Raw genomic sequence first — 44951 nt, forward strand, 5'->3', positions numbered from 1 at the left:
CACTCTGAACGGCAAGGGCAAGCTGGAGATGGAGCTGACCGTCGAGCGCGGTCGCGGCTACGTCTCGGCCGTGCAGAACAAGCAGCAGGGCCAGGAGATCGGCCGTATTCCGGTCGACTCGATCTACAGCCCGGTGCTCAAGGTCAGCTACAAGGTCGAGGCGACCCGTGTCGAGCAGCGCACCGACTTCGACAAGCTGGTGGTCGATGTCGAGACCAAGCCCGCGATGCGTCCGCGTGACGCGGTGGCCTCGGCCGGCAAGACCCTGGTCGAGCTGTTCGGCCTCGCCCGCGAGCTGAACGTCGACGCCGAGGGCATCGACATGGGCCCGTCCCCGACGGACGCCGCCCTGGCGGCCGACCTCGCGCTCCCGATCGAGGAGCTCGAGCTCACCGTCCGTTCCTACAACTGCCTCAAGCGCGAGGGCATCCACTCCGTGGGTGAGCTCGTGGCGCGTTCCGAGGCCGACCTGCTCGACATCCGCAACTTCGGTGCGAAGTCGATCGACGAGGTCAAGGCGAAGCTGGCCGGCATGGGCCTGGCCCTGAAGGACAGCCCGCCCGGATTCGACCCGACCTCCGCCGCCGACACCTTCGGTGCGGACGACGACGCCGACGCCGGCTTCGTCGAGACCGAGCAGTACTGATCAGACTGCCCCTGGGCGTCCGCCCGGGGGGCCCTGACACCGGTACCTGACACGGCCGGTGCAGATCAGAGGAGAAACACCATGCCGAAGCCCGCCAAGGGTGCCCGTCTGGGCGGCAGCGCCGCGCACGAGCGTCTGCTTCTCGCGAACCTCGCGAAGTCGCTGTTCGAGCACGGCCGCATCACCACCACCGAGGCCAAGGCGCGCCGTCTGCGTCCGGTCGCGGAGCGCCTGATCACCAAGGCGAAGAAGGGCGACATCCACAACCGTCGCCTGGTGCTGCAGACGATCACGGACAAGAGCATCGTCCACACGCTCTTCACCGAGATCGCCCCGCGGTACGAGAACCGCCCGGGTGGTTACACCCGCATCACCAAGATCGGTAACCGTCGCGGCGACAACGCGCCGATGGCCGTCATCGAGCTGGTGGAGGCGCTGACCGTGGCCCAGCAGGCCACGGGCGAGGCGGAGGCCGCGACCAAGCGCGCGGTCAAGGAGGCCGAGACCAAGACCGAGGCCCCGGCCGAGGACAAGGCCGAGGCTGAGGCCACCGAGGCTCCGGCCGAGGAGTCCAAGGACGCCTGACGTCCCGACCGGACGGGCCCGCACCCAGATCGCTGGGGGCGGGCCCGTCCGCGTGTTTGAGAGGATCTGCGGGTGAGTGTGGCGAGCGATGACGTGGAGCCCGGGTACGTCCGGGTGCGGCTGGACCTGGCGTACGACGGGGCCGAGTTCTCCGGGTGGGCGAAGCAGCGCAGCAGGCGGACCGTGCAGGGGGAGCTGGAGTCGGCCCTCCAGACGGTGCTGCGGCTGCCCGACCCGGTCGACCTGACGGTCGCCGGGCGTACGGACGCCGGTGTGCACGCCCGGGGCCAGGTCGCGCACGTCGACCTGCCGGAGGAGGTCTGGGAGCTGGAGGGCGGCAAACTGCTGCGCCGGCTGGCCGGACGGCTGCCCTGGGACGTACGGGTGTGGAGGGTCTCGCGGGCCCCGGCCGGCTTCGACGCGCGCTTCTCGGCGATCTGGCGCCGCTACGCCTACCGGGTCGGCGACCACCAGGGCGGGGTGGACCCCCTGCTGCGGGGGCACGTGCTGTGGCACGACCGGCCGGTGGACGTCGACCTGATGAACGAGGCGGCGCGCAGGCTCCTCGGCGAGCACGACTTCGCGGCCTACTGCAAGAAGCGGGAGGGTGCGACGACCATCCGCACCCTCCTGGAACTGCACTGGGAGCGGGACGCCTCGGGGCTGGCCGTGGCGACCGTACGGGCGGACGCCTTCTGCCACAACATGGTGCGCGCCCTGGTCGGGGCGATGCTGCTGGTCGGCGACGGCCACCGGCCGGCCGGCTTCCCCGGGGAGGTCCTGGCGGGACGGGTGCGGCACTCGGCGGTCAACGTGGTGCGGCCGCACGGGCTGACCCTGGAGGAGGTCGGCTACCCGGCGGACGAACTGCTGGCCGCGCGCAACCGCGAGGCCCGCAACATGCGCACCCTGCCGCTGCCGCGCGCCTGAGGGGCGGGCCCGGCGGGGCCCGCGCCGCTCATCTGCGGCGGCGCAGTGCCGTGAACACCTGGGTGAGGACGTAGCCGGAGCCCAGGGAGGTCAGCACCAGGGGGACCGGGCGGAGCCGGTCGTGGAAGGCGCCCCACCAGGAGAGGCAGGCGGCGGGGGCGAGCAGCAGCAGGTACAGCGCCCGGGTCGCCCACCAGCGGCCCGGCAGGCGCACCGCGGTGCCCCGCGGGGGGAGCGGCATCGCGCCGTCCTCCGTGGTGAGGGTGTCCCTGACCCCGGAGAGGAAGCCGCGGGGGGCGAGGACCCGGGCGCCGGGCAGCCCGTCGAGCGCCGCGGGACGCTCCCCGAAGCCCTCCGGCAGCGCCGGCAGGCCCAGTGCCGTCACCGTGTCCGCGAGCCGCCGCCCGGGGGCGTCCATGCCGCGCAGCAGTGCGGTGAGGGGCCGTGTGTCGCGGACGCCGTAGGCCGTGGCGAGGGCGGCGGCCGTGGCACCGGCGGCCTCCAGGGACGGTACGGGCGCCCCCGGCGCCCATTCGTGCGCGGCGACCTTCCTGCCCTTGGCGTACAGCGTGATCCCGTACCGGTCGCCCGAGCGCTGGAGGACGACCGCGGGCCACTTCTCGCCCGCCGTGAACAGGTCGACCGCCCCCGCCAGGCTGCCCTCCCCGGTCAGCTCGACATGCGTGAAGCCCGCTCCCGCCGGGGCCAGCCGCAGCCCGGTCCGGCACAGCAGCGCCGCCTGTGCGACGGCGGTCAGGGACGCGGACGCCACCGCCAGGGTGCGCGGCGCCCAGTCGGAGGCGTCGGCGGGGACGGGGACGGCGGGCGGGGTGCCGAAGAAGGGGGTGCGGGTGGCGACCTGCATGCGCACCGCGGTGCGGAAGTCCAGGAACTCGCGGCGGGGGTCGGCGCCCAGGTAGGACCAGGGGAAGGCGGTGGCGTGCACGCCGATCTCACGGAAGACGCCCAGGGCCTCCCGCCAGCGGCCCGCGCGCGCCAGCATCAGCGCCAGGTGGTTGCGGAACCCCGCCGCCTCCGGATCGCCGGGGTCGTACCAACCGGACAGCTCCAGGGCGCGGTCGAGGGCGGCCGTGACGCGGGCCGGCTCGATCACGTCCGCGCCGGAGGCGTCGTCGGCGGCGGGCCCGCCCGCGACGATCTCGTACTCGACGGCGGCGAGCAGCGGCAGCGCGTTGATCTTCGAACCGGGCAGGGCCTCCTCGGCGGCCTGTTCGGCGAACTCGAACATCTCGCGGTGGGTGCCGTACCACTTGGCGCACAGGTACTGCAGGGCGGAGGCGTGGCAGCCGTAGTGGTGCGGGGCGCGCTCGACGGCCTCGGTCCAGTACGCGTCGAAGATCTCCCGCGAGGACTGCATGCCGCGCGCGTGGGTGAGGGCGACGCGCCACGGCACGGGGTCGGCGGGGTTGAGTTCGGCGGCCGCGCCGATCACCGGCACCGCGTCCTTGAGCAGCGTGAAGAAGGCCTTGAACTGCTCCGGCGAGACCTCCGAGGCGCGGGCGCCGCTGCGTATCTCCCAGGCCTGGTGGATGCACAGGTCGGCTTTGACCAGCGCCGCGTCCGGGTCGTCGGGCGCGGCGGCGAGCCAGGCGTCCAGCCAGCCGGGGTTGTGGAGGGCGAACTGCGCCAGTTCGGAGACGTAGGTGTCGCGCAGCTCCCACTGGCAGCCCAGCCGGGTCGCGGACAGCAGCTCCCGGGCGGGCCCGTGGTCGCCGGTGCCGGCCGCGGCGAGCGCGCCGCGCAGCGGGACGCCGGGTACGTCCAGGACGACGGCCTCGTCCGGTGGCAGGCCGGCGCCGACGGCGGCGCCGTGGCGGAGCGTGCGGGGCAGGGTCAGCAGCGTACGCAGGGAGGGCATGCCGTTCCGGTCCGGGTGGGGTGGGGTCAGTTGGCCGGTGAGGCGGCCTCGGAGGCCATCGCGGCGTCGGCCTGGTCCCTGCCGCGCTGGACGATGCGGCTGAAGGCGTAGTTGAAGCCGTCCTGGCCGGCCTGCCGGGAGGCGGTGTCGGAGCCGGTGGCCGCGCTGCCGTTCTTGGGGCCGGAGATGGTGAAGTACGCGTAGCGGCCCACGGCGCCGGACTTTGACCAGCACTTCACGGCGTGGCAGAAGTCGGCGACGCCGCCGCCGTTCAGCGGGCGCACGAACTTGTTGTTCTTGGCCAGCTTCTTCGCGGAGGCCGTGTCCTTGAACACGGCCACGCCGACGGTGACCGCGGAGCCACCGCGGGTGTAGGTCACGCGCATCATGCGGGTGCAGCCGTTGCGGGTGAGCGCGGCGGCCAGCGGGCCGGTCGCGGCGTCGGCGCAGTCGCGGTTGTCCTTGGAGGCGGTCTTCACGTAGGAGCGGCCGCCGGAGTAGTCCAGCTTCTTGCCGGGGAAGAGGGTGCCCGCGCCGAGCGGGGCGGTGTCCTTGGCGGCGGTGGAGAGGAAGTCGAGCGGGCCGTAGGTCGGGCCGGGGGAGACCTCGGAGAAGGAGGGCTCGGGGGGCAGGGCGACCTCGGAGGAGGGGGCGGCGGCGGTCACGGTGGGCGAGGGGCCGGGGCTGCCGCCGGAACTGACCACGGCGACCGCGACGATCACGGCGACGGCCGCGGCGGCGAGGACGCCGCCGCCTATGAACAGCAGCCGGCGGCGTCTGGCGCCGGCCTCCGCCTCGTCGGCGAGCGCCGACCAGTCCGGCTCCTCGGCGACGCGCGGTGCGGACTGCGGCTGCGCGGGGCCCCGGGTGCCCTGGCCGGGCTGCGGTGGCGACCAGTCGGCCGGCGGGGTCCAGGCAGGCTGCTGGGCCTGGTGGTCGGGGCCCCCTACGACCTGGCCGCGGAGTACCTGGCGCTGTTCCCCGGGGGTGCCCGGGACGCCTTGCTGTCCCGGCGGTGCGGTCCATCCCTGGTTCGGGTTGTACGGCTGCTGCGGCCCGTCAGTCATGGCGCGGAGTCTATAGAGGAGAAAACCCGTTTGGCGGCCGGCGGCCGCGCTACGACAATCCACTGCATGGGACATGTGGACGTTGCGCATCTGGAGTACTACCTGCCGGACGGCCGGGTGTTGCTGGGCGACGTCTCGTTCCGGGTGGGCGAGGGTGCCGCGGTGGCCCTCGTCGGGGCGAACGGCGCAGGCAAGACGACCCTGCTGCGGCTGATCTCCGGCGAGTTGAAGCCGCACGGCGGCACGGTCGCGGTGAGCGGCGGACTGGGTGTCATGCCGCAGTTCGTCGGCTCGGTGCGGGACGACCGGACCGTGCGGGACCTGCTGGTGTCCGTCGCGCCGCCGCGGATCCGCGAGGCAGCGGCGGCCGTCGACGCCGCCGAGCTGGAGATCATGGCGCAGGACGACGAGGCCGCCCAGCTGGCCTACGCGCAGGCGCTCAGCGACTGGGCCGAGGCCCGCGGCTACGAGGCCGAGACGGTCTGGGACATGTGCACCACGGCGGCGCTGGGCGTCCCGTACGAGCGGGCCCAGTGGCGCGAGGTGCGGACGCTGTCGGGCGGCGAGCAGAAGCGGCTGGTGCTGGAGGCGCTGCTGCGCGGCACCGACGAGGTACTGCTGCTGGACGAGCCGGACAACTACCTCGACGTCCCCGGGAAGCGCTGGCTGGAGGAGCAGCTGCGGCAGACCAGGAAGACGGTGCTGTTCGTCTCCCACGACCGGGAGCTGCTGGCGCGCTCCGCCGAGAAGATCGTCAGTGTGGAACCGGGGCCGGCCGGCTCGGACGTGTGGGTGCACGGCGGCGGCTTCGCCACGTACCACGAGGCGCGCCGCGAACGCTTCGCCCGCTTCGAGGAACTGCGGCGGCGCTGGGAGGAGGAGCACGCCCGGCTGAAGAAGCTCGTACTGACCCTCCGTCAGCAGGCGGCGATCAGTCCCGACATGGCCTCCCGCTACCGGGCCGCGCAGACCCGGCTGCGGAAGTTCGAGGAGGCGGGGCCGCCGCAGGAGCCGCCGCGCGAGCAGGACATCCGCATGCGGCTGTCCGGCGGGCGGACCGGCCTGCGCGCCGTCACCTGCGTGCGGCTGGAGCTGACCGGGCTGATGAAGCCGTTCGACCTGGAGGTCTTCTACGGGGAGCGGGTGGCCGTCCTCGGTTCGAACGGCTCGGGCAAGTCGCACTTCCTGCGGCTGCTGGCGGGTGACACCGGCGTGCGGCACTCGGGGGAGTGGAAGCTGGGCGCGCGGGTCGTGCCGGGGCACTTCGCGCAGACGCACGCGCATCCCGAGCTGATGGGGCGCACCCTGGTCGACATCCTGTGGACCGAGCACGCGCGCGACCGCGGCAAGGCGATGTCGGCCCTGCGGCGCTACGAGCTCGACCGGCAGGGCGACCAGCGCTTCGACCAGCTGTCGGGCGGGCAGCAGGCGCGCTTCCAGATCCTGCTGCTGGAGCTGGCGGGCGCGACGGCGCTGCTGCTGGACGAGCCCACCGACAACCTGGACCTGGAGTCGGCGGAGGCCCTGCAGGAGGGGCTGGAGGCGTACGACGGGACCGTGCTCGCGGTCACGCACGACCGCTGGTTCGCCCGCAGCTTCGACCGGTACCTGGTCTTCGGCGCGGACGGCCTCGTCCGGGAGGTGCCGGAGCCGGTGTGGGAGGAGGCGCGGGTCGTGCGCGAGCGGTGACCGGGGGGCAGGGCCACGGGCGGGGGGACGGGCGGGGCGACCGGCGCGGGCGCGCCCCGCACCGGCTGTTTTGACCCGAACGGGCAGGCGCGGGTATTCTGCAGGTTCGTTATGCGTACTGGCTTGCTCGTTCTCACGTGAGAGGCCGTTACGCCGGTCCACCGGGCCGATGACCAGCGTTCGCCCCGCGGTATGCGTCGCCGCAGGCGACAGGGCTGTCGTGATCGTCCGGGTGGCCTTGTCAGTACCCACTCACTGAAGAAGCGAAGGCTACGACCGTGCGTACGTTCAGCCCCAAGCCCGGCGATGTCCAGCGCCAGTGGCACGTCATTGACGCGCAGGACGTCGTCCTGGGCCGTCTGGCGTCCCAGGCCGCGTCCCTCCTGAGGGGCAAGCACAAGCCGATTTATGCGCCTCACGTCGACACGGGTGACTTTGTCATCATCATCAACGCCGACAAGGTGCACCTCTCCGGCAACAAGAAGCAGCAGAAGCTCGCCTACCGTCACTCGGGCTTCCCGGGCGGTCTGCGCTCCGTCCGCTACGACGAGCTGCTCGACAAGAACCCCGAGAAGGCCATCGAGAAGGCCGTCAAGGGCATGCTGCCCAAGAACAGCCTGGGCCGCCAGATGCTCTCGAAGCTGAAGGTGTACGCGGGTGCCGAGCACCCGCACGGCGCCCAGCAGCCGGTTCCGTTCGAGATCAGCCAGGTCGCGCAGGGCTAGTCCCGGCCACCACCGACACAGAAAGCATCTGAGGAGAATCGTGGCCGAGACCACCCCTGAGACCCCTCTCGTCGAGGACGGCGAGATCGTGGAGACCATCGAGATCCCGGAGGAGTACACCTCCGAGTCCCTCGCCTCCCGCTTCGGCGAGCCCCAGCCGGCCGCCGGCACGGGTCGCCGCAAGGAGTCCATCGCCCGCGTCCGGATCATCCCGGGCTCCGGCAAGTGGACGATCAACGGTCGCACCCTGGAGGAGTACTTCCCCAACAAGGTGCACCAGCAGGAAGTCAACGAGCCGTTCAAGATCCTTGAGCTCGACGGCCGTTACGACGTCATCGCCCGCATCAACGGCGGCGGCATCTCCGGCCAGGCCGGTGCGCTGCGCCTGGGCGTCGCCCGTGCGCTGAACGAGGCGGACGTGGACAACAACCGCGGCCCGCTCAAGAAGGCCGGGTTCCTGACCCGCGACGCGCGTGAGATCGAGCGCAAGAAGGCCGGTCTGAAGAAGGCCCGCAAGGCGCCGCAGTACAGCAAGCGCTAAGCATCACGCGCGCGCTCCACTGCACGTACGCCCCGGAGGCACTTTGTGCGTCTCCGGGGCGTACGCATTCCGGGGGGTATAGGCGTATAACCGGATGAACGCCCGACGGGTACGGGGCGGAGCACGGCAACATCTCGGAGGAAAACGTGGGACGACTCTTCGGTACCGACGGCGTGCGCGGTGTCGCGAACGCGGACCTGACGGCTGAGCTGGCGCTCGGACTGTCGGTCGCGGCGGCGCATGTGCTCGCCGAGGCGGGAACGTTCGAGGGCCACAAGCCGGTGGCCGTGGTGGGACGGGACCCGCGGGCGTCCGGAGAGTTCCTGGAGGCCGCTGTGGTGGCCGGGCTCGCCAGCGCCGGCGTGGACGTGCTGCGGGTGGGCGTGCTGCCGACCCCGGCCGTGGCCTATCTCACCGGCGCGCTCGGCGCGGACCTGGGCGTGATGCTCTCCGCGAGCCACAACCCGATGCCCGACAACGGCATCAAGTTCTTCGCCCGGGGCGGTCACAAGCTCGCGGACCAGCTCGAGGACCGCATCGAGTCCGTCTACGACGAGCACCGCACCGGTGCCCCCTGGGACCGCCCCACCGGGGCCGGCGTGGGCCGTGTGCGCGAGTACGACGAGGGCTTCGACCAGTACGTCGCCCACCTGATCGCCGTCCTGCCGAACCGCCTGGACGGCCTGAAGATCGTCCTGGACGAGGCCCACGGTGCCGCGGCCCGTGTCTCGCCCGAGGCCTTCGCCCGGGCCGGCGCCGAAGTGATCACCATCGGCGCCCAGCCGGACGGCCTCAACATCAACGACGGCTGCGGCTCCACCCACCTGGACCTGATCAAGGCCGCCGTCCTCGACCACGGCGCGGACCTCGGCATCGCCCACGACGGTGACGCCGACCGCTGCCTGGCCGTGGACCACCAGGGCAACGAGGTCGACGGCGACCAGATCCTGGCCGTGCTGGCCCTCGCCCTGCGCGAGGCGGACCGGCTGCGCAAGAACACGGTCGTCGGCACCGTCATGTCGAACCTGGGCTTCAAGCTCGCCATGGAGCGCGAGGGCATCGAGCTGATCCAGACCGGCGTCGGCGACCGCTACGTGCTGGAGTCGATGAAGGAGCACGGTTACGCGCTCGGCGGCGAGCAGTCCGGCCACGTGATCATCCTCGACCACGCCACCACCGGCGACGGCACCCTCACCGGCCTGATGCTGGCCGCCCGGGTCGCCGCCACCGGCCGTTCGCTGGCCGAGCTGTCCGCCGTCATGGAGCGGCTGCCGCAGGTCCTGATCAACGTCCGGGACGTCGACAGGAGCCGCGTCGAGTCCTCCGCCGAGCTGTCCGTCGCCGTGGCCGAGGCGGAGGCCGAACTCGGTACCACCGGCCGGGTGCTGCTGCGCCCCTCCGGCACCGAGCCGGTGGTCCGCGTCATGGTCGAGGCCGCCGACATCGACCACGCCCGCTCCGTGGCGAGCCGGCTCGCCGACGTCGTGAAGTCCGCGCTCGGCTAGAACGGCACGGCTCAGGAAGCCCGCGACACCGAACGCCGCCTGCGCTGCATCGCCCAGAAGCCCTTCTGGGCGAGCAGCGTCAGGACGCCCGCGATGACGATGCCCGCCAGGTTGACGCCCAGCTGCACCGACGAGCCCCACAGCTCGTGGTAGTCGCCGTAGGACAGGGCCAGGGCGGCGTTGGCGGCCGCCGGGACGGTGGTCACCGAGATCGCGACGCCGACCAGGGCGCCGGATTTGGCGGAGGTCAGCGAGAGGATCCCGGCGATCCCGGCGAGGAAGGCCACCGCGAAGGAGCTGGCGTCCGGCTGCCAGATGAAGGCGGTCGACGGATGCGGCGCCGTGAAGTCGTCCACGCTGAAGACGCCGAGGGCGTCCATCAGGTAGTTGAAGCCGCCGGTGAGCACCATCGCCACCGGGAAGCCCACCACCAGTGCCGTCAGAGAGCGCCGGGCCAGCCGCCCGTTGCGCTGGACCAGGCCGGTGCACACACCCGCCAGCGGCCCGAACTCCGGGCCCACCACCATCGCGCCGACGATCAGGATCGCGCTGTCCAGCATCACGCCGCAGGCCGCCAGCATCGTCGCCAGGGCCAGGAACGCCAGATAGGTGACGGTGAGGGTGGACTCCTCATGGGTCGCGTCGGTCAGCGACTGCCACAGCACGGCGTCCGCGCCCTCACCGGGCGCCTCCTCCTCGGCCCGGTCGGCGTTGCGCGACAGCGACAGGTCGATGTGCTCCACCGCGATGGAGCCCGCCTCGGCGACGCCCGTTCGCCGCAGGGCCTGCAGCAGTTCGTCACCCGCCTCGCGCGCGACGTCGCACATGACGATGTCCCCGTGCGGGTTGCGGGCCGCGCCGGGCAGCACCGCGACGTGGGTGGCGCCGACGGTTCCCTCGACGAGGGCGAGGACTTCGTCGGTGCTCTCCTGCGGGACGATCATCCGAAGATGCAGCATGCGGGGCAGGCTACCCCCGGCCGCCGGACTACAGCTTGCGCAGGGAGAGCTTCTGGACCTTGTGGTCGGGGCCCTTGCGCAGGACCAGGGTGGCCCGGCCCCGGGTCGGGAGCACGTTCTCCAGCAGGTTGGGCTGGTTGATGGCGCGCCAGGTGTGGCGGCCGTACTCCATGGCCTCCTGCTCGGAGACCTCGGTGTAGCGGTGGAAGTACGACAGGGGGTTCTGGAAGGCGGTCTCGCGCAGCTTGCGGAAGCGCGCCAGGTACCACTGCTCGATGTCCTCGGTGCGCGCGTCCACGTACACGCTGAAGTCGAAGTAGTCGGCGAGCGCGACCCGGGTGCGGCCGTCCTTGCCCGGCAGGGCGGGCTGCAGGACGTTCAGGCCCTCGACGATGAGGATGTCCGGCCGCCGGACCACCAGCTCCTCGTCCGGCACGATGTCGTAGATCAGGTGCGAGTAGACGGGCGCGCGCACCTCGTCCTTGCCGGCCTTCACGTCGGCCACGAAACGCGTCAGGGCGCGCCGGTCGTACGACTCGGGGAAGCCCTTGCGGGACATCAGCCCGCGGCGCTGCAGCTCGGCCTTGGGCAGCAGGAATCCGTCGGTGGTGACCAGTTCCACCCGCGGGTGCTCCGGCCAGCGGGCGAGCAGCGCCTGCAGGATGCGGGCGGTGGTCGACTTGCCGACCGCGACGCTGCCGGCGACGCCGATGACGAAAGGCGTACCGGTCTGCGAGCCGTGGCCCTCGCCGGTGTCGTCGAGGAAGGTGTTGACCGCGCCGCGCAGGCCGTGGGTGGCGCCGACGTAGAGGTTGAGCAGTCGTGACAGCGGCAGGTAGACGTCGATCACCTCTTCCAGGTCGATGACGTCGCCGAGGCCGCGCAGCCGCTCGACCTCTTCGGCGGTGAGCGGCAGCGGCGTGCGGTCGCGCAGCGCACTCCACTCGGCCCGTGTCAGGTCGACGTAGGGAGTCGCCTCCGACCTGGGCCGGTGGGCGCTTTGGGGCATCGAGGAGACCGGTGAGATCACAGTCCATTGTTAACGGAGTTTGAACGGGACGGCGGAGTGGGGTGCGTCACGCGGCGGCCACCAGGGCGGATCGCGCGTCAGGCATCCCAGGTCGTGGTGGCGGGCGCCGTCGGCCGACGGCGCCCGCCACCACGGCGGCATGCGGCCCTATGCCGAAGTCGCCCTCTGCACGGGCCTGGCGACCGGGGGCTCGGACGGCTCGTCCGGGGCCGGCTGCCCTCGACGGCTCCTGAGCCGGCGCAGCAGCACCGGCCAGGCCAGGCCCAGCAGCGACACCCCGGCGGCCGCCGAGCCCAGCCGCAGCCCAGGCGGTCGGAAGTCGCAGCTGATCCGAGTGGTGTTGCCGTCCAGTGGCACCGAGATCAGGCCGAGGTAACTGCCGGCCGGCTTCTCCTCGCCCTCGCCTGCTGCGCACTGCCAGCCGGCCGTCCGCGGGACGGCGATCACGGCCGTGCCCGTGCTTCCGGCGGGCAGTTCGGCCTCCAGACCGCTGCTGCCGACCTGGACGCTGGTGGCCGCGGTGGCCTTGAGCCGCTGTGTGGCGGCGGCGAGCCTGGCCGGGTCCATGCAGCCCACCGGCTGCTCGGGGAGCACACCTGACTGGGCGGCGTGCAGCTCGACGGTGAGCGGGGCCGTCCCCGCGGCCGTGCCGAGCCGTCGCATCGCGGCTCCCAACTGCGCCGGTTGGCCGCGGAACTTCGCGGCCGGTCCGCCCGGGAGCTGCGCGGTCCCGGTGTACGCGGGGGCCCACAGGTACACCTCGCTGCCGGACGGGCAGGAGAAGGTGAGCCGGTCTGTGGCCCCCGCACCGGCCGCGCTCCCCCCGGGGAGCCGGTAGCCGTGGTCGCGGGTGCGGGCGACGGCGTGGCCGTCGGCCGGGCTGACCGAGACGCCGGGCAGGGTGTAGACCTGCGCGCCGAGCAGCTGTTCCTGGTTGCGGAAGGCCGACCGGCCGAAGGCAGGCGGGTGCTCCGACGGCCGCACGGTGACCAGCGGCGGAACGTCCCTGCGGGTGACCGTCATGGTGTCGGGGTGCACCCGGGCGCCGACCGAGAAGATGGTGTCCGTGACCGAGTTGTCCAGGCTCTGCGGCGAACGGCCGAGCGCGGACCAGCCTGCGCCCAGGGAGAACAGGGTCCGGCTGAGAGCGACCGAGGTGAGGCTGCTGTAGTACTGCGCTCCCTGCCCGCCGACGACCAGCGGATCGTTGCCGGTGCTCTGGGGGATGCCGGGGTCGGTGCGGTACCGCGGCCAGCCGTCCGCCTCGGCGACCAGCCGGCTCTGCTGCTCCTGGTACTCCCCCCACACCGGATGGCTGGGGAACCTGCTCTGCCGCGCCCGGACCGCGTAGTCCGCACTGATGGTGGCCTGTCCGAGCTGCGACCCCACGAGCAGTACGACCGCGAGCGCCACCAGGAACCGGCGGTGGCGGCGGGCGGTCAGGCCCAGCAGCACCACGGCGCCCGCCGCGGCCGCGGTGCCCGCGACCAGGGTGGGCACCGTCCAGTCGCTGATGAACTCGCTCCGCATGGCGCCCGCGGTGATCAGCGCCAGCGTGCCCAGGCCGGCGAGCAGCGGCCGGAAGCCCGGTACACCGTGCGCGAAGGCCTGCCAGGCGGCGATCACCAGCAGTCCGCTGAAGATGAACGCCTGCCGGTAGGCGCTGCCGTTGGGCGTGCTGAAGGCGTGCCAGGCCAGATGGGTGGGCCCCCACTGCATGGACGCCACCATCCCTACCACCAGCAGGGTCCACACCAGACGCACGCGTGCGGCTACCGCGCCGTTGAACGGCAGACACAAGGCGAGGAGCAGTACCGCGGTACCCACGTAGACGGCGGGATCCATGGAGCTGTAGGTGGCGGGGAGCATCCGGGCGAGTACGTCCGTCCAGTCCCGGGGGGAGAACTCCCTGACCGATCCGGGGTACGCGTGCCGGGTGCCGAGCGCGATGGTGAACAGCAGCGGCGCGGACAGGCCGATGCCGAGCGCCGTGGTGAGTGCGGCGCGCAGTACGGCCGCGCAGCGCTCTCTCAGCGTGGTGTCGCTGATCAGCAGCTGGGCGATCAGCACCAGGCCGGCGCCGATGGTGGCCATGTACGCCGTGTAGAAGTTGGAGATCCAGACCAACGCGACCAGTGCCGTGCCGAGCAGTCGGCGACGGCCGTGTCGCGCCCACTCCCCGACGAGGCACAGCAGCGGGAATCCGATCAGTCCGTCCAGCCACATGGGGTTGATCGCACCCTGGGAGAGCGACCAGCCGCACAGCGCGTACCCGGAGCCCAGGACCGCCGCCACCCAGCCGCGGCCGCGCCTCAGGGAGAGCAGCAGCCATGCCATCGCGGCCGCGGCAAGGGCCAGTTTCAGCACGGTGATCGCATAGAGCGCCAGGTCGATCCGGTCCCTCGGGAAGAGCACGACCAGCAACGAGAGGGGGCTGCCCAGATAGGTGCCTACGTCGGGCAGCGAGCTGGAGCCGTAGCCGGACTGCCAGTTGACCAGCAGGCCGCCGTCCGTGCGGCCGTGCAGGAGGTCCCACAGCCAGGTGTGGAAGGGGACGAACTGGTTGGCGAGGTCGATCACACTGCGGGAGCGGGGTCCGAAGGGGAAGCTCCGGGCCAGCGCGTCACCGGCGCAGACGGCCACGGCGGTGAGCAGCGCGGCAAGTCCCGCGGCACGCTGGCTGCGGTCCCTGACCGGCGTCCGGATTGACATCTGGCCCCTTTCCCTCCCGACGGTCTTCCGGAATAACGTCCGCCGTTTATGCGACCGCGCACGTACGAAGACCGGACCGATCGCCCGAAAATCGGTCTGATCTCGAGGATGCTAGCAGCACGAATCAAACCGCCGAGTCCGCTCCGGATCGCGCTGTGGCAGGGTGACGACGTGCGGAGTGCCGGGCCGGCCGAAGGTGTCGGTGCCCTTGTTCAATAAGTGGACTTGCTTTCGTTACCCACCGCACATCCTCGGCGGGTACACAGGGCAACCTGTCGGTCCGTCGGGCCGCTTTCGCCGCCGCCCGCGTAAATGGACCCGTGTTAGGGTCCCTGCGCACTTGGCCCAGTAGCACGCTTGGAGCGAGAAGCATGCTCATATCCGTCGTGGTTCCGTGCTTCAACGAAGAGGACGTCATAGCCCGCTTCCATGATCATCTGGTTATGGAACTCGCGATGATCGGCCATGACTTCGAAATCGTCTACGTGGACGACGGAAGCCGGGACCGGACCCTCTCCATCCTGGAGCAGCTGGGCGACCGGGACGGCCACGTACGCTTCGTCTCCTTCAGCCGCAACTTCGGCAAGGAGGCGGCCATGCTGGCGGGACTGCAGCACGCCTCGGGCGACGCCGTCGTCATCATGGATGCGGATCTGCAGCACCCCCCCGAGCTCATACGGCGCATGGCCGACCTGCACGCCGACGGTTACGACCAGGTCATCGCCAAGCGGACCAGGGAGGGTGACCGGGTCACCCGGACGATCGCCGCCCGTGCGTACTACCGGGTCATCAACCGCCTGGTCGACGTGGAACTGGTCGACGGGGTCGGTGACTTCCGGATGCTCTCCCGTCGCGCGACGGACGCGGTGCTCGAGCTCACCGAGTACAACCGCTTCTCCAAGGGTCTCTTCGCCTGGGTGGGATTTCCGACCGCCACTTTCGAGTACCAGAACGCCGTACGCGAGCAGGGCCGCAGCAAGTGGACGTTCGGCAAGCTGCTCAACTACGGACTCGACGGCCTGCTGTCCTTCAACAACAAGCCGCTGCGCATCGCGCTGTATCTCGGAATGCTGCTGCTTTCCGTCGCCTTCGCGTATGCCGCATGGATTGTCGGTGGCGCTCTGGTTAACGGAGTGAGAACTCCTGGATATGTCACGCTCGTGGTGGCGATCACGGCGCTGTCGGGTGTGCAGATGGTCATGCTGGGAGTGGCCGGTGAATATGTCGGCCGAATTTACTACGAGGTCAAGCGGCGCCCGCACTATCTCGTGAAGGCGACCAACGTCGCCTCCGCCCGGACCGGGAGCCGGAACGCGCCGGAGGTGCGGAAGGAACTGGTCCGCTGATGCTCGGCCAGCTCATCCGGTTCGGGATGGTGGGAGTCGCCAATACCGGCGTCTACTACGGCCTGTACCTGCTGTTTCTGCTGCGGCTGCCGTACGTGGCGGCGCACGTCCTCGCCTTTGTGCTCAGCATGATCGGTTCGTACTTCCTGACGACCTGGTTCACCTACAGGACCCGGCCGAGCTGGCGTACGTTCCTGCTCTTCCCGCTCACCAACGTGGCCAACTTCGTGATCACCACCGGGGGTCTCTACCTGCTGGTCGACGTCCTGCGGGTGGGGAGCTGGTTCGCGCCGCTGATCGCCTCGGCGGCGGCTGTGCCGGTCACCTTCGTGGTCTCCCGCATGATCATGGTCCGGCCGGGGGCGGAAGCGGTCGGTGGCCAGGCGGCGTGACACACGGCGCCGCTCGCGAGGCGTCCCCGTGATCACCAGGGCGTTCGGACCCGTGGGAAATTCCGATTTCGGGCAGGCTCCGGCAGGTCCGGGCGCCGGTCGGACCGTAGGCTACGGCACATGTGCGGAATCGTTGGATACGTGGGCGGCCAGTCCGCCCTCGACGTTGTCATCACGGGTCTGAAGCGGCTCGAGTACCGGGGATACGACTCGGCGGGCGTCGCCGTCCTCGCCGACGGCGGCCTGGCCTCGGCGAAGAAGGCCGGCAAGCTGGCCAACCTGGAGAAGCTGCTGGACGAGCGCCCGCTGCCGGCCGGCCCCGCCGGCCTCGGGCACACCCGCTGGGCCACCCACGGCGGACCCACGGACGCCAACGCGCACCCGCACCTGGACAACGCGGGCCGGGTCGCCGTCGTCCACAACGGCATCATCGAGAACTTCGCCGCCCTGCGCGCCGAACTCGCCGAGCGCGGCCACGACCTGCTCTCGGAGACCGACACCGAGGTCGTCTCCCACCTCCTCGCCGAGGCCTACTCCTCCACCGGGGACCTGGCCGAGGCGATGCGCCAGGTCTGCGGCCGCCTCGAAGGCGCCTTCACGCTGGTGGCCGTGCACGCCGACGAGCCGGACGTCGTGGTCGGCGCCCGCCGCAACTCCCCGCTCGTCGTGGGCGTCGGCGACGGCGAGAACTTCCTCGCCTCCGATGTCGCGGCCTTCATCGCGTACACCCGCGACGCCATCGAACTCGGCCAGGACCAGGTCGTCGAGCTGCGCCGCGAGGGCGTCACCGTCACCGACTTCGAGGGCAAGCCCGCCGACGTCCGGCCGTACCACATCGACTGGGACGCCTCCGCCGCCGAGAAGGGCGGCTACGACTACTTCATGCTCAAGGAGATCGCCGAGCAGCCCAAGGCCGTCGCGGACACGCTGCTGGGCCGGATCGACGCGAGCGGCCTGCTCACCCTCGACGAGGTGCGCATCCCCGCCACCGTGCTGCGCGAGATCGACAAGATCGTCATCGTCGCCTGCGGCACCGCCTTCCACGCGGGCATGATCGCCAAGTACGCGATCGAGCACTGGACCCGCATCCCCTGCGAGGTCGAGCTCGCGAGCGAGTTCCGCTACCGCGACCCGATCCTGGCCCCCCGCACGCTGGTGGTCGCGATCAGCCAGTCCGGCGAGACCATGGACACCCTGATGGCCCTGCGGCACGCCCGCGAGCAGGGCTCCAAGGTGCTGGCCATCTGCAACACCAACGGCTCCACCATCCCGCGCGAGTCGGACGCGGTGCTCTACACGCACGCCGGCCCCGAGGTCGCCGTCGCCTCCACCAAGGCGTTCCTCACCCAGGTCGTCGCCTGCTACCTCGTCGCCCTCTACCTGGGCCAGGTGCGCGGCACGAAATGGGGGGACGAGATCCTTGCCGTCATCCGCGAGCTCTCCCAGATCTCCCGCCAGGTCGAGCAGGTCCTGGAGACCATGGAGCCGGTCCGCGAACTGGCCCGCTCCCTCAAGGACAAGAACACCGTCCTCTTCCTCGGCCGCCACGTGGGCTACCCCGTGGCCCTGGAGGGCGCGCTCAAGCTCAAGGAACTCGCCTACATGCACGCCGAGGGCTTCGCCGCCGGCGAGCTCAAGCACGGTCCCATCGCGCTGATCGAGGAGGACCTCCCGGTCGTCGTGGTCGTGCCGTCGCCGCGCGGACGCTCGGTGCTGCACGACAAGATCGTCTCCAACATCCAGGAGATCCGGGCCCGCGGCGCGCGCACCATCGTCATCGCGGAGGAGGGCGACGAGTCCGTCGTCCCCTACGCCGACCACCTGGTGCGGGTCCCGCAGACCCCGACGCTGCTGCAGCCGCTGGTCACGACCGTGCCGCTGCAGGTCTTCGCCTGCGAACTGGCCACGGCCCGCGGGAACGAGGTCGACCAGCCGCGGAACCTCGCGAAGTCCGTCACGGTCGAGTGATCACGCAGTGATCATCGGGGTGGGCATCGACGTCGCGGAGATCGACCGCTTCGAGCAGTCCCTGGAGCGCACGCCCGGCCTGGCGGAGCGGCTCTTCCTCCCCGGCGAGCTCCACCTCCCCAGTGGGGCCCGCCGGGGCGGCGCCTCCCTCGCGGCGCGGTTCGCCGCGAAGGAGGCGGTGGCGAAGGCGCTGGGGGCGCCCGGAGGGCTGCACTGGGCGGACGCGGAGGTCGTCACGGAGGATTCGGGGCAGCCGCGGCTGGTCGTCCGGGGGACGGTGGCGGCCCGGGCGGAGCAGTTGGGGGTGCGGACGTTCCACATCTCCCTCAGCCACGACGCGGGGGTCGCGTCGGCGGTGGTCATCGCAGAGGGGTGACCCTTCCGGGGTGCCCCGGGCCGCAAGGGGCACCCCGACCACGACGGCGCGGCACACGACAACCGGCCGCAACCACGACCGTGCCGCGCACAGACGCTGCACCGCGCGCAACCGCGCGCCCGCGGTGGGAACATGGCCGCATGCGGGTGGCGTACAGCGTGGAGACCGTACGGGCGGCGGAGCGGGCGCTCATGGCGCGGGTTCCGGAGGGGGCCCTGATGCAGCGGGCGGCGGCCGGCCTCGCGGCGGCGTGCGCGAACGCGCTCGGCGCCGGGGGCGGGGTCTACGCGGCCCGCGTCGTCGTGCTGACCGGGAGCGGGGACAACGGCGGCGACGCCCTGTACGCGGGGGCCCGCCTGGCGCGGCGGGGGGCGGGGGTGACCGCCGTCCTGCTGGCGCCCCGGAAGGCGCATCGCGGCGGCCTGGCCGCCCTGCGCGCCGGGGGCGGCCGTGCCGTCACCGCGGAGGACGTGGACGCGGTGGCCCTGGTCCACCGCGCCGACCTCGTGCTGGACGGCATCGTGGGGATCGGCGGCAAGGGCGGCCTGCGTCCCGAGGCGGTGCCGCTGGCGGAGGCCGCGCACGCCTCCAGGGCGGTCGTGGTCGCCGTGGACCTGCCCAGCGGTGTGGACGCCGACACCGGCGAGGTCCGGGGCGCGGCGGTGCGCGCCGACATGACGGTGACGTTCGGCACATACAAGCCGGGCCTGCTCGTGGACCCGGCCGCCGGGCACGCGGGAGCCCTGCGCCTGGTCGACATCGGCCTCGGCCCCGACCTGGCCGGCACCCCGCCCGACCTGGAGGCGCTGCAGCACGCCGACGTCGCCGCCCTCCTGCCGGTCCCGGAGGCCGAGAGCGACAAGTACCGGCGCGGGGTGGTCGGCGTCGTCGCGGGCTCGGAGCGCTACCCCGGGGCCGCGGTGCTCGCGGTGGCCGGGGCGCTGCGCGCCGGCGCGGGGGCGGTGCGGTACGTGGGCCCGGGGGCGCAGGCCGTGCTGGCCCGCTTCCCGGAGACGCTGGTGTCGGCGGGGCCGCCGCACAAGGCGGGCCGGGTACAGGCCTGGGTCGTGGGCCCGGGGCTGTGCGACGGGCCGGAGGCGCGGCGCGCGGTGGACGACGTGCTCGCCTCGGACGTGCCGGTGCTCGTGGACGCGGACGGCCTGCGGCTGCTGGACCGGGCCGTGGTGCGCTCCCGCACCGCGGGCACCGTGCTGACCCCGCACGCCGGGGAGGCGGCGGCGCTGCTCGGTGTGGCCCGCGAGGAGGTGGAGGCGGCGCGGCTGGACCACGTGCGGCGGCTGGCCGACGCCTTCGGGGCGACGGCGCTGCTGAAGGGCTCCACGACGCTCGTCGCGTCACCGGAGCCGGGGGTGCCGGTCCGGGTCAATCCCACGGGGACGTCCTGGCTGGCGACGGCGGGCAGCGGTGACGTGCTCTCCGGGATCACCGGGTCCCTGCTGGCCGCGGGGCTCGCCCCGCGTGACGCGGCCTCGGCCGGCGCCTACCTGCACGGATTGTCGGCGCGGGTCGCGGCGGGCCCGGTGGGCGCGCCGGTCGCCGCGCACGACGTGGCCGCCGCCCTTCCCGGTGCCTGGCGCGACATCAGGTCCTGAGCCGCCGTCAACTGGGCGAAACGGGTGGAGTCCGCCGACGCTGCGTTCCCCAGGGCGGCCGCGGGTCAATTTGTGTGTTCATGGGAACGTATGCCAGAAGTAGGGCCCGGCTGCTCACCGCGGCGGTGATCGCCCTGGCGGCACTCGGTGCGCACACGACGGCCGTCGCGGACGACGGCGACCGGCCGGTGCCGGTTGACCGGCTCGTGCCCGGGGTCCCCTTCGGACCGGTGGCCTCCCGTCAGGTCGACACCCCCGACCAGGGCGCCCCGCCCCGCCGGATCGGCATGCCGGCCGCCGAGCCCCAGCGCAGCGCCGCGCCCGCCGAGGACGAGGACGAGGACTGGGTGGACCCGCAGCTGGTGGAGTTCGTGCCGGCCGAGGACGTCGAGCGGGCCCGGAAGTTCCAGGAGGAGCGGGCGGCGGCGGAGGAGAACGAGGACCCGTACTACGACGAGGGCGACGGGGAGAACCCCGAGCCCGGCGAGTACTGCACCACCTTCACGGGCCCCTACCAGCGCGAGGCGGAGAAGCGGCTGCGGCTGCCGGTGAACGGCAGCCAGTCCGCGGCCGACTGCGCGGAGATCCGCCGCTTCCAGAAGTCCAGGGGCATCGTTCCCGCCACCGGCTTCGCGGGGCCCACCACCTGGGGTTACCTCCGCCTCGACGAGGCCACCAGGAAGGGCCCGAACGCCTCGCGCCGGTGCCCGGCCCCGGCCCGGGGCAAGCGCATCGTCTGCATCGACCTCAACCGCCAGCTGCTGTGGGTGCAGAGCAGCAGCACCAAGGTCGTCTTCGGCCCGGTCGCCATCCGCAGCGGCCGCAAGGGCTATCTCACCCGCACCGGCCGCTTCTCCGTCTACTGGCGACACAAGAACCACGTATCGGACATCTACGACGCACCGATGCCGTACAGCCAGTTCTTCAGCGGCGGCCAGGCGATGCACGCCACTCCCGGAAGCGTCTACAAGGCGCCCGGATCGCACGGCTGCATCAACCTCTCCAACCGCAACGCGCGCCTGCTGTGGAACGTCCTGAAGATCCAGGAGGCGGTGTACGTGTGGGGAACCAAACCCGCCACGTGACGGTGGAACAGGCCCGGCCTGAGACACTGGGCGCGATGGATGAGACGAATCTGCGCGCCCAGGCCACGGTCGACCTCGCCGCCCTGCGGTCCAACGTCGTGGCGCTGCGCGCCCGCGCGCCCCGCTCCGGGCTCATGGCCGTGGTCAAGGCGGACGCTTACGGCCACGGGACAGTGCCGTGCGCCAGGGCCGCCCTGGAGGCGGGCGCCGGCTGGCTCGGCACGGCCACGCCCGATGAGGCGCTGGCCCTGCGCGCGGCCGGGATCACGGCCCCCGTGCTGTGCTGGCTGTGGACTCCGGGCGGCCCCTGGCGGGCCGCCGTGGAGGCGGACGTCGACGTGACGGTCAGCGCGCTGTGGGCGCTGCGGGAGGTCTCGGAGGCTGCCGCGGCCGCGGGCCGTACCGCGCGCGTCCAGCTGAAGGCGGACACGGGCCTGGGCCGCAACGGCGCCCAGCCCTCGGAGTGGCCCGACCTGGTCGCCGCCGCCCGGGCCGCCGAGGCGGAGGGACTGGTCAAGGTCACCGGGCTGTGGTCGCACTTCGCCTGCGCCGACGAGCCCGGTCACCCCTCCATCGCGGCGCAGCTCGCCGTCTTCCGGACCGCCCTGGAGACCGCGGAGCGCGCCGGACTGCGCCCCGAGGTCCGGCACATGGCGAACTCCCCGGCCACCCTGACCCTGCCCGAGGCGCACTTCGACCTGGTCAGGACCGGCGTGGCGATGTACGGGATCTCGCCAATCCCGCAGGTCGGCGGCCCGGCCGAGTTCGGGCTGCGGCCGGTGATGACGCTGTCGGCGCGGCTGGCCTCGGCCAAGCGCGTCCCCGGGGGCCACGGTGTCTCGTACGGGCACCACTACACGACGCCCGGCGAGACCACCCTCGCCCTGGTGCCGGTCGGGTACGCCGACGGCGTCCCGCGGCACGCCTCGGGCACCGGCCCGGTGCTGGTGGCGGGCAAGTGGCGGACGGTCGCCGGGCGGGTGGCGATGGACCAGTTCGTGGTCGACCTCGGGGGCGACCGCGCCGACGCCGGTGACGAGGCGGTACTGTTCGGCCCCGGTGACCGCGGCGAGCCGACCGCCGAGGACTGGGCGCGGGCGGCGGGCACCATCGCGTACGAGATCGTCACTCGGATCGGGTCCCGGGTGCCGCGCGTCTACGTGGGTACGTAAACGCGTAGCCGAGGGGAAGCAGCGGTACGACCATGACGGAGAGCGGTAAAGCGACGGGGGCGATCGAGGCGGTGGCCGAGGCGGCCGCCGCCTCCGGGCGCTGGCAGCGCGCCGGGATCGTCGGCGCGGCCATCGGAGTCGTGGCGGCGGGCGCCGCCGCCGGTGTGGCGCTGGAACGGGCCACGGTCGGCCGGGGTATGCGCAAGCGCGCCCGGCTCGCCCTCGACCTGGCCGGGCCCTACGGCTCGCTGCGCGGGATGCCGGGCCGGGCCGTCGCAGAGGACGGCACCGAGCTCTACTACGAGGTCGAGGAGGCGGAGCCGGCGGTGGCCGACGCGGCCGCGCCGCCGCGCCGCTGGCAGTTCTTCCGCCGTGGCGGTCAGGCACCGCCGCTGACCGTGGTCTTCTGCCACGGCTACTGCCTCAACCAGGACTCCTGGCACTTCCAGCGCGCCGCGCTGCGCGGGGCGATACGCGCCGTCTACTGGGACCAGCGCAGCCACGGCCGCTCCGGCCGGGGCAAGGACCAGGAGGACGGCGGGCCCGCCACGATCGACCAGCTCGGCCGCGACCTGAAGGCGGTCCTGGACGCCGCCGCGCCGGAGGGCCCGCTGGTGCTCGTCGGGCACTCCATGGGGGGCATGACGGTCATGGCCTTCGCCGACCAGTTCCCCGAGGTGGTCGCCGAGCGGGTGGCCGGCTTCGCCTTCGTCGGCACCTCGTCCGGCAAGCTGGCCAGCGTGACGCTCGGTCTGCCGGCGGCGGGCGCGCGGGCGCTGCGGGCGCTGGCGCCGGGGGTGCTGCGGATCCTGGGCACCCAGGTCGACCTGGTGGAGCGGGGGCGCCGGGCCACGGCCGACCTCTTCGCCGGGATCATCAAGCGCTACTCCTTCGGCTCCGACGTGGACCCGGGCGTCGCGCGCTTCGCCGAGCGGATGATCGAGTCGACCCCGATCGACGTGGTCGCGGAGTTCTACCCGGCCTTCACCGAGCACGAGAAGAGCGAGGCCCTGGACGTGCTGGACGGCCTGCCCGGGCTCGTACTCGCCGGGGACAAGGACCTGCTGACGCCGAGTGAGCACAGCCGGTCCATCGCCGAGCGCCTGCCGGACACCGAGCTGGTGGTGGTGCCCGGTGCCGGGCACCTGGTGATGCTGGAGCACCCCGAGCTGGTGAGCACGCACCTGGCCGCGCTGCTCGCCGAGGCGGCCGACGCCTCGCGCGCCCCGGTCCCGCAGGCGCTGCGCGAACTGGCGGTGCCGCCGCAGGCGGGGCCGGGCAGGGCGGACCGGGTGGTCTCCGGCGGCGCGTAGCATTCGGGCACATGGGCATGGAAGCCATCGGCATGGAAGCGATCCGGGTCACGGTCAAGACCCCTGAACAGATGCGCGAACTGGGGCGCCGCCTCGCGCCGCTGCTGCGCGCCGGAGACCTCGTCGTCCTCAGCGGTGACCTGGGCGCGGGCAAGACCACGCTGACCCGTGGCCTCGGTGAGGGCATGGGCGTCCGGGGCGCGGTGACGTCGCCGACCTTCGTGATCGCGCGGGTGCACCCCTCGCTGTCCGGCGGTCCGGCCCTGGTGCACGTGGACGCGTACCGGCTGTCCGGCGGCCTCGGCGAGATGGAGGACCTGGACCTCGACGTCTCGCTGCCGGAGTCGGTGGTCGTGGTCGAGTGGGGCGAGGGCAAGGTCGAGGAGCTCTCCGACGACCGGCTGCAGCTGGTGATCCACCGCGCGGTGGGGGAGGTCGCGGGGAACGGGCAGGAGGACCACGACGTGCGCGAGGTCGTCGTCACCGGCGTCGGCGCACGCTGGGCCGGTGCGGACCTGGCGGGGCTCGGCGTCTGAGCGCGTAACCGTTCCGACATGGTGTCGGGAAGATGTTGCGTGCGGCACGTCCCACGTGTTCTTCTGGAGACAGGAGCGGGTTAGGGCTGCCTAACCCGACCCCGTCGGACCCAGGAGGCATCCATGTCGGCCCACACGGCCCCGGAGCCGGAGCCGGGTTACTCGGTGCAGGCGCTGCTCGCGGCGTCCGCGGCGGCGAACGCGGTGTGCACCCCGCCGGGGGAGCACGACGAGCCGGAACCGGACGCGACACAGGACGAGCCCACGACGCGGCCCCAGGCGGACGCGGCCTGAGCGGGAGCGATCCGCGCCCGGGCCGGAGTGGCCGGGCGGTGGGAGGCGGGGTGCCCGCCGCCCGTCGTACCGGCCCCGGGGGCGTTCACTCTTCCGGGGGAAATCAGCGGACGACGACGATCTTGCTGCCGATCGTCGCGAACTTCCACAGCGCCGCGCCGTCCTTCCGCTTCTCGCGGATGCCGCCGGTCTGCTGGCCCGGGGGCGGGGCGTCGGGCAGGGAGCCGTCCTTCGCCGCGCTGAAGCCGATCACCACGCTGTCCACCGTGGTGAACCGCACCACGTTCTCGACGGCCACACCGTCGCCGCCGACGCCGGAGGCGCTGCGGGAGGCCACGGTGTAGGTGCCGGGGGCGGGGTCGACGGTGCCGGGGACGACCACGTAGGTGGTGCGCGCCTTCCCGTCCTCGCCGACCAGCCACACACGGTCCGCGCGGAGCGAGTACACGACCCTGGTGCCGCTGCCGGAGGCCGGGGGGAGCTCGTTCTTCCTCTCCGGCGAGGGCGAGGCGGAGGCCGCAGCGGTGGTGCCGGCGCCGTCGGCGGCCGCGGGGCGGACGTCCTCGGGCATCTCGTCGGCGGAGCTGGAGGCCTGGACGGCGAGTACGCCGACGGCGGCCAGGGCGGCTGCGGTCAGTCCGGTCACGATCGTCCCTGAACCGATCCTTGCCACGGCTTTCCTCCGGAGGTGGGCGTCACGCTGGGTTGACGTTAGCAGCCGTGCCGCACGGCGACGGGAGCGCCGTCCCGGGCGGCGGCGGCGCCCCCGTCCTGGCGGGGCCACCCCGGTGAACGCCGTAGGCTGAACGCGTGCTGCTGCTTGCCTTCGATACCGCAACCCCCGCCGTGACGGTCGCCCTCCACGACGGCCGGCGCGTGCTCGCAGAGTCGACGGAGATCGACGCGCGACGGCACGGGGAACTGCTGATGCCCGCCGTGGACCGCGTGCTGCGGGAGGCCGGGACCGTGCTGGGCGACGTGACCGGGATCGTGGTCGGCGTCGGCCCCGGCCCGTACACGGGGCTGCGCGTCGGACTGGTGACCGCGGTCTCCTTCGCCGACGTCCTCGGCGTCCCCGTCCACGGGATCTGCACCCTCGACGGACTGGCGTACGCCGCCGGCGTCCAGGGGCCGTTCGCCGTGGCCACGGACGCCCGCCGCAAGGAGGTCTACTGGGCCCGGTACGAGGGCCCGCGGGCCCGGGTGACCGACCCGGCCGTGGACCGGCCCGGCGACATCGCCGACGAGGTCGCGGGCGTGCCCGCGGTGGGCGCGGGCGCCGCCCTCTACCCCGAGGTCTTCACCGACGTCCGGCCGCCCGCCGACCAGTCCGCCGCCGCGCTGGCCGCGCTCGCCGCCGCGAAGCTGGCGGACGGCGAGGAGTTCCTCCCCCCGCTGCCGCTCTATCTGCGCCGCCCGGACGCCCAGGTGCCCGCCGGCTACAAGGCGGTCCTGCCGAAGTGACCGCGGTGATGCGCGAGATGCGCTGGTGGGACCTGGACCCGGTGATGGAGCTGGAACACGGGCTCTTCCCGGACGACGCGTGGTCGCGAGGGATGTTCTGGTCCGAACTGGCCGACGCGCGGCACCCTTCGGCGACCCGGTACTACGTCGTGGCCGAGGACGGCACCGGACGGGTCGTCGGCTACGCGGGCCTGGCCGCCGTCGGCGGCACCGGCGACGTGCAGACCATCGCCGTCGCCACCGACCAGTGGGGCACCGGCCTCGGCGCCCGGCTGCTCGCCGAACTGCTGCGCCGGGCCACCGCCTTCGAGTGCCACGAGGTGCTGCTGGAGGTGCGCGTCGACAACGTCCGGGCCCAGCGGCTGTACGCCCGCTTCGGCTTCGAGCCGATCGGCTTCCGGCGCGGCTACTACCAGCCGGGCAACGTCGACGCCCTCGTGATGAGGCTCGGCGAGCTGCCCGCCTCCCCTGACGTACCGGGACTACAAGGAACAGAGACCACCCATGGCTGACGAGCCCCTTGTCCTCGGCATCGAGACGTCCTGCGACGAGACCGGTGTCGGCATCGTGCGCGGGCACACCCTGCTCGCCGACGCGGTCGCGTCCAGCGTCGACGAGCACGCCCGCTTCGGCGGCGTCGTGCCCGAGGTCGCCAGCCGCGCGCACCTGGAGGCGATGGTCCCCACGATCCAGCGCGCGCTGAAGGAGGCCGGCGTCGCCGCCTCCGACCTCGACGGGATCGCCGTCACCGCGGGCCCCGGGCTCGCGGGCGCCCTGCTGGTCGGCGTGTCCGCGGCCAAGGCGTACGCCTACGCGCTCGGCAAGCCGCTGTACGGGGTCAACCATCTCGCCTCGCACATCTGCGTGGACCAGCTGGAGCACGGGCCGCTGCCCGAGCCGACGATGGCGCTGCTGGTGTCCGGCGGCCACTCCTCGCTGCTGCTGGCCCCCGACATCACCGGCGACGTGCGCCCGCTGGGCTCCACGATCGACGACGCGGCGGGTGAGGCCTTCGACAAGGTCGCCCGGGTGCTGGGCCTCGGCTTCCCCGGCGGCCCCGCCATCGACCGCGCGGCCCGCGAGGGCGATCCGGCCGCGATCCGCTTCCCCCGCGGCCTGACCGGCTCGCGCGACCCGGTCTACGACTTCTCCTTCTCCGGCCTGAAGACCGCGGTGGCCCGGTGGATCGAGTCCAAGCGCCGGGAGGGCGTGGAGGTGCCGGTCGCCGACGTGTCCGCGTCCTTCCAGGAGGCCGTCGTCGACGTCCTCACCCGCAAGGCGATCCGGGCCTGCAAGGACAACGGCGTCGACCATCTGATGATCGGCGGCGGCGTCGCGGCCAACACCCGGCTGCGCTCGCTGGCGCAGGAGCGCTGCGAGGACGCGGGGATCCTCCTGCGTGTGCCGCGGCCCAAGCTGTGCACCGACAACGGCGCCATGGTCGCGGCCCTCGGCGCGGAGATGGTGGCCCGCGGCCGGCCGTCGTCCACCTGGGACCTCCCGGCGGACTCCTCGCTGCAGGTCACGGACGTGTCCGTGCCCGGGCACACGCACGACCACGTCCACGACCACGTCCACGACCACGTCCACGAGCTCAGCAAGGACAACCTCTACTCGTGACCGTCGCCCTGATGTGGGAGGCCCGCGCCGTCGAGGGGCGCGGGCCCGACCTGCTGGCGTGGGCCCGCTCGCGGCAGCTCTCGCCGGCTCCGCTGCGCCGGGAGACCTTCTCCGCCCCGCAGGACCGGGTCCTGGTCATCACCTGGTGGGACGCCCCGTACGACGCCCCGCTGCCCGAACTCCCCGAACCGGACGAGGGGCTGGCCCGGCGGGCCGTCCACCGCTGGCGCTTCGAGTCGGTGGCGGAGGGGACGTAGGCCCTGGTCAGGGGAGTGCCGGTCGTATGATGAGTCCGGCGTCGACCGCAACCGGGTTTCTGTCGTGGCGTCCCCGAGCAGGCGTCCTGCCGGACGGCCGGTGTCCGGGAGGCGTTCCGGCAGGTGGCGAGAAGACCCGATGACCGACTCCGGCTGCGCCGTCCTCTTCGATCTCGACGGCGTCCTCATCGACAGCCGTCGGGCGATGCGGCAGGCGATCCTCGACGTCGCCCGCGCGGCCCTCGGCGAGCAGGTGGACGAGAGCCGCCTGCCGGCGGGGCTCGACCACCTTCCGCACCACGAGCACCTGGCACGGCTCGGCGTGACCGACGAGGAGACCGTGTTCGGGACCGCCTGGGAGGACGCACTCGCGCTCGCCACGTGGGGCGCGTCCCCGTTCCCGGGCGCCGCGGGCCTGCTGCGCGACCTCGCGGCCTCCGGCACGGCGATCGGGGTGGTGACGATGCAGCCCGCGAGCCGGGTGGCACGGCTCGTCCCCGCGGAGCTGTCCGCGAACTTCGGCGTGGTGGTCGGGTGGGGCGACGCGGCGCCGAAGCCCTCCGGGGAGGGGATCCTGCTCGCGCTCGACCGGCTCGGGGTGCCGCCGGGGCGCGCCTGCTTCGTGGGCGACAGCCCATCCGACGTCGCCGCCGCGGCCGCCGCCGGGGTCCCCTCGATCGGCGCGCTCTGGGGATACACCGGCCCCGCCCTGGGGAACTGCGGGCCCACCGCCCTCGCCGGTGCCCTCTCCGACCTGCCGGGCCTCGTGGGGAGCCTTCTGGGGCCCGCGTAGCCGCCGTCAGGCGCGTGCGGGGCCGCTCGTCCCGGCCGGGCTGCCCAGCAGCATGCTCGGGGCGCCCGCGACGCGGGTCAGGAAGACCGTGGCCGCGTGCGGGCCCTGGGGCTTGACCCGGCGGCGCACCTCCTCCGGTTCGACGGCCGAGCCGCGCTTCTTCACGGTCAGCACGCCGACCTCGCGTTCGCGCAGCAGCGCCTTGAGCCGCTTGAGGTTGAAGGGCAGCACATCGGTGATCTCGTAGGCGGTCGCGTACGGCGTGGTGTGCTGCTCGTCCGAGGTGACGTAGGCGATGGTCGGGTCGATCAGCCCGCCGCCGACCCGCGCCGCCACGTCGGCCACCATGTGGGCCCGGATGACCGCGCCGTCCGGCTCGTACAGCCACCGCCCCACGGGGCGCACCTGCGGGTCGGGGAGCCCGGCGGCGGGCAGCGTGGCCCCCGACGGCAGGAGCGTCGCGCGGCGGGTGCCCGGCGCGGTGCCGAACCACAACACGGCCTCCTTCACGTCGCCGTGGTCGGAGACCCACTCCGCCTCGGCGTCCTCCGGCACGGCCTCGTGCGGGATGCCCGGCGCCACCTTCAGGGCGGCCAGCGGCGCCTTCCGTGCCGCCGCGACCGCCCACGACAGGGGCGGGGAGTACGCCTCGGGGTCGAAGATCCTGCCGCGCCCGCCGCGCCGGGCGGGATCGACGAAGACGGCGTCACAGCCGTCCGCGGCGATCTCCGTCACATCGGCGCAGCGCACCTCGATCAGACCGGCCAGCCCCAGCGCCTCCGCGTTCGCCCGCACCACCGCGCAGGTCAGCGGGGAGCGGTCGACCGCCAGCACCTCCACCCCGGCGCGGGCCAGCGGGACGGCGTCCCCGCCGATCCCGCAGCACAGGTCCGCCAGCCGCCGCACCCCGAGGGCGGCGAACCGCTCGGCACGGTGCCGGGCGACGGAGGCCCGCGTCGACTGCTCGACCCCGTCGGGCGTGAAGTACATCCGGTAGGCGTCCTCGCCGAACTTCACCGCCGCCCGCTGCCGCAGCCGCGCCTGCGTCAGCGCGGCCGCCACCAGCCCGGCGTCGTGCTCCCGCCGCAGCCGCGTCGCGGTCGCCAGTTCGGCGGCGGGGTCGTAGTCCCGCAGGGAGGCCAGCAGCGACTGCCCCTCGTCGGTCAGGAGAGCCGAGAACGCGTCAAGATCCACGCCGTCCATTGTCCCGCGGCGCCGCGGCGCGCCGGACCGGCCGGGCGCACGTGCCCGCGGGTGAGCGGAATCGCCGCCTCCGCCCTGCCGTGCCCGGCGTGTGCCGGGCCCGGAACCGTACGTCCGAGCGCACCGTTCCCCGGGTGGAGAGCGGCTCGTACGGCGCGGCGTTGGCACTCCGCTTGACCGAGTGCTAAGCGCGTCCTAGTCTCGGACCTGGCACTCAGCCATGCCGAGTGCCAACACAAACGCGACGGGCAGGTCCGGCACCCGCGACGACGGGCCTACCAGGTCGCCACCCAGACAGACACTCCCGTGAGCCCTTTGAAGGGGGAGGTCGGATCGTGACGACCGCCAGCACCAAGGTTGCCATCAAGCCGCTCGAGGACCGCATCGTGGTCCAGCCGCTGGATGCCGAGCAGACCACCGCCTCCGGCCTGGTCATCCCGGACACCGCCAAGGAGAAGCCCCAGGAGGGCGTCGTCCTGGCCGTCGGCCCGGGTCGCTTCGAGGACGGCAACCGCATCCCGCTCGACGTCAAGGTCGGCGACATCGTGCTGTACAGCAAGTACGGCGGCACCGAGGTCAAGTACAGCGGCGAGGAGTACCTCGTCCTCTCGGCTCGCGACGTCCTCGCGATCGTCGAGAAGTAGAACCGGCGCCGCTCTTAACCGAGAAATGCCGTGACCACGCCCCGGGCACACCGAGTCCACGCACGGACCGGGGACCCGGGGCGCGGTCTTTGACGAGAACCCAAAGACGAGGAAATCCGCCGGTATGGCCAAGATCCTGAAGTTCGACGAGGACGCCCGTCGCGCCCTCGAGCGTGGCGTCAACAAGCTCGCCGACACCGTGAAGGTGACCATCGGCCCCAAGGGCCGCAACGTCGTCATCGACAAGAAGTTCGGCGCCCCGACCATCACCAACGACGGTGTGACCATCGCGCGTGAGGTCGAGATCGACGACCCGTACGAGAACCTCGGTGCGCAGCTGGTGAAGGAGGTGGCGACCAAGACCAACGACATCGCGGGCGACGGCACCACCACCGCCACCGTGCTGGCCCAGGCGCTCGTCCGCGAGGGTCTGCGCAACGTCGCCGCCGGCGCCTCCCCGGCCGCCCTGAAGAAGGGCATCGACGCCGCCGTCAAGGCCGTCTCGGACGAGCTGCTCGCCACCGCCCGCCCGATCGAGGGCAAGGAGGACGTCGCCGCCGTCGCCGCCCTGTCCGCCCAGGACAAGCAGGTCGGCGAGCTGATCGCCGAGGCGATCGACAAGGTCGGCAAGGACGGTGTCATCACCGTCGAGGAGTCCAACACCTTCGGGCTGGAGCTGGACTTCACCGAGGGCATGGCCTTCGACAAGGGCTACCTGTCGCCGTACTTCGTGACGGACCAGGAGCGCCAGGAGGCCGTCCTGGAGGACCCGTACATCCTCATCACCCAGGGCAAGATCTCCTCCATCCAGGACCTGCTCCCGCTGCTGGAGAAGATCCTGCAGGCCGGCGCCTCCAAGCCGCTGCTGATCATCGCCGAGGACGTCGAGGGCGAGGCCCTGTCGACCCTGGTGGTCAACAAGATCCGCGGCACCTTCAACGCGGTCGCGGTCAAGGCCCCCGGCTTCGGCGACCGCCGCAAGGCCATGCTCGGCGACATCGCCACCCTCACCGGCGGCACCGTCGTCGCCGAGGAGGTCGGCCTCAAGCTCGACCAGGTCGGCCTGGACGTGCTCGGCACCGCCCGCCGCGTGACCGTCACCAAGGACGACACCACCGTCGTCGACGGCGCCGGCGAGTCCGCGGAGATCAGCGGCCGGATCAACCAGATCAAGGCCGAGATCGCCGCGACCGACTCCGACTGGGACCGCGAGAAGCTCCAGGAGCGCCTCGCCAAGCTGGCCGGCGGCGTGTGCGTCATCCGCGTCGGCGCGGCCACCGAGGTCGAGCTCAAGGAGAAGAAGCACCGTCTGGAGGACGCCATCTCCGCGACCCGCGCCGCGGTCGAGGAGGGCATCGTCTCCGGTGGTGGCTCCGCGCTCGTCCACGCCGTCAAGGTGCTCGACGACAACCTCGGCAAGACCGGCGACGAGGCCACCGGTGTGGCGGTCGTCCGCCGCGCCGCGGTCGAGCCGCTGCGCTGGATCGCCGAGAACGCGGGCCTGGAGGGCTACGTCATCACCTCCAAGGTCTCCGAGCTGGAGAAGGGCCACGGCTTCAACGCCGCGACCGGCGAGTACGGCGACCTGGTGAAGTCCGGCGTCATCGACCCGGTCAAGGTCACCCGCTCCGCCCTGGAGAACGCCGCCTCCATCGCCTCCCTGCTCCTCACCACCGAGACCCTCGTGGTGGAGAAGAAGGAGGAGGAGCCCGCCGAGGCCGGTCACGGCCACGGCCACTCCCACTGAGCTGGACCGCGAAGGCCCCCGTTCCCGCCCGGGAACGGGGGCCTTCGGGCTGCCGGGGGACCGGCCTCAGTCGCGGGGGTAGGCAGGCCCGAAGCGCCGCCCCGCCTTCGCCGAGAACCGGCCGAGCGCCCCGCTCGGCGCCAGCCGGGCCGCGGCCACCGCGGCCTTGTAGCGGGGGTCGGGCACGCTGAGGGAGCGGCCGCGGGCCAGATCGCGCAGGGCCGCGGCGACCACCTTGTCGGCGTCCAGCCACGCCCAGGAGGGGATTGCGCCGGTGTCCATCCCGGCCCGCTCGTGGAACTCGGTGCGGACGAAGCCCGGACACAGCGCCATCAGCCGCACCCCGGTGCCCGCGAGCTCCCGGGCCACGCCCTGGGTGAAGCTGACGACCCACGCCTTGCTCGCCCCGTACGTGCCGCGCGGCAGGAAGGCCGCCACCGAGGCCACGTTGACCACGAAGCCGCGCCCGCGCTCCCGCATGGCCCCCGTCGCGGCGGAGGTCAGCCGCAGCACCGCCTCGCAGTGCACCTTGAGCATGGTCAGCTCGTCGGCCATCGGCACGTCGCCGAAGCCGCCCCGGTTGCCGAAGCCCGCGTTGTTGACCAGTAGGTCCACGGGGTGCTCGCGGTCCCGCAGCCGTGCCTCGACCGTCTCGATGCCCTTGTCCGCCGACAGGTCGGCGGGCAGCACCTCCACGGTCACCCCGTACGCCTGCCGCAGCTCCTGCGCGCACTCCTCCAGCCGCCGCCCGTCGCGGGCGACCAGGACCAGGGCGTGACCGTCCGCCGCGAGCCGGCGCGCGAACGCCGCGCCGATCCCCGCGGTGGCTCCCGTGATCAGTGAAGTCGTCATGCCCCGCAGGCTAGTGAGCCCCCGTGCGTCCGCGGGCCGCGGCGCGCACATCCTGCGGGAGCGCTTCCGCCGCCGTCAGCCGGGGGTTGGGGGAGGGCATGTGACGACACGGCCTAGCCCGCGAGCACGCGCAGCAGCCGGTCCACGTCCGCCTCGGTGTTGTACAGGTGGAAGGCCGCCCGCAGGTTCCCCGCACGGGCCGAGACCCGGATGCCGGCGGCGGCCAGCCGCTCCGCCGCGTCGCCCAGGCCCGGGACGGCCACGATCGCCGAGGCCGCCGGGCCGGACGGCACGGGCTTGTGGCCGAGCCGCAGCAGACCCGCCCGGAAGCGCTCCGCCAGCGCGATGTCGTGGGCGCCGATGGCCTCGACGCCCAGTTCCTCGACCAGTGCCAGCGAGGCCGCCCCTGCCAGGTACGGCAGCAGCGGCGGCATCACGTCGAACCGCCGGGCGGACCCTGCGAGGTGCGCGACCGGCCCGTAGCAGTCGCCCCACGGGTCCTCGGCCGCGAACCAGCCGGCGAACTGCGCCGACAGCCCGTCCTCGGCGCCCTCCCGCACGGTCAGGAAGGACACCCCGCGCGGGGCGAGCAGCCACTTGTAACCGCCGCACACGACGTAGTCGAGGCCGTCCGCGCGCAGCGGCAGCCAGCCGACCGCCTGCGTGGCGTCGACGAGCACACGCGCGCCGTGCCGGGCCGCGGCCTCGCGGACCGCCGCGAGGTCGGCGACCCGGCCGTCCGCGGACTGCACCGCGCTGACCGCGACGAGGTCGGTTTCGGGACGTACGGCGTCGGCGACGCCCTCCAGGGGCACGGCACGCACCGTGACGTCGGCGCGGGAGGCGAAGGGGTTGACGAGCGAGCTGAAGTCACCGTCGGCCAGCACCACTTCGGCCCCGGCGGGGAGCGCCGCGGCGATCATGCCGACGTGTGTGGTGACCGAGGAGCCGACCGCGACGCGGTCGGCGGCGACCCCGGTGAGCCGGGCGTAGGCGGCGCGGGCGGCGCCCAGGGCGCGCTCGTCGCGCACCCAGTTGTCGGTGCCGTCGGACCAGGCGGCCACGGCGGTGCGCAGCGCCTCGACGGCGCGGAGCGGGCCGATGCCCGACGATGCGGTGTTGAGGTAGCTGATCCCGTCGTCCAGCGCGAATTCCCCGGTGATGTCCATGGTTCCTCAGCCTGCGCCCAGGACTGCCCCAAGTCCACCATCGATCACCGAACGCGACCCCCAAGGAATACTTATGCCCGGAGCGTGTTCGAGGCCCGCCACCTTCGCGTGCTGCGCGCCGTGGCCCGCTCCGGCTCGCTGTCGGGCGCCGCGCGGGAGCTGGGCTGCACCCAGCCCGCGGTCAGCCGGCAGATGAAGGCCCTGGAACTCGCCGTGGGCACCCCGCTGCTGGTCCGCGGCGGGCGCACGACCCGGCTGACCGAGGCGGGCGAGGCGCTGGCCCGGCACGCGAGCGGCGTCCTCGCGGGGCTGGCCGCCGCCGAGGAGGAGGTCGCGGCCATCGGGGGCCTGCGCGCCGGGCGGGTGCGGATGGTGTCGTTCCCGAGCGCGGGCCCGTCCCTGGTGCCCACCGCCCTGGCGGCGATGCGTGCCGCGCACCCGGACGTACGGATCACACTGGCCGAGGCGCAGCCGCCGCGAGCGGTGCGGATGCTGCGCGGCGGGGAGTGCGAACTGGCGCTGGTCTACCGCTACGCGGACGACGCGGGCGGGGAGGACGCGGCCGCGTGGGAGGGGTTCCTGGTGCGGCCGTTGCTGACCGACCGGCTCTTCGCGGTGCTGCCGGCCGGGCACGCGCTGGCGCGCGCCTGCGGCCCGGTCCGGCTGTCCGACCTCGCGGACGAGGCGTGGATCGCGGGCTGCCCGTACTGCCGCCGGCACCTGGTCGAGCTGTGCGGGCGGGAGGGTTTCGAGCCGCGCATCGACTTCGCCACGGACGACTACCCGGCGGCGGTCGGCCTGGTGGCGTCGGGAATGGGCGTCTCGGCGCAGCCCGGCCTCGCGCTGGAGGCGGTGCGGCTGCGCGGGGTGGCCGTGCGCGAACTGCGCCCGTCCGTACGCCGGGACGTGGTCGCGCTGACGCTGCCCGACCTGGCTCAGGTGCCGGCTGTCGACATGATGCCGGGCCGGCTGCGGCTGGCCGCTCTGCGCGACCCGTCGGCGGTCTGAGTACCCGGTACCGCGGGCACCCCGCCGTTTGTGGTGAAACGTTTCCTCGTCGGCTGACGTCCGGTGCGTCAATGACCGCCGGTGGCGTGCGAGCTCATGACCCGGTTGCGGGACCGGCCCATCATCTCCTCGCGCTCGTCCTCGGTGAGTCCGCCCCAGACCCCGTAGGGCTCGCGGACCGTCAGAGCGTGCGTCGCGCACTCGGCGCGGACGGGGCAGCGCATGCACACCTCCTTGGCCGCCGCCTCGCGCGCGCTCCGGGCGGCACCGCGCTCTCCCTCGGGGTGGAAGAACAGGGAGCTGTCGACGCCGCGGCAGGCGGCGACGAGCTGCCAGTCCCAGAGGTCGGCGTTCGGGCCCGGGAGGCGGGAGAAGTCTGCCATTGCTCATCTCCTCGAGAGGTGGGCTGCAGGGACACCGTCCAGGCGCGAAGCTCTGGGAGGGTGCTGTCGACGGTACATCTACTGTCGAAGTAGATGTAAATATGATTCATCACAAAATCGCCAACGAACTCCCGCCATGCGGGTAAAAAGCCTCCAAACAGGCAAAATCTGACATTGCCCCCCGGTCGGCGGCGGCCCTGTGCTGCAAGCGGGCGCCCGTTGTGCCGGTTTTTGGGGCTCGGTGAACCCTTGCGACCTGCGACGTTGCTGATCCGTGTCGGTCCGGGCACGGAGAGTGCGGGAGTCGCCCGCCAAACTCCGTAACTCTTTCGAGTGAGGGTCGTTGAAGGTGCGGAAGTGGTTGGCGGTCGAACTAATCGGGCAGGCGCCCGAGGCCGTCATCCCCACCGGTGAACGATTCGTACAGCCTGGAGGCTCAACGTGACGCGGATCAGCTGCGGAGGACGGTCATGACTTCCGTTCTCGTCTGCGACGACTCCCCGCTTGCCCGAGAGGCCCTGCGCCGCGCGGTTGCGACCGTGCCCGGCGTGGAGCGTGTGACGACCGCGGCCAACGGCGAGGAAGTCCTCCGCCGCTGGGGCGCCGACCGCTCGGACCTCATCCTCATGGACGTCCGGATGCCCGGCCTCGGCGGCGTCGAGACCGTACGGCGGCTGCTGTCCGCCGACCCCGGCGCCCGCATCATCATGCTCACGGTCGCCGAGGACCTGGACGGCGTGGCCCTCGCGGTCGCCGCCGGTGCCCGCGGATACCTGCACAAGGACGCCTCGCGCGCCGAGTTGCGGGCCACGGTCACCCAGGCGCTGGCCGACCCGACCTGGCGGCTCGCCCCGCGCCGGCTGCGCTCGGCCGAGATGGGCGCCGCCCCGACCCTGACCGCCCGCGAGATCCAGGTGCTGGAGGGCATGAGCCACGGCCGCTCCAACGCGGAGATCGGCCGCGAGCTCTTCCTCTCCGAGGACACCGTCAAGACGCACGCGCGACGCCTCTTCAAGAAGCTCGGCGCCTCGGACCGGGCCCACGCGGTGGCGCTCGGCTTCCGCTGGGGCCTGGTGCGCTGAGGGGCCGATGAGCTGTGGGGCAGCTGTGCGGCTGCCCCGCTCGTACCGGTTTCCGCGCCGAGGGCGCATGCTTGAGGCATGGACTCTCGGGGAAACGGTCGGGCGGGGCGGCGGGTGCATGACATGACTACGGCCGGTGCGGCCCCTCGAAACGCTCCGCACGGCACTCCGCATAACGCTTCGGAGCACAACCACGGGTGTGAGCCCACGGAGCGGCCCGCGGCGATGCACTATGGACGGATGCGCGACGAGGCCACCGGCAATGAGACAGCCATAGGGGCACTCGTACGTCGGGCCGTGGACGGCGACGAGCAGGCGACGCACGATCTGCTCGCCCATGTGCACCCACTCGCCCAGCGCTACTGCCGTACCAGGCTGTCGCGGCTGCCGGGTGACGCGCGCCACTTCGTGGAGGACCTCGCCCAGGAGGTCTGCCTCGCGGTGCTGTGCGCCCTGCCCCGCTACCGGGACCAGGGCCGGCCCTTCGAGGCCTTCGTCTTCGGCATCGCGGCACACAAGGTCGCCGACCTCCAGCGGGCCGCCATGCGCGGTCCGGGCTCGACGGCCGTGCCCTCCGACGAGATGCCCGAGCAGCCGGACGACTCACTCGGGCCCGAGGAGCGGGCGCTGCTCAGCAGCGACGCGGAGTGGGCGAAGAAGCTGCTCGCCAACCTCCCGGAGCACCAGCGGGAGCTGGTGCTGCTCCGCGTCGCCGTGGGCCTCACCGCGGAGGAGACCGGTCAGGTGCTCGGCATGTCGCCGGGCGCCGTCCGGGTCGCCCAGCACCGCGCGCTGTCCCGGCTGCGGGCGCTGGCGGAGGAAGCGGCCGCGGGCGCCCCCGGGTTGAGCGCCTAGCCACCCCCGCCCGGCCCCCGCCCCGGGGGCGGAACTGGTTTCCCGCGGGAGCCATTAGCATTGAACATCTCGCCGGGCAAGACCATGGGGAAGGTGTCATGACGCTGAACGCCGACGGAGTAGCCGACAAGTTCGGGCTGCTCGGACTCACCTACGACGATGTGCTGCTGCTCCCAGGTGCGTCGGACGTCGTGCCGAACCAGGTCGACACCCGCTCGAAGGTCTCCCGGAACGTCAGCGTGAACATCCCGCTGCTGTCGGCGGCGATGGACAAGGTCACCGAGGCGCGGATGGCCATCGCGATGGCCCGCCAGGGCGGTGTGGGCGTGCTCCACCGCAACCTGTCCGTCGAGGACCAGGTCAACCAGGTCGACCTGGTGAAGCGGTCCGAGTCCGGCATGGTGACCGACCCGATCACCGTCCACCCCGACGCCACCCTCGCCGAGGCCGACGCCCTGTGCGGCAAGTTCCGCATCAGCGGCGTCCCCGTCACCGACGCCTCCGGCAGGCTGCTGGGCATCGTGACCAACCGCGACATGGCCTTCGAGAGCGACCGCTCCCAGCAGGTCCGCGAGGTCATGACGCCGATGCCGCTGGTCACCGGCAAGGTCGGCATCTCCGGCGTCGAGGCGATGGACCTGCTGCGCAAGCACAAGATCGAGAAGCTGCCGCTCGTCGACGACGAGGGCCGCCTCAAGGGCCTGATCACGGTCAAGGACTTCGTGAAGGCCGAGAAGTACCCCAACGCCGCCAAGGACGCCGAGGGCCGGCTGCTGGTCGGCGCTGCGGTGGGCGTCGGCGACGAGTCCTTCGTCCGCGCCCAGCGGCTGGTCGAGGCCGGTGCCGACTTCCTGGTGATCGACAGCGCGCACGGCCACAGCCGCGGCATCCTCGACATGGTCGCCAAGGTCAAGGCCAACATCAAGATCGACGTGGTGGCCGGCAACGTCGCCACCCGCGACGGCGCCCAGGCGCTGATCGACGCGGGCGCCGACGGCATCAAGGTCGGTGTCGGCCCCGGCTCCATCTGCACCACCCGCGTGGTCGCCGGCGTCGGCGCCCCCCAGGTGACGGCGATCTACGAGGCCTCCCTGGCGGCCGGCCCGGCCGGCGTCCCGCTCATCGGCGACGGCGGCCTGCAGTACTCCGGCGACATCGCCAAGGCCATCGCGGCCGGCGCCGACACCGTCATGCTGGGCAGCCTCCTCGCGGGCTGCGAGGAGTCGCCGGGCGAGCTGCTCTTCATCAACGGCAAGCAGTTCAAGTCGTACCGCGGCATGGGTTCGCTCGGCGCGATGCAGTCGCGCGGGCAGGCCCAGTCCTACTCCAAGGACCGGTACTTCCAGGACAACGTGCTCTCCGAGGACAAGCTCGTCCCCGAGGGCATCGAGGGCCAGGTGCCCTACCGCGGCCCGCTCTCCGCGGTGGCCCACCAGCTCATCGGCGGTCTGCGCTCCTCCATGGGATACGTCGGCTCCGCGACGATCCCCGAGCTCAAGGAGAAGGGCCGCTTCGTGCGGATCACCGCCGCCGGGCTCAAGGAGAGCCACCCGCACGACATCCAGATGACCACCGAGGCGCCGAACTACCACGGGCGCTGACGGTACGAGCGGACGATCCGGAGCCCGCGGCCCCGTACGGCCGCGGGCTTCCGCCTGCCCTGCCTGGGATACTGGACGGGCAGGCCACGAAGGAAAGGCATAGCGACAGTGACTGAGATCGAGATCGGGCGGGGCAAGCGCGGCCGCAGGGCATACGCATTCGACGACATCGCCGTCGTCCCGAGCCGCCGTACGCGAGACCCCAAGGAGGTCTCGATCGCGTGGCAGATCGACGCCTACCGCTTCGAGCTGCCTTTCCTCGCGGCCCCGATGGACTCCGTGGTCTCCCCGGAGACCGCGATCCGCATCGGCAACCTCGGCGGGCTCGGCGTGCTCAACCTCGAGGGTCTGTGGACCCGCTACGAGGACCCCGAGCCGCTGCTCGCCGAGATCGCCGAGCTGGACGACGCCACCGTCACCCGGCGGCTGCAGGAGCTCTACGCGGCGCCGATCAAGGAGGAGCTGATCGGGCAGCGCATCAAGGAGGTGCGCGACGCCGGTGTGGTCACGGCCGCCGCGCTCTCCCCGCAGCGCACCGCGCAGTTCTCCAAGGCCGTGGTCGACGCGGGCGTGGACATCTTCGTCATCCGCGGCACGACGGTCTCCGCCGAGCACGTGTCGGGTTCCCACGAGCCGCTCAACCTGAAGCAGTTCATCTACGAACTCGACGTCCCGGTCATCGTCGGCGGCTGCGCCACCTACACCGCCGCGCTGCACCTGATGCGCACCGGTGCCGCGGGCGTCCTCGTCGGCTTCGGCGGCGGCGCCGCCCACACCACCCGCAACGTCCTCGGCATCCAGGTGCCGATGGCGACCGCGGTCGCCGACGTGGCGGCGGCTCGCCGCGACTACATGGACGAGTCCGGCGGCCGCTACGTGCACGTCATCGCCGACGGCGGCTTCGGCTCCAGCGGCGACCTGCCCAAGGCGATCGCCTGCGGCGCCGACTCGGTGATGATGGGCTCCCCCCTGGCCCGCGCCACCGACGCGCCCGGCCGCGGCTTCCACTGGGGCATGGAGGCCACCCACGAGGAGCTGCCGCGCGGCAAGCGCATGAACCTCGGCACCGCCGGCACGACCGAGCAGATCCTGCTCGGCCCCTCCCAGGCGCCCGACGGCTCCATGAACTTCTTCGGCGCGCTCCGGCGCGCGATGGCCACGACCGGCTACTCCGAGCTGAAGGAGTTCCAGCGGGTCGAGGTCACGGTGTCGCCGACGCACCACCGCTGACCGCCGCCGGGCCGCCACGGCACGGGGCCCGGACCGCCACCCGCGGTCCGGGCCCCTCGGCGTCCCCTCACAACCGTGCGGCCGCCCCGACCGGGGTGGCCCCGCGGGTGTCCAGCATCAACTGGGCCTTCACCGACAGGCCTTGCATGTCGTAGGTGCGGTGGTGCTGGAGCAGGACCGTCAGGTCGGCGTCCGCCGCGGCCTCCCACAGCGAGTCGGCGCGGGGGACCGGGCGGTCCAGCACCCGCCACTGCGGGGCGTACGGGTCGTGGTAGCTCAGCTGCGCCCCCAGTTCGAGCAGGCGGCCGCCGATCTCGCCGGCCGGTGAGCGCTCCTGGTCCGGCAGGTCCGGCTTGTACGTCACGCCCAGCAGCAGCACCCGCGCCCCGCGCAACGACTTGCCGTGCTCGTTCAGCAGGGCCGCGGCGCGCTGCACCACGTAGCGCGGCATGCGGGCGTTGACCTCCTGCGCGTACTCGACCAGACGCAGCGGATGGCCGGGCACCCGGCCCTGGTACGGCGGATGCCCGGGGTCCAGCGGCATGGTGTGGCCCCCGACCCCGGGGCCGGGGCGGAAGGCCTGGAAGCCGTGGGGGCGGGTCTCGGCGCACCGGATGACGTCCCAGACGTCCACGCCGATGTCGTGGCAGAACACGGCCATCTCGTTGGCCAGCGCGATGTTGACGTGCCGGTAGTTCGTCTCCAGCAACTGCACCGCCTCCGCCTCGCGCACGCCCCGGGCCCGGACGATCCGCTCGGTGAACCGGCTGTAGAAGACGGCCGCGGCCTCCGTGCACGCGGGGGTGAGGCCGCCGATCACCTTCGGTGTGCCGGGGCGCCGCGCCGGGGCGTACGCCAGGTGGAAACCGTGGCCGGCCCGCAGTCCCGACCCCTCCTCCAGCAGCGGACGCAGGAAGTCCTCCGTCGTGCCCGGGTACACCGGCGACTCCAGGACCACCGTGCTGTGCGGCCGCAGTTGCCCGGCCAGCGCGCGGGCCGCCTCCGTCAGCGCCGTCAGGTCCGGCTCCCCGCGCTCCCCGGGCGGGGTCGGCGCGCACAGCACGGCCGCCCGCGCCCGGCCCAGGGCGGCCGTGTCCGCGGTCGCGCGGAAGCCCCCCGCGAGCATCCGCCGCACGTCGGCGGCGGCCAGCGCGCCGCAGGGCACCCGGCTGCCGGCGTTGATCGCCTCCACCACGTGCTCGTCCGGGTCGTACCCGATCACCCCGAGGCCGGCGGCGCTGGCCGCCTGCGCGAGGGGCAGGCCGGCGTGGCCGAGTCCGATGACAGCGAGGTCTGCGGGCATGGGGGTCCTCTCCTGCGACGGGGGGCGTCCTGGTACCCAAATGGCGCGAAATCAGGCTAACCAGACAGGTAGCTGATATGACTGCACGCCACGCGGTCCGGGGTGCCCGGGGTCGCTTGTTGCGGCGCGTTGTTGTGTGCGGGTTGGTTGCGCGTGCGGCGGGCGGTTCGCCCGCCCTCCCTCCCGATTGCCCCGGATGGTCAGTGGACGCCTCGCGGGGTGGGTGGTGGGCCGGGTGCGGGGCCTCCGGGGCTGCACGTCCTGGACTGGGTTATTTACGTGCATGGCGGGCACCTGCGCTCAGTGCCCCGGATGCCGCACACAAATATCCCGCAGCGTCCAGAACATCCACCCCTCCGACCCCGCCCCCTCCCTATCCGTGGGCGCCTGACGGCCGGAGGGGGGTAGGGGCGGTCCGGGCTTGCCGCACACGTCCTACTCGACGCCCACACCATCCAGCTCCTTGCCAGCAAAGGTGAACGGGCGCCGGTTCGGCCGCTCACCGAAGGACAGAGGTACGCCCCCTAAGCGCGCGCGGCATTGTTCGGCCTGCGGCCGTGGCACCTCCCGCTGGGGGCGGTTTCCTGCGGTGTGGGGAGGGGCGCACCCCTTCACCCTCCACCGGGCGTTGGTCGCCTCACGAAACGGAGGGGGCGGGGGAGTTGGGGGTCCCCCCGGCCGAAGGCTGGGGGAGGGTGGGCGTTCTGGACGCTGACGTGTATTTGTTGTGCGGCATCCGGGGTGGCAAGTGCAGGTGCCCGCCATGCACATAAATATGCGGTACAGAATGCCCAGCCCCGGAGGCCCCGCCCCCGGCCCACCATGCACGCGCGAGGCCCGCACCAACCGTGCCGGGCAATCGGGAGGGCGGGCGGGGGATGCCCGCCGCAGGCGCAAACAACCCGCACACAACCACCGCGCAGCCCGGCGCAGCCGCAGCCACAACGGACCCGCACACGCAACCGGCCCGGCGAAGCCCGACGTGCCGCGCGTCACGACACGGGTAACGATCGTGAGGACGGGGAATGCGCTCAGGCGCGACCCCGCGTCACGACGGGAGGCCAGGATGCTGACGGCGACACTGGGACCGGCGGAGCGTTCCTCCGCGCTCGCCCGGATGGCGGAACAGGAACTCGACGTACTCGTGGTGGGCGCGGGCGTCGTGGGCGCCGGGACGGCGCTGGACGCCGCGACGCGCGGGCTGGCGACCGGCATCGTGGAGGCCCGCGACTGGGCGTCCGGGACGTCGAGCCGGTCGAGCAAGCTGATCCACGGCGGGCTGCGCTACCTGGAGATGCTGGACTTCGCCCTGGTCCGGGAGGCCCTCAAGGAGCGGGGTCTGCTGCTCCAGCGCCTGGCGCCGCACCTGGTGAAGCCGGTGCCGTTCCTGTACCCGCTGCAGCACCGGCTCTGGGAGCGCTTCTACGCGGGTGCCGGTGTGACGCTGTACGACACGATGGCGCTGTCCTCCGGGCACGGCCGCGGCCTGCCGCACCACCGCCACCTGAGCCGCAAGAGCGCGCTGCGCGTGGCGCCGTGTCTGCGGAAGGAGGCCCTGGTCGGGGCGCTGCAGTACTACGACGCGCAGATGGACGACGCCCGGTACACGATGACGCTGGTCAGGACGGCCTCCGCCTACGGCGCGCTGGCCGCGAACCGGGCCCGGGTGATCGGGTTCCTGCGCGAGGGCGAGCGCGTGGTGGGCGCCCGGGTCGAGGACGTGGAGGCCGGGGGCGTCTACGAGGTGCGTGCCCGGCAGATCGTGAACGCCACCGGGGTGTGGACGGACGACACGCAGGCGCTGATCGGGGAGCGCGGACAGTTCCACGTGCGCGCGTCCAAGGGCATACACCTGGTCGTGCCGAAGGACCGGATCCACTCCGCGACGGGGCTGATCCTGCGGACCGAGAAGAGCGTGCTCTTCGTGATCCCGTGGGGCCGCCACTGGATCGTCGGTACGACGGACACCGACTGGAGCCTGGACAAGTCGCACCCCGCCGCCTCCAGCGCCGACATCGACTACCTGCTGGAGCACGTCAACTCGGTGCTCGCCGTGCCTTTGACGCGGGACGACGTGGAGGGCGTGTACGCGGGGCTGCGCCCGCTGCTGGCGGGGGAGTCGGAGGCCACCAGCCAGCTCTCGCGCGAGCACACCGTGGCGCACCCGGTGCCGGGCCTGGTGGTGGTGGCGGGCGGCAAGTACACCACGTACCGGGTGATGGCCAAGGACGCGGTGGACGCGGCCGTGCACGGCCTGGCGCACCGCGTCGCGGAGTGCGTCACCGAGGAGGTCCCGCTGGCCGGCGCGGAGGGGTACCACGCCCTGTGGAACGCGCGGGCCCGGATCGCGGCGCGCACCGGTCTGCACGTGGCGCGGATCGAGCACCTGCTCAACCGCTACGGATCGCTCTGCGAGGAACTGCTGCAGCTGATCGAGGACGACCCCTCATTGGGCCGCCCGCTGGCCGGGGCCGACGACTACCTGCGCGCGGAGGTCGTCTACGCCGCGTCGCACGAGGGGGCGCGGCACCTGGACGACGTGCTCACCCGGCGCACCCGTATCTCCATCGAGACCTTCGACCGCGGCACGCTCAGCGCCCGCGAGGCCGCCGAGCTGATGGCGCCCGTCCTGGGCTGGGACAAGGAGCAGGTGGAGAAGGAGGTCGAGCACTACGAGAAGCGGGTCGAGGCCGAGCGGGAGTCCCAGCGGCAGCCCGACGACCAGACCGCTGACGCGGCCCGGCTGGGTGCCCCGGACATCGTCCCGCTGTAGCCGCCGCCGGTACGCCGGGTGAGGCGTGGGCCACGGCCTTGACGGGTTCCGTGGCCCGGCCGGATATCGTTCCTTCTCGTACGTGGCAGGAAGGGGCGCGCGATGTCCGACCTCGGACGCCTGGTGGCCGGGAGGTACCGGCTGGTGGAGCGGATCGGCCGTGGTGGTATGGGCACGGTGTGGCGGGCCGAGGACGAGCTGCTGGGGCGTGCGGTGGCGGTGAAGCGGTTGCATCCGCCGCAGCCGCATCTGCAGGACGACGAGCTGGAGACGTTGTTCGAGCGGACGCGTCGGGAGGCGCGCAGCGCGGCGCGGATCAGTCATCCGAATGTGGTGGTCGTGCATGACGTGGTGGATGACGAGGGTCTGCCGGTCATCGTGATGGAGTATGTGCCGTCGACGACGCTGGGTGATCTGCTNAAGGAGCGGGGTCCGGTGGGGCCGGGGGAGGCGGCGCGGATCGGGCGGGCGATGGTGGCGGCGTTGCGGGCGGCGCATGGGGCGGGGGTGCTGCATCGGGATGTGAAGCCGGGCAATGTGCTGCTGGCGGAGTCGGGCCGGGTGGTGCTGACGGATTTCGGGATCGCGCAGGCGTCGGGGACGT

42 protein-coding genes are annotated in these 44951 nt (G+C 72.8%); 31 read left to right on the plus strand and 11 right to left on the minus strand.

Going from position 1 to position 44951, the window contains the following annotated elements; translation table 11 throughout:
• The 3 genes from B085_RS0132355 to truA form a co-directional block, all read left to right on the plus strand.
• Positions 1-646 (plus strand): DNA-directed RNA polymerase subunit alpha (locus B085_RS0132355; protein ID WP_018562759.1); only part of this gene is annotated, 646 nt, incomplete at its 5' end.
• Between the two features lie 81 nt (positions 647-727).
• Entirely contained in the window at positions 728-1231 is a 504-nt protein-coding gene (gene rplQ / locus B085_RS0132360) for a 50S ribosomal protein L17 (RefSeq protein WP_018562760.1), read from the plus strand.
• A gap of 72 nt (positions 1232-1303) precedes the next feature.
• Positions 1304-2161 carry a tRNA pseudouridine(38-40) synthase TruA gene (gene truA / locus B085_RS0132365; RefSeq protein WP_018562761.1) on the plus strand — a complete coding sequence of 286 codons (858 nt, stop codon included), beginning with the start codon at positions 1304-1306 and terminating at the stop codon, positions 2159-2161.
• Between the two features lie 28 nt (positions 2162-2189).
• Here truA and B085_RS0132370 read toward each other — a convergent pair whose 3' ends face one another.
• Both B085_RS0132370 and B085_RS44485 read right to left on the minus strand, forming a co-directional pair.
• A complete protein-coding gene (locus B085_RS0132370) occupies positions 2190-4040 on the minus strand; it encodes a hypothetical protein (protein ID WP_018562762.1) in 1851 nt (616 codons plus the stop codon).
• A 26-nt stretch (positions 4041-4066) separates the two neighbouring features.
• Positions 4067-5107 (minus strand): hypothetical protein, encoded by a 1041-nt coding sequence (locus B085_RS44485; RefSeq protein ID WP_018562763.1) that lies wholly within the window; start codon positions 5105-5107, stop codon positions 4067-4069.
• Between the two features lie 66 nt (positions 5108-5173).
• On the opposite strand from B085_RS44485, the gene B085_RS0132380 reads away from it, so the two are divergent.
• The 4 genes from B085_RS0132380 to glmM all read left to right on the plus strand — a co-directional run bounded on the left by B085_RS0132380 (position 5174) and on the right by glmM (position 9567).
• Complete coding sequence (locus B085_RS0132380) at positions 5174-6796, plus strand: ATP-binding cassette domain-containing protein (RefSeq protein WP_026251682.1); 1623 nt, start codon at positions 5174-5176, stop codon at positions 6794-6796.
• A 278-nt stretch (positions 6797-7074) separates the two neighbouring features.
• On the plus strand, positions 7075-7521 hold the full coding sequence (gene rplM / locus B085_RS0132385) for a 50S ribosomal protein L13 (RefSeq protein WP_018562765.1): 447 nt from the start codon (positions 7075-7077) through the stop codon (positions 7519-7521).
• Positions 7522-7561: 40 nt separating this feature from the next.
• Positions 7562-8062, plus strand: a complete 501-nt coding sequence (gene rpsI, locus B085_RS0132390) for a 30S ribosomal protein S9 (RefSeq protein WP_018562766.1) — start codon at positions 7562-7564, stop codon at positions 8060-8062.
• A 146-nt stretch (positions 8063-8208) separates the two neighbouring features.
• Complete coding sequence (gene glmM, locus B085_RS0132395) at positions 8209-9567, plus strand: phosphoglucosamine mutase (protein WP_018562767.1); 1359 nt, start codon at positions 8209-8211, stop codon at positions 9565-9567.
• 11 nt (positions 9568-9578) lie between these two features.
• On the opposite strand, the gene B085_RS0132400 is transcribed toward glmM, so the two are convergent.
• The 3 genes from B085_RS0132400 to B085_RS0132410 form a co-directional block, all read right to left on the minus strand.
• Positions 9579-10526 (minus strand): DUF389 domain-containing protein, encoded by a 948-nt coding sequence (locus B085_RS0132400; RefSeq protein ID WP_018562768.1) that lies wholly within the window; start codon positions 10524-10526, stop codon positions 9579-9581.
• A 28-nt stretch (positions 10527-10554) separates the two neighbouring features.
• Complete coding sequence (gene coaA / locus B085_RS0132405; protein ID WP_018562769.1) at positions 10555-11556, minus strand: type I pantothenate kinase; 1002 nt, start codon at positions 11554-11556, stop codon at positions 10555-10557.
• Between the two features lie 147 nt (positions 11557-11703).
• Positions 11704-14268, minus strand: coding sequence for a YfhO family protein (locus B085_RS0132410; protein WP_018562770.1), 2565 nt, complete (start codon positions 14266-14268; stop codon positions 11704-11706).
• A gap of 371 nt (positions 14269-14639) precedes the next feature.
• On the opposite strand from B085_RS0132410, the gene B085_RS0132415 reads away from it, so the two are divergent.
• From B085_RS0132415 to B085_RS49715, 10 genes are all read left to right on the plus strand, one after another.
• Entirely contained in the window at positions 14640-15614 is a 975-nt protein-coding gene (locus B085_RS0132415; protein ID WP_018562771.1) for a glycosyltransferase family 2 protein, read from the plus strand.
• On the plus strand, positions 15614-16006 hold the full coding sequence (locus B085_RS0132420) for a GtrA family protein (RefSeq protein WP_018562772.1): 393 nt from the start codon (positions 15614-15616) through the stop codon (positions 16004-16006). The genes B085_RS0132415 and B085_RS0132420 overlap by 1 nt, the downstream gene beginning before the upstream one ends.
• A gap of 120 nt (positions 16007-16126) precedes the next feature.
• The gene (gene glmS / locus B085_RS0132425) at positions 16127-17974 is read left to right on the plus strand and encodes a glutamine--fructose-6-phosphate transaminase (isomerizing) (RefSeq protein ID WP_026251683.1); all 1848 of its coding nucleotides are present in this window, start codon (positions 16127-16129) and stop codon (positions 17972-17974) included.
• Between the two features lie 7 nt (positions 17975-17981).
• Entirely contained in the window at positions 17982-18350 is a 369-nt protein-coding gene (locus B085_RS0132430) for a holo-ACP synthase (RefSeq protein ID WP_018562774.1), read from the plus strand.
• A 140-nt stretch (positions 18351-18490) separates the two neighbouring features.
• The gene (locus B085_RS0132435; RefSeq protein WP_018562775.1) at positions 18491-19963 is read left to right on the plus strand and encodes a bifunctional ADP-dependent NAD(P)H-hydrate dehydratase/NAD(P)H-hydrate epimerase; all 1473 of its coding nucleotides are present in this window, start codon (positions 18491-18493) and stop codon (positions 19961-19963) included.
• Between the two features lie 80 nt (positions 19964-20043).
• Entirely contained in the window at positions 20044-21048 is a 1005-nt protein-coding gene (locus B085_RS0132440; protein ID WP_037732927.1) for a L,D-transpeptidase family protein, read from the plus strand.
• Positions 21049-21083: 35 nt separating this feature from the next.
• Complete coding sequence (gene alr, locus B085_RS0132445; protein WP_026251684.1) at positions 21084-22220, plus strand: alanine racemase; 1137 nt, start codon at positions 21084-21086, stop codon at positions 22218-22220.
• A 32-nt stretch (positions 22221-22252) separates the two neighbouring features.
• Complete coding sequence (locus tag B085_RS44490) at positions 22253-23533, plus strand: alpha/beta fold hydrolase (RefSeq protein ID WP_078620174.1); 1281 nt, start codon at positions 22253-22255, stop codon at positions 23531-23533.
• Positions 23534-23544: 11 nt separating this feature from the next.
• Positions 23545-24069, plus strand: a complete 525-nt coding sequence (tsaE, locus tag B085_RS0132455) for a tRNA (adenosine(37)-N6)-threonylcarbamoyltransferase complex ATPase subunit type 1 TsaE (RefSeq protein ID WP_018562779.1) — start codon at positions 23545-23547, stop codon at positions 24067-24069.
• 123 nt (positions 24070-24192) lie between these two features.
• The gene (locus B085_RS49715; RefSeq protein ID WP_018562780.1) at positions 24193-24363 is read left to right on the plus strand and encodes a hypothetical protein; all 171 of its coding nucleotides are present in this window, start codon (positions 24193-24195) and stop codon (positions 24361-24363) included.
• 103 nt (positions 24364-24466) lie between these two features.
• Here the strand turns inward: B085_RS49715 and B085_RS0132465 are convergent, their stop codons facing one another.
• A complete protein-coding gene (locus B085_RS0132465) occupies positions 24467-25009 on the minus strand; it encodes a L,D-transpeptidase (protein WP_018562781.1) in 543 nt (180 codons plus the stop codon).
• 164 nt (positions 25010-25173) lie between these two features.
• Between B085_RS0132465 and tsaB the strand changes: the two genes are divergently transcribed.
• From tsaB to B085_RS44500, 5 genes are all read left to right on the plus strand, one after another.
• The gene (tsaB, locus tag B085_RS0132470) at positions 25174-25827 is read left to right on the plus strand and encodes a tRNA (adenosine(37)-N6)-threonylcarbamoyltransferase complex dimerization subunit type 1 TsaB (protein ID WP_018562782.1); all 654 of its coding nucleotides are present in this window, start codon (positions 25174-25176) and stop codon (positions 25825-25827) included.
• Between the two features lie 17 nt (positions 25828-25844).
• A complete protein-coding gene (gene rimI / locus B085_RS44495; protein ID WP_179280217.1) occupies positions 25845-26339 on the plus strand; it encodes a ribosomal protein S18-alanine N-acetyltransferase in 495 nt (164 codons plus the stop codon).
• Positions 26332-27447 carry a tRNA (adenosine(37)-N6)-threonylcarbamoyltransferase complex transferase subunit TsaD gene (gene tsaD / locus B085_RS0132480; protein ID WP_018562784.1) on the plus strand — a complete coding sequence of 372 codons (1116 nt, stop codon included), beginning with the start codon at positions 26332-26334 and terminating at the stop codon, positions 27445-27447. Before rimI ends, tsaD begins: the two co-directional genes overlap by 8 nt.
• On the plus strand, positions 27444-27704 hold the full coding sequence (locus B085_RS0132485; protein WP_018562785.1) for a hypothetical protein: 261 nt from the start codon (positions 27444-27446) through the stop codon (positions 27702-27704). Before tsaD ends, B085_RS0132485 begins: the two co-directional genes overlap by 4 nt.
• A 139-nt stretch (positions 27705-27843) precedes the next feature.
• Positions 27844-28497, plus strand: a complete 654-nt coding sequence (locus B085_RS44500; RefSeq protein ID WP_018562786.1) for an HAD family hydrolase — start codon at positions 27844-27846, stop codon at positions 28495-28497.
• Between the two features lie 6 nt (positions 28498-28503).
• Here the strand turns inward: B085_RS44500 and B085_RS0132495 are convergent, their stop codons facing one another.
• Complete coding sequence (locus B085_RS0132495; RefSeq protein WP_018562787.1) at positions 28504-29700, minus strand: THUMP-like domain-containing protein; 1197 nt, start codon at positions 29698-29700, stop codon at positions 28504-28506.
• 335 nt (positions 29701-30035) lie between these two features.
• Here B085_RS0132495 and groES point away from each other — a divergent pair, with 335 nt between their 5' ends.
• Both groES and groL read left to right on the plus strand, forming a co-directional pair.
• Positions 30036-30344, plus strand: coding sequence for a co-chaperone GroES (groES, locus tag B085_RS0132500; RefSeq protein WP_018562788.1), 309 nt, complete (start codon positions 30036-30038; stop codon positions 30342-30344).
• A 124-nt stretch (positions 30345-30468) separates the two neighbouring features.
• On the plus strand, positions 30469-32091 hold the full coding sequence (gene groL, locus B085_RS0132505) for a chaperonin GroEL (protein WP_018562789.1): 1623 nt from the start codon (positions 30469-30471) through the stop codon (positions 32089-32091).
• Between the two features lie 66 nt (positions 32092-32157).
• Here groL and B085_RS0132510 read toward each other — a convergent pair whose 3' ends face one another.
• Positions 32158-32943, minus strand: coding sequence for an SDR family NAD(P)-dependent oxidoreductase (locus tag B085_RS0132510; RefSeq protein ID WP_018562790.1), 786 nt, complete (start codon positions 32941-32943; stop codon positions 32158-32160).
• A gap of 113 nt (positions 32944-33056) precedes the next feature.
• A complete protein-coding gene (locus tag B085_RS0132515; protein WP_018562791.1) occupies positions 33057-34112 on the minus strand; it encodes an aminotransferase class V-fold PLP-dependent enzyme in 1056 nt (351 codons plus the stop codon).
• An 84-nt stretch (positions 34113-34196) separates the two neighbouring features.
• On the opposite strand from B085_RS0132515, the gene B085_RS0132520 reads away from it, so the two are divergent.
• On the plus strand, positions 34197-35120 hold the full coding sequence (locus tag B085_RS0132520) for a LysR family transcriptional regulator (protein WP_018562792.1): 924 nt from the start codon (positions 34197-34199) through the stop codon (positions 35118-35120).
• A gap of 68 nt (positions 35121-35188) precedes the next feature.
• Here B085_RS0132520 and B085_RS0132525 read toward each other — a convergent pair whose 3' ends face one another.
• On the minus strand, positions 35189-35503 hold the full coding sequence (locus B085_RS0132525) for a WhiB family transcriptional regulator (RefSeq protein WP_018562793.1): 315 nt from the start codon (positions 35501-35503) through the stop codon (positions 35189-35191).
• 470 nt (positions 35504-35973) lie between these two features.
• Between B085_RS0132525 and B085_RS0132530 the strand changes: the two genes are divergently transcribed.
• The 4 genes from B085_RS0132530 (at position 35974) to B085_RS0132545 (ending at position 40271) form a co-directional block, all read left to right on the plus strand.
• Positions 35974-36585, plus strand: a complete 612-nt coding sequence (locus B085_RS0132530) for a response regulator transcription factor (protein ID WP_003948568.1) — start codon at positions 35974-35976, stop codon at positions 36583-36585.
• 240 nt (positions 36586-36825) lie between these two features.
• The gene (locus tag B085_RS0132535) at positions 36826-37440 is read left to right on the plus strand and encodes a sigma-70 family RNA polymerase sigma factor (protein WP_026251686.1); all 615 of its coding nucleotides are present in this window, start codon (positions 36826-36828) and stop codon (positions 37438-37440) included.
• Between the two features lie 98 nt (positions 37441-37538).
• The gene (gene guaB / locus B085_RS0132540) at positions 37539-39041 is read left to right on the plus strand and encodes an IMP dehydrogenase (protein WP_018562795.1); all 1503 of its coding nucleotides are present in this window, start codon (positions 37539-37541) and stop codon (positions 39039-39041) included.
• Positions 39042-39149: 108 nt separating this feature from the next.
• Entirely contained in the window at positions 39150-40271 is a 1122-nt protein-coding gene (locus B085_RS0132545) for a GuaB3 family IMP dehydrogenase-related protein (RefSeq protein ID WP_018562796.1), read from the plus strand.
• Positions 40272-40338: 67 nt separating this feature from the next.
• Here the strand turns inward: B085_RS0132545 and B085_RS0132550 are convergent, their stop codons facing one another.
• Entirely contained in the window at positions 40339-41574 is a 1236-nt protein-coding gene (locus tag B085_RS0132550) for a nucleotide sugar dehydrogenase (RefSeq protein ID WP_018562797.1), read from the minus strand.
• A 1066-nt stretch (positions 41575-42640) separates the two neighbouring features.
• On the opposite strand from B085_RS0132550, the gene B085_RS0132555 reads away from it, so the two are divergent.
• Together B085_RS0132555 and B085_RS0132560 are read left to right on the plus strand one after the other, a co-directional pair.
• Positions 42641-44347 (plus strand): glycerol-3-phosphate dehydrogenase/oxidase, encoded by a 1707-nt coding sequence (locus tag B085_RS0132555; protein WP_018562798.1) that lies wholly within the window; start codon positions 42641-42643, stop codon positions 44345-44347.
• Positions 44348-44449: 102 nt separating this feature from the next.
• The coding region (locus B085_RS0132560) for a serine/threonine-protein kinase (protein ID WP_018561837.1) at positions 44450-44951 on the plus strand (502 nt) is incomplete at its 3' end.

This window comes from Streptomyces sp. BoleA5, assembly GCF_000373665.1.
Lineage (GTDB): Bacteria > Actinomycetota > Actinomycetes > Streptomycetales > Streptomycetaceae > Actinacidiphila.

Coding starts and splice junctions, on each gene's coding strand:
- B085_RS0132440 (WP_037732927.1), top strand. CDS start 20,044: ATGGGAACGTATGCCAGAAGTAGGGCCCGGCTGCTCACCGCGGCGGTG.
- B085_RS44485 (WP_018562763.1), bottom strand. CDS start 5,107: ATGACTGACGGGCCGCAGCAGCCGTACAACCCGAACCAGGGATGGACC.
- B085_RS0132555 (WP_018562798.1), top strand. CDS start 42,641: ATGCTGACGGCGACACTGGGACCGGCGGAGCGTTCCTCCGCGCTCGCC.
- B085_RS0132550 (WP_018562797.1), bottom strand. CDS start 41,574: ATGCCCGCAGACCTCGCTGTCATCGGACTCGGCCACGCCGGCCTGCCC.
- glmS (WP_026251683.1), top strand. CDS start 16,127: ATGTGCGGAATCGTTGGATACGTGGGCGGCCAGTCCGCCCTCGACGTT.
- B085_RS0132410 (WP_018562770.1), bottom strand. CDS start 14,268: ATGTCAATCCGGACGCCGGTCAGGGACCGCAGCCAGCGTGCCGCGGGA.
- B085_RS0132515 (WP_018562791.1), bottom strand. CDS start 34,112: ATGGACATCACCGGGGAATTCGCGCTGGACGACGGGATCAGCTACCTC.
- B085_RS0132530 (WP_003948568.1), top strand. CDS start 35,974: ATGACTTCCGTTCTCGTCTGCGACGACTCCCCGCTTGCCCGAGAGGCC.
- B085_RS0132525 (WP_018562793.1), bottom strand. CDS start 35,503: ATGGCAGACTTCTCCCGCCTCCCGGGCCCGAACGCCGACCTCTGGGAC.
- B085_RS0132495 (WP_018562787.1), bottom strand. CDS start 29,700: ATGGACGGCGTGGATCTTGACGCGTTCTCGGCTCTCCTGACCGACGAG.
- rimI (WP_179280217.1), top strand. CDS start 25,845: ATGCGCTGGTGGGACCTGGACCCGGTGATGGAGCTGGAACACGGGCTC.
- B085_RS0132380 (WP_026251682.1), top strand. CDS start 5,174: ATGGGACATGTGGACGTTGCGCATCTGGAGTACTACCTGCCGGACGGC.
- rplQ (WP_018562760.1), top strand. CDS start 728: ATGCCGAAGCCCGCCAAGGGTGCCCGTCTGGGCGGCAGCGCCGCGCAC.
- B085_RS0132400 (WP_018562768.1), bottom strand. CDS start 10,526: ATGCTGCATCTTCGGATGATCGTCCCGCAGGAGAGCACCGACGAAGTC.
- B085_RS44500 (WP_018562786.1), top strand. CDS start 27,844: ATGACCGACTCCGGCTGCGCCGTCCTCTTCGATCTCGACGGCGTCCTC.
- tsaE (WP_018562779.1), top strand. CDS start 23,545: ATGGGCATGGAAGCCATCGGCATGGAAGCGATCCGGGTCACGGTCAAG.
- B085_RS44490 (WP_078620174.1), top strand. CDS start 22,253: ATGACGGAGAGCGGTAAAGCGACGGGGGCGATCGAGGCGGTGGCCGAG.
- alr (WP_026251684.1), top strand. CDS start 21,084: ATGGATGAGACGAATCTGCGCGCCCAGGCCACGGTCGACCTCGCCGCC.
- B085_RS0132435 (WP_018562775.1), top strand. CDS start 18,491: ATGCGGGTGGCGTACAGCGTGGAGACCGTACGGGCGGCGGAGCGGGCG.
- B085_RS0132415 (WP_018562771.1), top strand. CDS start 14,640: ATGCTCATATCCGTCGTGGTTCCGTGCTTCAACGAAGAGGACGTCATA.
- groL (WP_018562789.1), top strand. CDS start 30,469: ATGGCCAAGATCCTGAAGTTCGACGAGGACGCCCGTCGCGCCCTCGAG.
- tsaD (WP_018562784.1), top strand. CDS start 26,332: ATGGCTGACGAGCCCCTTGTCCTCGGCATCGAGACGTCCTGCGACGAG.
- B085_RS0132510 (WP_018562790.1), bottom strand. CDS start 32,943: ATGACGACTTCACTGATCACGGGAGCCACCGCGGGGATCGGCGCGGCG.
- B085_RS49715 (WP_018562780.1), top strand. CDS start 24,193: ATGTCGGCCCACACGGCCCCGGAGCCGGAGCCGGGTTACTCGGTGCAG.
- guaB (WP_018562795.1), top strand. CDS start 37,539: ATGACGCTGAACGCCGACGGAGTAGCCGACAAGTTCGGGCTGCTCGGA.
- B085_RS0132535 (WP_026251686.1), top strand. CDS start 36,826: ATGCGCGACGAGGCCACCGGCAATGAGACAGCCATAGGGGCACTCGTA.
- B085_RS0132370 (WP_018562762.1), bottom strand. CDS start 4,040: ATGCCCTCCCTGCGTACGCTGCTGACCCTGCCCCGCACGCTCCGCCAC.
- B085_RS0132420 (WP_018562772.1), top strand. CDS start 15,614: ATGCTCGGCCAGCTCATCCGGTTCGGGATGGTGGGAGTCGCCAATACC.